Raw genomic sequence first — 57671 nt, forward strand, 5'->3', positions numbered from 1 at the left:
CACACGATAGACATCCAGCCAGCAACTAAAATCACCAATGACCGGCAAGTCCCCCTCCACCGGCAGCGTGAACGCGACATTGCCCACCGTCACGCTTGCATCCAACCCACTCGGCGGCCGCGGAGAGAGTGAAGCATGTTCAACGCTCAGATCCAGCTGACAGCCCACGCTCCCATCGTCGCACTGACTCTCTTCATGGCAGACCTGGAAGTCACCCGTATCACTCGGCGGCACGCAAAAACTTAATCCCCCCTCCTGCACCGCCCCGATCAGGTTCGGAACCTCACTGGCCATAAACGAGAGCCCGTGACTGCTCAGGCGCACCTCCGCGCTCACCGGCACCGTCTTATCGATATGCTCCTCGGGGTAGGGAACCTCCGCAAACCCCTCCATATCGCAACCACCGTCACAGCCCATCACCACAAGGGCCGTGCTCCATAGCGTGGCGCGGCGCACCCAGCGTGTCTTCAGGCTCATCGTCTTCTCTCCCATCGCGCTATCCTGATCCAGGGCGAGCGCGCCACACATAATTCCGGGCGCGCTCACTCCATGTATGAAGTTCTTAAGCCAGCTCCGGCACATCCGCGGGCGGATTCCGGCGCAAACTCTCCACGTAATAATCGGCCTCGCGGCCGCTCTCCAGAAGGCCCTCAACGATACGCTCTTCCAGAGCGCTCTTCAACAGCCCCACCACAGGCGATGGTTTCAGCCCGAACGCGTCCATCAAGATGCGCCCGATGCCTTTCGGTAGCTCCGGCCGCAACGACTGCGCCTGCTCCAACGCCTCAATCCTCCCCGCAAGCTCCTCCACCCGCTCCAGCGCCGCCTCCCGCTTCGCCATCGACGCCGTCGTCAGATCCGCCCGCGCAAAATCCAGCATGCTCTCCACATAAGGGTCGAGCTCCCGCACCAGCCGCCGCACCGCCGGGTCGGTCCACTCCCCGCTGTACTGCGGAATCCGCCCGTGCAACGCGATGATATGACGCACCTCTTTCGCGGTGGCCTTATCCATCTTGAAGCGCTCGGCCACCTCATCAAAAGCGTTCGCCCCCGCATCCTCATGGCCATAGAAGCTGACTCGCCCCTCCCCCTCATCAACCTCCCGCGTCCACTGCTTGCCCACATCATGCATCAGCCCCGCCCACTTCAACGCATCGGACTGCGGGCACTGCGTGATCACCTGCAGCGTATGCTCCCACAGATCCTTATGATGCACCGGGCTCGACGCATGAAAACCGCGCAGCCCCGCCACCTCCGGCAAAATGATCTGCAAGAGCCCCACCTCCTCCAGAAACGCCATCGCCTGATGGATGTACGGACCGTGCAGCATCTTCGTCATCTCCTGAAGCCAGCGCTCCCGGCTGATGTCCTCAATGCAATGCGCCCGGTCGGCCGACGCCTGCCTCAACTCCGCGTCAATCGTAAATCCCAGCCGGCTCTGAAACCTCGCTGCCCTCAAGATCCGCAGCGGGTCCTCGGCCAGCGTCTCCCACGGGTCCCCCACCACCCGCATCACCCCTTTCTGCAAATCATCAAGCCCCCCGTACGGGTCAATGAAATCTCCCTCGGCGTTCATCGCCATCGAGTTGATCGAAAAATCTCGCCGCCCCAGATCCTGGTCGATCGTATCCCCGTACGTCACCACCGGATGCCGACTTCCCCGCCGGTAATACTCCGCCGAGCGGTAGGTCGTGACCTGACAATCCTTCGGATACCCCTTCTCCTCCGGCCCCCTCAGCACCGCCCCGATCGTCCCGAACTCCTTGCCCACCTCATAATAAGGCAGGTTCGCCCCCTTGATGATCGCCAGAGACTCCTCCGGCAACGCGTTCGTACAAAAATCCAGGTCGTCCAACTCATCGATAGGTATCCCCAGCGCCACATCGCGCACCGCCCCACCCACCAGAAACAGTTCCTTCCCAGCCTTTTCAAAGGCCTCAAATAAGCGCTTCATCAAGCTCCTTTCTCGCCCATCATTCTTCTGCCGCTGGTGTACCCAATCACCTCCGCGTCGGCAAACCCCGATCATCGACGCGCCGCGTCACCCTTGACGTCCTTGAAATCACTGCTAAAACCCCTCCCCTCTTTTGGATTCACCCTGACATCACCACGAAAGGTACTGCAATGAACAAGCTCCTCACCCTCCTCCTCGCCATCTTCCTCGCCACCGGCACCTTCAGCGCCTGCGGCTCCGAGGCCGACGAAGACCCCAACACCGAAGCTGACGCGGGCGACGACACCGACGCTGGCGACGACACCGACGCCGGCGACGACTCCGACGCTGGTGGGGACGATGTGCCCGCCGACCAGGAAGACGTTGCCGCCGTCATCGCCACCGAAGTCGCCCTCTACGGCGCCATCGACAACACCTACAACGAGAGCGAGTGCAACTGCGCCTTCGCCGACTCCGGCTACGAAAGCGCCGAAGCCTGCCTGACCGACCTCGTCATCACCGAAGAGGCCCTCGACGCGTTTGAGACCTGCGCCACCGCCGCCACCGCCGACATCACCGCCCCGGCTGCCGGCCTGGAGAGCTACACCACCTGCGACACCGCCGCGACCGATGAGTTCGTGACCTGCCTCGACGCCATCGACACCACTGTCTGCTCCGAAGACAACGACGCCGCCCTCGAAGCTTGCGCCACCACCTTCCAGACCTCCTTCGAAGCCTGCACCGCCGAGCCTGGCTTCACCTGGTACAACGAAACCTTCACCGTCGCCGTCGGAGATGCCGGCTGCTACGACGATCTCTTCCCGGCTCCCGCCGAATAAGGCTCCCCGGCGCATCCCGCGCCCGACAGCCTGACTCACAAAAAGCCGCCCGGCACCCGGGCGGCTTTTTGCGTTCTTGTCCTCAACTCCCCTCCTCCCGCTCCCTTCTCCCTTGAACCTCATCGCACATCACGGCACCATTCCCTCCATCAGCACGCATCCCCATCCCTCGAACCCACTCCCGGAGCCAGAGCCATGTCGCATCGAACCCTCGCCACGCTTTGCCTCATCGTCACCTTCGCCCTCACCGCCGCCTGCGGCTCCTCCGAGCGCCGCGCCTCCGCCACCGGCTACGACGGCCCCACACAGATCGAAGGCGAAGACCCCGACCGCGGCGGCGCCTCGGGCTTTGCCTCCGCCCTCGCCCAACTCATGGGCACCGAAGCCCGCAACGACAACAGCGTCCACACCCTTGCCTGTGAATGCGCCTTTGAAGCCGAGGGCTACAACAGCGTTGAGCAATGCCTCGAAGACAACATCGACGAGCTTGTCTTTGAGGACGCCTTAACCGAGTGCTTCGCCCAGGCGATGACCGACCTCCCCACCCCGCCTGCCTCCCTCCAACGCGTCATCAACGATGCGCTCGTCGCCTCCAACACCTTCGACACCTGCATCGCCGCCATCGACACCTCTTCCTGCCCCGACGACCTCGAAACGATCGGAGCCGCCATCGAAACCTGCGAAGCCGACCGAGACACCGCACTCGAGGACTTCGAGCCCGCAGAAGGTGACCAGGACTGGATCGACCAGTTCGAACAGGCCGTCGAAGAGGCCGGCTGCTTCAGCTTCGGTCCCGGCGACGGCGGCAACCCGACCCCTCCCTCCACGGGCGGCGACGTGACTCCCGACGGCGACCTCTAATCACCAACGCACCCGATGAGCTCCATGACCCGCTTCCCCATCATCACCCTCGCTGCAGCCTGCCTCCTCGCAGGCTGCAGCGCCTACTCCCCCCTCTCCCGCGGCGGCGCCCCCGGCAACTCCCCCCAACTCGCCAGCGACTTCGCCACCGCCTTCACCCACCTCCTCCTCATCGAAGCCGACGCCGACGCCTTCGCCTGCGCCTGCTACTTCGAAGAAGACGGCTACGCCTCCCCGCAGCAATGCATGGATCGCACCTCCATCAGCGACGCCGACCGCCAGAACCTCTTTGAATGCACCTACGACGTCGTCCTCAACCTCCCCCCTGCCCCCCACGGCGTGCGCGACTTCGCCAGCCGCTACAAGCGCGCCTCCGCCTCCTACCAGCGCTGCCTGAACCTCGACGCCAACAACTGCTCCGACGCCGAGTTCAACCGCCAGTCCAACTGCCGCGCCCTCCTCGTCGCCGAGCTCGAAGCCGAACCCGCCGACGACGCCAGCGTCCGCTGGTTCCAGAGCTTCGATAAGGCCGCCTCCAACGCCGGCTGCTACTGACTCCCTCTGAAAGCATCTGAAACTCCCCCCCCGACCCGTGACTTCGGCGGCGACTTCTCTCACCATGGGCCTCGCTGCCATCGGGCGCATCTGCGCGCCTTTTGACATTGATAACCATCACACGGGACCGCTGAAATGCCCCAACGCTACATCCATCTCGTACTACTCGCCCTCGTCGCCACCACCCTCAGCCTCGGCTGCGGCTCCTCGGAACGTCGCGGAACCCCGACCGGCAATGATGACGTCAACCTCCCCGACGCCGGTGACGACACCACCTCCCCCTCCACCGACGAGCTCTTCGCCGAGTTCTTCGCTCGCCTTCAGTTCACAGTATCCGGCGAGCGTGATTACAACTGCCGCTGCTACCCGGAGGAGTTTGGTTATAGTTCTACGCAGGAGTGCCTGGACGAACACGAGCCCCTCCCCGACGACTTCGTCGAAACCATGGAGGCCTGCTTCAACGAAGAGCTGGAGGTCTACATCAACCCGGAAGACGACCTCGTCGCCCCCCTGCGCACCCTCCTCCTGACAGGCCTCGACGCCCTGGATGATGAGGCCGTCTGTATGGAGTCCGCACGCCAGGCCACCGAGTGCAACGCCGCCAACGACGAGGCCTTCTCACTATGCGAAGACCAGCGCGCCGCCACCATCGCCGCCGCTGAAGAGGATGCTCCTGCCGGGGTCTCAGACTGGCTCAACGACGCCGCGAATATGCTCTACGCCTCATCCTGCCTCGACCTCATCCCCTGAGCCCGCCACACAACCTCGCCACGCAAGCCCACCGCCCCCGGTGGGCTTTTTTATACCCAAACGCCAACGCCCTCCCCCCTCTTGCCTTTCCACCACCCGCCCCTTTACTTCTCGACGCCTTTATCCGAACCTTACGCCGCCTACTGAATGACCATTCATACCCCCTCCAAGGAGCGAACATGATCGGCTACGGCTTAAGCGACGACCAGAAGATGTACCAGAAGACCGCGCGCGACTTCGCCCGCGATGTCATCCGCCCCGCCTCCGAACACCACGACAAGACCGGCGAATACCCCTGGGAAATCCTCACCAAAGCCTGGGAACTCGGCCTGCTCAACACCATGGTCCCCGCCGAATACGGCGGCCTCGGCCTCGGCGCCCTCGAAGCCTGCATCCTCTCCGAAGAGATGGCCTGGGGCTGCACCGGCATCGGCACCGCCATGGAAGCCAACCAGCTCGCCACCGCCCCGCTGATCATGTTCGGCACCGAAGAACAAAAGAAGAAGTACCTCGGCATGCTCGTCGATAGCCTCAAAGACGACGGCACCCCCCACATGGCCGCCTACTGCGTCACCGAACCCGGCGCCGGCAGCGACGTCCAGGGCGTCAAAACCCGCGCCATCAAAGACGGCGACGTCTACCGCATCAGCGGCCAGAAGATGTGGATCACCAACGGCGCCAAAGCCTCCTGGTACTTCGTGCTCGCCTACACCGACCAGGACGCCGGCTACCGCGGCCTCACCGGCTTCATCGTCGACGCCGACAGCCCCGGCATTGAGGTCGGCCGCAAAGAGATCAACCTCGGCCAGAAAGCCAGCGACACCCGCTCCATCAGCTTCGACAACGTCGAAGTCCCCGCCGAAAACGTCCTCGGTGGCAAAGAAGGCGGCGGCTGGGCCCAGGCCATGGGCGCCTTCGACAAGTCCCGTCCCATCGTGGCGTCGGCTGCCGTCGGCCTTGCCCGCGCTGCCTTCGAGCACGCCCGCGCCTACTCCCTGGAGCGCACCACCTTCGGCAAGCCCATCGCTCACCACCAGGCCGTCAGCTTCATGCTCGCCGACATGGCCATGAACATCCAGGCCGCCCGCCACCTCGTCTGGGAATCCGCCTGGCTCCACGACCAGGGCGAACGCAACACCAAGCAGGCCGCCTTCGCCAAAGCCTTCGCCGCCGACATGGCCGTCAAGGTCGCCAGCGACGCCGTCCAGGTCTACGGCGGCTACGGCTACTCCACCGAGTACCCCGTCGAGAAGCTCTACCGCGACGCCAAAATCTTCCAGATCTACGAAGGAACCTCCCAGATCCAGCGCGTTATCATCAGCCGCGAAATCCTCCGCGAAGCCTGATCACCCGCTGAACTGAACCTCCTCGCCACGCCCACCGCTCCCTGAGCAACACGGCATCGCGAGACACACACAAAAGCCCCGACCCACCTCCCAGGTGCGTCGGGGCTTTTGCGTTTCAAGAGCACTCCCCCTCACGGATCGCGCAGGCCTTGCGCCCCACACTGGACCACGCCCCCCTCGTCCTTACCCTCGCCACAACCTCGTTTCCACCCACATCCCCGCTCGCACGTACAAGGAGCCCCCCCATGACCGACGCCCCACCGGCCTCCCCCCCTCAGACCGACGCCCTGGCCCGCATCGAAGCTCGCCTCGACCGCCTCGAAGCCTCCATCGGCCGTATCACCGACCTCCTCGACCAGGCCCCCCACCTCATCGCCGCCTCCGTCGACACCCTCGACGACCACCTCCCCCCGGAACACAGCGCCAGCGTTGACGAGCGCCTTCAACGCCTCACACGCCTCACCCTCCGCCTCACCGAGCCCGGACTCCTCGCCAGCCTCGAACAACTCGTCGACCTCGGCACCCAGGCCCCCGCCTCCCTCGCCATGCTCGTCGACGTCGCAGATGACCTCGTCAACCGCGCTCGCGAACAAGGCATCGACCCCGTCTCCCTCTCAGAGGCGCTGGCCCACTCAGGCCTTAAGCTCGCCACCCTCATCCAGAGCCCCGAGCTCCGCGCCCTCGTCGACTCCCCCGCCCTCTCCCCGCAGACCCTGGAGAACGCCCGCAACGCCCTCGATGCCCTGGCCTCCACCTCCCCCGACACCACCCGACCGGCCGGTCTCTTCGACCTCATGCGTGCCCTGCGCAACGATGACGTCCGCCTCGCGCTCGGCTTCGCCCTGCAGCTCGCCAGCGCCTTCGGCGCCGCCCTGCAGCGCCCCGCCCCCAACGCTCAGCTCCCCCGCTGAGCATCCCGCACCCGCGCTCTCCTGATCGCTTCGTTCACCTTCTCGCATCAACCGGAGTCCCCCATGACCACCCACTTCCCCATCCTCATCATCGGCGGCGGCGCCGCCGGCATCTCCGCCGCAGCTCGCCTCGCCTCCGGTGACACCCCCCTGCCCGTCGCCATCATCGAACCCGCCGACTGGCACTACTACCAACCCCTCTGGACCCTCGTCGGCGGCGGCGTCTTCACCCCCGAACACACCCGCAAACCCATGAGCGAGGTCATCCCCCCCGGCGTCACCTGGCTCAAGGAACGCGCCGCCTCCTTCGACCCCGACAACCACAGCGTCACCACCGAAGAAGGCAACACCTACGCCTACGAACAGCTCATCGTCGCCCCCGGCCTCCAGCTCGACTGGCACAAAATCAAAGGCCTCGACGGCCACATGGGCAAAGGCGGCATCTGCTCCAACTACGCCTACAACACCGTCCCCTCCACCTGGGAAGCCCTCCAGAACCTCCGCAGCGGAAACGCCCTCTTCACCTTCCCCGCTGGCCCCATCAAATGCGGCGGCGCCCCCCAGAAAATCATGTGGCTCTCCGAACACTACCTCCAGCGCCACGGCCTCCGCGACAACATCGACGTCCACTTCGTCTCCTCCGGTGGCGCCATCTTCGGCGTTGAGAAATACAAAAAGGCCCTCGAGAAACTCGTCGAACAACGCAACATCCACACCCACTTCGGCCGTAACCTCATCGAAGTCCGCCCCGACGACAAAGTCGCCGTCTTCGAAAGCCTCAAGGGTGAAGCCCCCCTGGAGCTCCCCTACGCCATGCTCCACATCACCCCGCCCCAGAGCGCACCCGACTTCATCAAACAAAGCCCCCTGGCCAACGCGGAGGGCTGGGTCGACGTCCACAAACACTCCCTCCAACACACCCGCTACCCCGACATCTTCTCCGCCGGCGACGCCAGCAGCCTCCCCACCGCCAAAACAGGCGCCGCCGTCCGCAAGCAGGTCCCAACCCTCGTCCAAAACCTCCTGGCGCACAGGCAGGGCAAACCCCTCACCGCCTCCTACCACGGCTACACCTCCTGCCCCCTCGTCACCGGCTACGGTCGTCTCATCCTCGCTGAGTTCGACTACGACGGTAACCCCGTCGAAAGCTTCCCCTTCGACCAGGCAAAAGAGCGCTACAGCATGTACGCCCTCAAAGCCTACGCCCTCCCCGAGATGTACTGGCACGGCATGCTCAAAGGCCGCGCCTGAACCCTCCACCGCGGCGCCGGGGGGCGCCGCATCCTATCCTCCCTACCCAACCTCACGTCCTCTCCCCCCTCCCCCCATGACCTTCAACCCCTCCCCCATCGCCCACCGCGTCTCCCAACACCTCCAGGCACTCGCCGACCCCAACAAAGCCGAAAAGATGGCCGCCTACATGAAGACCTCCATGCCCTTCTACGGCGTGCAGGCCGGCCCCCGCGACCAGATCGTCAAAGCCATCGCCCCCAACATCCACCTCGCCACCCACGACGACTACGTCGCCCTCATCGAAACCCTCTGGGCGCTGCCCCACCGCGAAGAAAAATACATCGCCATCCGCCTCGCCAGACGCTTCAAACCCTTCATCTCCCTCGCCAGCCTCCCCCTCTACGAACGCCTCATCCGAGACGGCGAGTGGTGGGACTTCACCGACGAAATCGCCACCCACCTCGTCGGCACCGTCCTCAAGAAATCCCCCGACCAGACCTGGCCCACCCTCGACCGCTGGCTCCTCAACCCCAACCTCTGGATCCGCCGCGCCGCCCTGCTCGCCCAAAACCGCCTCAAATCCCACACCGATCCCCAAAAACTCTTCGCCTATTGCCTCCACCTGGCCGACGAAGAGGACTTCTTTATCCGCAAAGCCATCGGCTGGGCCCTGCGCGAATACGCCCGCACCAACCCCGACGCTGTGCGCACGTTCCTGACGCAGCACCACGACACCCTCTCCCCCCTGAGCATCCGCGAAGCCTCCAAACATCTAGAGCGCTGAACCCCGCCCAACCGTCCCGATAACATCACTTTCCAAACTTAAATTCTTGCCAGCAAGAAATGATGTTTGGCCGCCCAAACTTAACTTCTCGCCAGCTAGAACTGCTACTCGGCACTCCGACCTCCCCTTCTCGCCAGCTAGAACCGCTACTCGGCACTCCGACCTCCCCTTCTCGCCAGCTAGAACCGCTACTCGGCACTCCGACCTCCCCTTCTCGCCAGCTAGAACCGCTACTCGGCACTCCGACCTCCCCTTCTCGCCAGCTAGAACCGCTACTCGGCACTCCGACCTCCCCTTCTCGCCAGCTAGAACCGCTACTCGGCACTCCGACCTCCCCTTCTCGCCAGCTAGAACCGCTACTCGGCACTCCGACCTCCCATTCTCGCCAGCTAGATCCGCTACTCGGCACTCCAACCTCCGCATCGCGCTCCCAGGATCCCCCCCTTCCCTTGCACCGCATGACCACGCAACAAAAAACCCCTTCGGCTCTCCGAAGGGGTCTTGGCAACTACGACGTAACGGGCCGCCTCACGCGTCGACCACATCACCCGGCGACGCGGGCTCGATCATCGGTTCGGCCACCACAACCTCAGCCTCATCCTGCGCCTCGACCTCATCGACTTCCGCCCGCGCAATCTGGCGCACCGCATACACATCACTGATGGGCGGCATCAACTGACTCAGACTTCCATCTCCATCCAGCGACAACGCCGCCTCGACAATCTGCCGTGCAGCCATGTAGGCGAGTCGGGCGCACTCCCTGGAACTGAATAGTCGCTGCGTTTGTTTGACCGCACGCGCTTTGTGATTGTCGGCGTTATCAAGCGCCTGGCTCAACGCCTCATGCGAGTCTCGCGACTCCGCCACCACCGGATGATCTGCTCCCAGAGTCTGCTCCGCATAACGCAATGCCCCGCTCATCACCGAACGCTTACGATCCACCCCCAGCACAGTGAACGCTGAGGGAGCCTGCGGCATCCCGCGACTCAAGCGCCGTTTGAGCATCTCCCTCTCAGCCCCTCCCTGGCTCAACGCCGTGTAATAATGGGCCTGCGACGCTGCATGAAGCCGAGCATACGCATCCTCCGCCGCCACTTGCGCCTTCGACACCTCCTCCGCCGCACGAGCCGATGTCTCATTCGCCTCCTGCGCCTGGTCCACGGCCAGCCGGTACGGCCCGAGCTTTGACAGCATCAACCTCTCAGCAAGCTCCAGCGCCTCCCGCGCGTACGAATCCTCCACCCTGGCAGCCACAGGCCCCAGACGCCGCGCGCTTCGCTCCAGCCAGGCCTGCAACTTCATGTCGAACTTGGTCTCCGACATAGCACCGCTCCTTTTCCATAAAGGACGCGTCCCGCCCATCCCCCGCAGCGCCCGCAACCCACCATCCCCATGACGGCAGCCCACGTCCGCGCTCCGGATTACCAGCAGCGGTGTCTCCCCCTCGGAGAGACTCAGTTTTTACTGATGTCTTCTCTTTTGCCACACGCGCCCCCCCCGCGCAACGCGAAGCCCCCCGCGACCACCAGTCGCGCCTCCATCCCTCCCCCCAAACCTCACTCGCCGCGACGAGCTCAATCCGCCGCCGCAAAATGCGCCAGCTGATCCTCCAACGCCTTCTTAAATGCCGGCCGCTCACAAGCCCGCTGCACATACGCTCGACACGCCGGATGCTCCTCCAGCCGATCGAAGCGCCCCACCAGGCGCAGCACATCCGCCATCAGGATATCCGCAATGGAAAAGGCTCCCGCCAGCCACGTGCGCTCGGCAAGCACCGCTTCAACATGGTCCAGACGGGCCTGCAGAAAGGCGTCCAACCGCTCCCACTCCGGCGTTGCATCCGAGAAGCCGGAGAAGACAAAGATCGACCAGGGCAGGCTCGCCATCTCCACCGAGTTCAGCGCGGCGAACACCCACTCCATCACCTCGACACGTCGTCGCGGCTCCGTCGGCAGCAGCGCTTCACTGTACGAACCCAGGTGCAGCAGAATCGCACCGCTCTCAAAAACCGAAACCTCCCCATCCCGCAACCAGGGCACCTGCCCGAAAGGTTGATGCGCAAAATGCTCTTCATCACGATCGCGAAACGGAACGCTCTCCACCCGATAAGGCAGCCCGGCCTCTTCCAGTGCCCATCGCACCCGTAGGTCTCGCACATAGCCCCGCGGCATCTCCGGGACCCAATCGAAAGTAGTGAGTATCAGCTCATTCATCTTGAATCTCCGTCCGAAGTGGGGGCAACCACGCGCTTTTATCTCCAACACGCGTGCTGCCCACCGAGTTTTGATGCGGTCCGAGGTGAGTACGTTATCGCATAGACGGAGCGTTGTCCGGTCGTGTGACAAAACCCACGAAGTCAGGACGGCACAGGAGCAAACACGATGAGCGAAGACACCTCCAACGCCCTGCAAACCCGCAGCCGCTCGGGCTTCTCCCCCTTTATCCGTCACGCCGCCAGCATCCTGGCCATGATCGTCTTCATCACCATCGGCCTGCTCTTCCTCTGGGAGATGAAGACGCTGATCCTGGTCATCTTCCTGGCCATCCTCCTCTCCATCTTCCTGCGCTGGCTCACCGACCACCTCCAGCAACGCACCCCGCTTAAGGGCATCTGGGCCCTCTTCACCGTCGTCATCGCGCTGCTCGCCATCACCACAGGAGCCGGCTGGCTGATGGCCCCGGCCATCGCCACCCAGGTCGAGGCCATTCGCGAGATGATCCCTCAAGCCCTCAACGAACTTCAGACCTGGGTGGCTCAGACCTCCGCCGGCCCCCGCATCTTCGCGGAACTCGGCGAAATCGACCCCGCCCGCTTCTTCACCAACGAGCTCATCGGACAGCTCGGCGGCGCCTTCGCCGGTGGCCTCAACTTCCTCACCAACGCCGCCCTCGTCTTCGTCGTCGGCGTCTACCTGGCCATCGACCCCGCCATCTACAAACGCGGCCTGGTGCGCCTGGTTCCCATGCACTACCGCGCCCGCGCCGAGACCATCCTCGACGTCTGCACCCATCAGATGATCTGGTGGCTCCTGGGCCGCCTGCTCGCCATGGCCGCCGTCGCCCTCTTCGTCGCCATCGGCCTGTGGATCCTCGGCATCCCGCTGCCCTTCACCCTCGGCCTCATCGCCGGGCTCTTCTCCTTTGTCCCCATCCTCGGCTCGATCGTCTCCTTCCTCCCCGCCGCCCTGGTCGCCCTCCTCCTCGGCCCCGAGTTCATCCTCTGGGCCGGCCTTGTCTTCCTCGGCGCCCAGGCCATCGAAGGAAACCTCCTCACCCCCCTGGTTCAGAAACGCTTCGTCTCCCTCCCCCACGCCCTCACCCTCATCTCCCAGGTCATCGGCGGCATCCTCTTCGGCCTCGTCGGCGTCACCGTCGCCACTCCCCTGGCCGTCCTCCTCATGGCCCTCATCAACATGATCTACGTCGAAGACATCCTCGGTGACACCACCCCCTACTCCGACCTCGTCGAAAAGCTCAGCTGACGTCCCCTCCCCTAATACCCTTTTGCCCGCACGCCCCCCAACCCGAGCGCATCCAGGGCAACGTCTGGCAAAGAGGCAGGGATGAAGCTGTAGCAGCGCTACTGCGATTCGCTGACGACACCGCCAGCGTTATCCTGGGGCGCTCGGCACCCCAACCCCGGGTTGTGACGCCCCCCTGCGATTCGCTACGCAACCTGTCTCGCCAGGCACCTACGCCACGCTCTTTAGCGTGTCGCGCTATCGTGGTCGCGTGCTCAATCCACCTCTCGAATGGCCGTTTCGACGGCCCCATGGTGACTGTATGTATAAGTTTGTCCTCATCTTTTGCGCCGTGTTGGCGCTAAGCGCGTGCACCGAAGACGCTCAGCCCAACACCTCCCCCGACCCCGACACCGGTGCGCCCGACACCGAAGCTCCGGACACCGAAGCTCCTGACACCGACACATCCGACGCCGACGCCGACGCGCCCGACGCCGACGCCGACGCGCCCGACGCCGACTGCATTCAGGTCGAGGCCAGCCCCAACTTCGCGGTCAACTTCGCCGACGGCGCCTCCATCGAGTACTGGACCGACGCCAGCCCGCAGGTCGAGGGTCAGGCGCGCAAGCTCTCCCTGCTCTTCGAGCGCTACATGGAGGCCTCGTACGAAGGCACCTTCGAGCTCGGCCCGGAGACCGCCAACGCCAACTTCGGCAACTGTCCGCACTGTGTCTTCATGCGCGGCGACACCGCCGCGACGGCCTACTTCGCCGACCGGGGCACGATCGTCAGCAACACCGACGTCTTCAGCCGCCGCCTCGACATCGCCGTCACCAACCTGCGCCTCATTGAGGTCAGCGTCGACCCGGAGACCCGCGAATCGACCCCCATCGAAGACGGCACCTGCATCGAGGTTGCCGACTTCACCCGGCAGGGCGTCTATCCCCCCGATGAGTGGACCTGCCTGGCCGAGGTCTATGACAGCGGCGAGTTCTGTGACTGTGAATGCGGCGCCTACGACCCGGACTGCGCGACCATCCCGGACTGCCTGCCGGGCATGCCCGGCTGCGAGCCGGTCGAAGAGCTCCCTGTCGCCGGCTGTGAGGAGGCCGAGGTCTGCGTCGTAGAGCCGATCAGCCAGAGCACGGCATGCGTCGAGACCTGCAACTGGAGCGCTGATGAGGGCTGCGCGGCAGGAACCTGCGTCTTCGACTTTGGCACAGGAAACGGCGACATCTGCATCGATGACCCGGAGCGCTTCGCCGCGGACACCGCCATCGGCGAGGACTGCCCGTCCGACAGTGGCCTGCAGCTGGTGTGTGCGGTGGAGGCCGGCTTTGCGCGTGGCTATTGTGACTATGACAACGTCTGCCGCCCGGTCTGCGCCGACGACTCGGAGTGCACGGTCGAGCGTGAGACCTGCATCAAGTTCGCCGACCCCGCAGGGTTGGGATTCTGCGGCGTCGATCCCTTCGCCGGTTGACCCCTGGCGAGAGGCCGGCGCTTCGCCGGCCTCTCGCGCGCGGGTTCATCTTTTTTACAGGCGCCGCAACTTCATCGCCGCGCCTCACCGGTCGTCTTATCCAGACCCAGATTGGTACGCAGCCCCAACGTCATTCACGCAGGGCTGGCCTGCGGGATTTTCTATCAAAGAGCCACGCGACCTTCTGGCAAACCGCGCGAGTTAGCGCTACACAACGCATCGCCCAACACCACTCCTCTCGACGCCAGAAAAGTGCCCGCAGTGAACATCCTCCCCTCCTCCCTTCTCCTCTCCCTGCTCGCGCCCCTCCTCTCGGCCTGCACCGCCGTCCCCACCACCCCGGACGCCCCCCCGGCGCCCACCATCGAGCGCACCGGCACTGTCATCCAGACCGAGCGCCGCACCACGGCGGCGCCCGTACTCCCGGCCGGCTGCACCTTCACGCAAGACGACCCCATCTCGTACATCCTCACCTGCGGCCCCACGTTGAGCTTTCTGGCCCGCGTGCAAGTCGCCGAGGTCACCCCGGTGATGGTCGAGAGCCAGGAAGGCAGCGTGGAACGCACCCTTCAGCAGGCAGGCTGGACCGTCCGCCGCGGCGAACGGGTAGAGGTGACCGCCGACGCCGGCACCCTCGGGCTTAGACACTTCCGCGCCGAGCGCGACGACGAAAGCATCAACGCCTTTGCCGGCTACGCCCCGAGCGGCCCGCAGAATCACCGTTTCTTCACCTGCTTTCTCCCCGACGAGCTCGTCCCCCGCTGGCCCGCCGAGTGCGCCACTCGCCTGCGCCTGCTCCGCGGCCTGGCCAACGCCAACCAGGTCACCGGCCTCTACCTCCAGGGAGAGCCGGTGGAGATCCCCGAGGGCTGCCTGCTGATGGAGAAGAACCTGCGCTGTGAGAACAACACCTTCACCTGGACCGAGCACCCCTCGACCATCTCGCGCCACGACCTGGAGTTTCATGAACGCGACTTCGTCGCCTCCTTCCCCGACGCCCTCCCCCTCCCCTTAAGCTGTGAGTTTCTTGGCGAACCCGTCGATTGCTCCAGCTGGCGCCTCGACAAGGAGGGCTACCTGCCCCAGCTCGTCCTCATCGCCTACCCCACCCTGGGCGACACCACTCTGCAGCTAACCTGCGAGGCGGCCATCACCGACGAGGCCAACCAGCCATTGCCCGCCTGCGAGCCCTTCCTGAAGTTGACGCGCGAGGAGTGAGTTCCGACGCCTTCAACAGCACCAACGATCGACCGTTCACCCGCATAAACACTGAACCTTGTCCCTCTCTCGGACGGACACAAAGGCCCGTCTTCGACGGTCGTTCGACGCCACCCCGCGCCGGGAGCGCAACGCTCCCGACGCGCGTCTAGCGATCAACGAGACGCCGACGGACGCCCCCCACCGCCCTGCTGCCCCACTTCGCCAGACTGGCGACTGGCCGCCTTCTCATTGACCTGACTGGTGGCCACCTCGTTGAGCAACGCGTCGGCGTTCTTCTCCTCCTCCAGCGTCTCCTCCAAGAGCTCTACGGCCCTCTCATTGCCGAGCAAGCGGGCAAAATGAATCGCCGTCCCGTACGACGCGATCTCGTAGTGCTCGACCTTCTGCGCCGCCGCAATCAGCCCCGCGTCCTTCACATCCGAGGGAATCTCACTGGCCTCGATGATCTCCTTCCCCTCCTTGATCAGCCCTTTCATCGCCTCGCAGGTCACGCCCCCCGGTGAGAACGCGAGGGACTCAAAAATCTCCTCGATGCGCTCGACCTGATGTTTGGTCTCGTTGAGGTGATCTTCAAAAGCCTTCTTCAACTTCTCGCTGGACGCGGCCTTCTGCATCTCCGGCAGCGCCTTCACCAGCTGCTTCTCCGCGTTGTAGATGTCTTTGAGCGTGTGCAGGTAAAGGCGGTCAAATGAGTTGATGTTCATGGTGTACTCCTCGCAGCGCATGCGTGTGGGAATCGAGTGTTTTTTTGGCGTCCGCACGGGTCAGACCCCGGGCCCGACCCACCACAGCACCGACCGCCCCGTACACATCGACCTCACCGGACCGACCGGCACCGCTGATGACAAAGCTCTGCGCAAAACCCCGAGCACCAAAAGGTTCACATCATAACCCGCCCCCCTCCCGCTCACGGCTTGCTCGCCGGCCCGCAACCCGCCCCGCACCTTGACCCACCGCAAGCAGCCCCCAGCTTTTCCACAGCTTCCCCACAGCCCTCCCCACCCGGAGCCCCGCGATGGAAGAGAGCCTGCAAACCACCGCGCACCTCCTCGCCATGACCATTGAGGCCGGCGCCCTCCTGGCCATCGCCGCGGGACTCGCCATCGCACTCATCCTCGCCATCCACCAACGCCGCCGCCAGGGTGACTGGAAGGGCACCTACGACCACCTGCGCCGCCGCGTCGGCCGCACCCTCCTCATCGCCCTGGAGCTCCTGCTCGCTGCCGAGATCGCCCGCTCCATCTTCGCCGGCGAAACCCTCAACGCCGCGCTCACCCTGGGCGTGGTCGTCCTCGTCCGCACATTCTTGAGCATCGCCATCGAGATGGAGATCAACGGGCGCTGGCCCTGGCACGAGGCGGCGAACGAAAACCAGCAAACGCTCGACAAGCATTGAAGTCTCTACGCGCATCTCCCATCGGTTTCCCCCCCCGCGAACCTCCCACGCCCCTCAACCACCTGACGCACTCCCCCCAACCCGACCGCACTCAGGGCGACCGATGGCAAGGAGCCAGGAGGAGCGAGTAGCAGCGCTACCGCGACGACGCAGCGACGCAGCCAGCGTCGTCCTGATGCGGACGGCAACCAACCCGACCGCACTCAGGGCGGCCGATGGCAAGGAGCAAGGACGAAGCTGTAGCAGCGCTACCGCGAGGACGCAGCGACGCAGCCAGCGTCGTCCTGAATGCGGGCGCCAACCATCGCCCACACGAATCGCCCCACCCCCGCGAACCTCCCACGCCCCTCAACCACACAACCACACAACCACACAACCACACGCACTACCGCGACTTCCCAACCCCCTCCCCCCTGTGCGACCCTCCCCCCTTCAATACGCCACCACGCCACCACGCCACCACGCCACCACGCCCCCCCCCACCTCCCGAGCTCCCCATGGCCCTTCGCCAGGTCGACATCTACCTGCCCCCCGAGCACGAGCCCCTCGGTGATCTCGAAGACGCTCCCAGCGCCCTCTCCCGCCACGATCTCACGCTGGACGACGACTCCACCCTGACCTCGATCGTGCTGGAGACCGGCGACTCCGACGCGCTTCTGGAGTGGCTTCATAAGAAGGTCGGCAGCATTGAGGGCCACCGCATTGTGGTGTTGGAGGTGCTCGCCACGCTTCCCCGCCAGGGCGAAGAGGAGGGCGAGACGGAGATCGAGGAACTTGGCGCCCTGCAGAATGGGGACGATGAGAGCGAGGAGGACGACAATGGGGCGGCCGCCCGCATCAGCCGCGAAGAGGTCTACCAGGATGTGACCGACTCCATCAGCGTGACCAGCGTGCACTACGCCCTGGTCGCCCTCTCCACCATCGTGGCCGCCGGCGGCATGTTGCGAGACAGCACCGCGGTGGTCATCGGCGCGATGGTCATCGCCCCCTTGATCGGCCCCAACATCGCACTGGCGCTGGGCGCGACGCTGGCTGACTGGAAGCTGATTCGACGCTCCCTCCTGGTCAACTTCCTGGGGCTCATGCTCGGGCTTGTGCTCGCGATGATCGGCGGCTTCTTGTTGCCGGTCGACATCACGGTCGGCGAGATCGCCTCGCGCACCCGCGCCGGCCTGGCCGATGTGGTGCTGGCGCTGGCCGCCGGGGCCGCCGGCGTGCTCTCGGTCACCCGCGGCGTCTCCACCGCCCTGATCGGCGTGATGGTGGCCGTCGCCCTTCTGCCCCCTCTGGTAGCCACCGGCCTTTTGCTGGGCACCGCCAACTGGGCCGGCGCCTACGGCGCAGGCATGCTCACGCTCATCAACCTCGTGGCGATCAACCTCGCCGGCATCATCACCTTCCAGATTCAGGGCATCCGCCCGATGACCTGGTACGATGCGGAAAAGGCCAAACGCCCCAGGATCTATGCGATCATCCTCTGGGTGGTGCTCCTGCTGGCGCTGGCCGCCGGCATCGTCTTCGCCCCCCCGGAAACCGTCACTGGCGAGGCCAGCCCTTCACCGGAGCTGGAGCTGGAGACGCCCTTGGATGACGAGGTCGACCTGCCGCTGACTGACTGAGCTGAACCTCCCCTTTTTTGAATCTCGCGCGCCACCTCGCTAGAGAACACGGCCGGATTCTCTCACGCTTTCAACCCGCCAACCCACCTTGAGTCGCTACGAGATGTCCTCTTCGCACAATGCCCCCCTGGCCCTCCTGCTCCTCACGCTCAGCGCGGTGCTCGCCGGCTGCCCCCCGAGCTCGCCTGGGGAGATGACCAACCTCATCGCCGACGACCTGAGCTTTGTGACGGACGACGACCTCATCTACGTCCACCACCGCACAGGCCTCGATCAGATTCGCGTCAACGGCACCGACGAGGTGTCCATCTATGGCGAGGGCTACAGCTTCCAGGACGTCACCGACGACGCCGGCCTCTGGGCGCTGGGCGACTCCCAGACCAACCTCTACCTCCTCGACGCGCCGGGCGCCGAGCCTGAGCGCATCCCCGAGCTCGACGGGCGCACCTCGGCGGTGGCCATCCACCCCGAGGGCACGCTTGTGGCCGCCACCCGCCACGCCGACTTCGACCTCCCTCAAGATCGGCAGGTCGACGACGACGCCATCTACCTCATCGATCCGACCACCCTTGATGTGAACGTGCTGCCGGCCACCTCCAACGCCTGGCTCTTTCAGCTTTACTGGAGCGAGGACGGCACCACCCTCTACGGCTCCGGCCACGAGGGGAACTTCCGCATCGATCCGGCCACCAACACCCGCGAGCCCATCGCCTCCATCCCCGCCCAGGGGGTGCGTCGCCCTCGCTTAAGCCGCGACATCTGCGAGGCCACCGGCGAGCGCCTGGAGACTGATGATGAGGGCATCTGGCGCCTGACCGCCGACGGCACCCGCGAGCCCCTGGTGACCATTGAGGGCCGCGAGCGCGGCTTCCATGACTACGCCTCCACCATCAACGGCGCCTCCTACACCCGCTCCTGCGACTACGTCGTCTTCGTCTTTCAGGACACCGTCTGGGTCGCAGAAGTCGCCACCGGGCTGGTCGGCAGGCTGCGCGAGGGCCAGAGCGTGCGCCTCATTGAACCTGCCGCCCCCGAAGGTTGACGCCCCCGCGCATCTATGGGCATTTCGACGGCTCTACTCACCACACGCTTCAGCACTTTTCTCCCCGGGTATAAGATGATGTTTCGCACTCGCCCCACCCTCATCGCACTCCTCACCGTCGCGCTCAGCGCGAGCCTTATCGCCTGCGGTGATGACACCCAGAACCGCCGCAGAGGCCCGGCCGATACGGGCGGTACCGTGGATGCGGGCGACGACGGCGGCCTCACTGACGCCGATGACGTCGACGCGGATCCCGCCGTCCGCTGCGGCGATGGCGAGGTCAGCGGCTCCGAGCAATGCGACGGCACCGAGCTCGGCGGCGCCTCCTGTGAGACGCTGGGCTTTGAGGGCGGCACCCTCGGCTGCACCGACTCCTGCCGCCTCGACGCCACCGCCTGCGAAGGCGTGGCCGTGGGCTGCGGCGACGGAGAGCTCGCCAGCAATGAACAATGCGAGGGCTTCGAGCTGCGCGGCGAAACCTGCCAGTCCCAGGGCTTCTACGAAGGCCAGCTCGCCTGCCTCCCAAGCTGCGTACTCGACACCTCCGACTGCTCCGGCCTCTGCGGCGATGGCGAGGTCAATGGCGACGAAGTCTGCGACGACGGCGTCAACGATGGCAGCTACGGAAGTTGCCTGAGCGACTGCTCCGGACCGGCCGCCTTCTGCGGCGACGGTGAAATCAACGGCAACGAGCTCTGCGACGACGGCGTCAATGACGAAAGCTACGGAGGTTGTCTGAGCGACTGCTCCGCCAACGCCGCGCGCTGCGGCGACCTGGTGCGCAACGGCCCCGAGCCCTGCGACGGCGACGACTTCGGCGACGACAGCTGCCAGGCCCGGGGCTATGACCGCGGCGAATTGAGCTGTTTCGCCGGGTGCCAGCCCGGGCCAACCACGTGTGCGCTTGAATTTGAATCACTGACCGCCGGATCCTCCCAGACCTGTGCGCTTCGCCCGGGCGGCGTCGCTCGCTGCTGGGGTCGTAACGACGACGGCCAGACCGACGTCCCCGCTGGCGAGACATTCATCGCGCTGGCGACCACCAGCTTCCGAAGCTGCGGCGTCACCTCCACCGGCGACGTGACCTGCTGGGGCCGCACCGCCCAGTTCGACGCAGCTCCGAGCCAGCCCGTGACCTCCATCTCCCTCTCCGGATGGACCGGCTGCGGCCTCAACGCCGCCAATGAGGTCGTGTGCTGGGGCAACGACTCCAACGGAGAGGTCAGCAATCGCCCGACCGGCACCTACAGCGCCATCGCCCAGGTCAGCAGCGCGGTCTGCGCCATCGCCACCGACGGCACCATCGACTGCTGGGGCAACACCATCAACGGCGCCACCACCCCGCCGGCCGGCACCTTTACGAAGATCGCCGGCGGCTTCCGCCACTTCTGCGCCATCGCCACCGACGGCACGCTCAGCTGCTGGGGCGGCAACGTCAACAACGCCGCCGTGCCCCCCTCAGGCACCTTCCTGGACGTCGCGCTTGGCGAGGACGTCTCCTGCGCGCTGCGCACCAACAACACCCTGACCTGCTGGGGCAACGACGACGAGAACCAGGCAAGCCCCCCCTCCGGTCTTTATACCTCGGTGGCGATGGGCACCAACCACGGCTGCGCCCTCACCACCGATGGCGACGTGGCCTGCTGGGGCCGCAACAACCACGGGCAGGCAACCCCGCCGACCACCCCCTGAAAGTTCTCACAATCGCCGCACCGCTCCTTGAAGGGGAGTGGTGCGGCACCCGCCTCACGCTTCCGTCAAACTCTTCAACAGGCTCTGCTGCGAGACCACGATCTTCTCCTCCTCACCAGCCTCCACCCGCCTGTAGCTTCCATCGGCCTGCAGCTCCCAGGCATTGAGGTTGTCGCGAAAATGCACGTCCAGGCCCTCCTCGATGACGCGCGCGCGCTGCGCCTCATCTTCGATGGGGAAGGCCACCTCAATGCGCCGGAACATGTTGCGCTGCATCCAGTCCGCGCTGGCCAGATACACCTTCGGCTCACCGGCATTGTGGAAGTAGTAGACCCGCGAGTGCTCCAGAAAGCGCCCCAGGATGGAGCGCACCCGGATGTTTTCGCTCACCCCGGGAACCCCCGGCCGCAGACAGCAGATGCCGCGCACCACAAGCTCCACCTTCACCCCGGCCTGTGAGGCTTTGTAGAGTTCGCGAATAAGCCGCGGCTCGGTGAGCTGGTTCATCTTCGCGCGAATCAATCCCTCGCCGCCCGCTTCCACCTGCTTGATCTCGTTGCGAATCAGGCGCAGCAGGCGTTTGTGCAGATGAAAAGGCGCCTGCACGAGCTTTTTGAGCTTCAGCGCCTTGCCCAGCCCGGTGAGCTGCTGAAAGACGCGATGCGCATCGGCGGTGATGGCCTCATCGGCCGTCATCAGGCCAAAATCCGTATAAAGTCGGGCGGTGCGCGGGTTATAATTGCCCGTCGACAGGTGCACATACCGCTTCAAGCCCCCCGCCTCTCGCCGCACCACCAGCGCCATCTTGGCGTGGGTCTTGTGGCCCATCACCCCGTAGAGCACGTGCGCGCCGGCGTCCTGCAGGCGGTTGGCGATCGCGATGTTGAACGCCTCGTCAAAACGTGCGCGCAGCTCCACCACCGCCGTGACCTCCTTGCCGGCGCGCGCCGCCTCGGCCAGCGCCTGAGGGATGGGCGACTCCGGGTCGGAGCGATACAGGGTCTGTTTGATCGCCAGCACGTTGGGGTCGGCCGCGGCCTGGCGGATGAACTCCAGCACCGGAAAAAAAGACTGGTAGGGGTGATGCAGCAGCACCGTCTTCTGGCCAATCGCCTCAAAAATATCGCCCTGACGCATCGCCACCGGCGGCGGCGCGGGCATAAAACCCGGATACTTCAGGTCGGCCCGCTCCAGGTCGGCGGGGATCATCATCAGGCGGTTGAGGTTCACCGGCCCGTTCACCTGATAAAGATCCGCCTCCGTGAGATCGGTTTGCTCCAGCAAAAATCGCGCGACCTCCATCGGGCAGTTATCCGCGACTTCCAGGCGCACCGCCTCCCCGTAATTACGCGCGTAGAGTTCGTCTTCGACCGCGATCATCAGGTCTTCGACCTCCTCCTCATCGACATAAAGCTCGCTGTTGCGGGTGATGCGAAACTGGTAGCAGCCGGTCACCGTCATGCCGGCAAAGAGCTCGTCGACGTGGGCGTGAATCACCGACGACAGAAACACATAATCATGCGCCCCGCCGCTGACCTCGCGCGGCACCTGAATCAAGCGCGGAAGACTGCGCGGCGCGGGCACCACCGCCATGCGACTCTGGCGCCCGAACGCATCTTTGCCCTCCAGCGACACCACAAAGTTGAGGCTCTTATTGACCACCCGCGGAAAGGGGTGGCTCGGATCGATGCCCATCGGGCTGAGCACCGGCAAGACCTCGTCCTGAAAGTAGCGCTCCACCCACGCCCGCTGCCGCGCGCTCCAGCTTGTGCGTTTTAGAAAACGCACGCCCTCCTGCTCCAACCCCGGAATGAGCACCTCGTTGAGCAGGCGGTACTGCGCCTCCACAAAGGCCGAACAGCGCTGACCGATCTGCGTCAACACCTGACGCGGTCGCATCCCATCGGGCCCCACGATCTCGGTATCGACCTGAATCTCATGCTTGAGCCGCGCCACCCGAATCTCGAAAAACTCATCGAGGTTGGTGCTGGAGATGCACAGAAACTTCAGGCGCTCCAAAAGCGGCACCCGCTCATCTTCGGCCAGCGCAAATACGCGCTCATTAAACGCCAGCCAGTTCAACTCGCGGTTTAGAAAAAGGCTCGGGTCACGCAGGGAGGTCTGTCTGGCCATAATCCACTCATCCGTACACGAAGGCATCCGCGGCCCGATGCTCTCGGGCCAGCCAAAACGAAGTCCCCACAAGCTGCGTGAATTTTCAGAAAAGGAAAGTTATTCGAGCGACCAGCGCGCCCCGACGCTGAGCATCAGCTGCCAGTTGAACGCCGCGGTGTAGCGCCCGGGCTGCTCAAAGCTCTGGTAGCCCTCAAAACGCTCAAAGGTCGACTCGGCCACAAAGGGGTTCCAGGTGGCGTTGAGCTCCACCGGAATCTTCAAAGTGCCGCGATCGACGGTGTACCCCAGCGCCATGGCCGCCCCCACATAGGATGGCGCACGGGTCTGCATCTCGCTCTGCCGGCCGTCCTGATCGATGGTCGCGCTGCTGGCCACACCGAGCACAAGCTCCGGGCCGGCTGCAAGGCTCAATCCCCCGGCATCCCAGGCGTTGGAGAGCTCCACCATCACGGGCACGCGCAGGCTGTGGGCCCGCAACACCGCGTCGATGCGACCGCCCTGCTCCACATCTTCGGCAAAGCCCTTACCACTCTGATACCCGTAAAGGAGGTCGAGGCGAGCAGCGAGCCGGGCGCCTGCTCCCCGCCAGAGGGTGGCGCGGGTGGTGGGGCCCACCACAAAACCTCCCCCCCGAAACGCCGTGCCATAAAGCAGCGTGGGCGCGCCCACCGGATCTTCGGGGCGATACAGCCACCCGAAACTCGCGCCGGCGCGCGCGCCCACCTCAAGCTCATCCAACCCACCGAGCTCCAGCGCCTCAGCCGCCTGCGGCACGCACAGGGCCGTCAGCACACAGAGCGCCGCAACGCCCGTAAGGCTCGCGCCCCCCAGGCGCCTTCTGGCTGAAGCTCGGTACGTTTTCATACGCGCTTGATCTCCACCTTCTGCATCACGGCCTCTTCGTGGGGACGGTCGCGACGGTCACGCGGAAGGTTACCGATCGTCTCCACCACATCCATCCCGGCGACAACTTCGCCAAAGACCGCGTGACGGTTGTCGAGGTGAGGCGTCGGCCCAAGCGTGATGAAGAACTGGCTGCCGTTGGTGTTCGGCCCGGCGTTGGCCATCGAGAGCATGCCCGCCCTGGTGTGCTTGAGCTCCGGGTGGAACTCATCGGCGAACTTGTAGCCCGGCCCGCCCGTGCCCTGTCCCAGCGGATCGCCGCCCTGGATCATGAAGCCCGGGATCACGCGGTGGAAGATCACGCCGTCGTAGTAGTTGCCTTTGGTCTCTTCAAAGGTGTTCAGATCGGTGTAGGCGCGCTGACCGGTGGCCAGGCCCACGAAGTTGGCGACCGTCTTCGGCGCGCGATCTTCAAAGAGTTTGATGTCGATCACACCGTGGTTGGTGTGAATGATCGCGTGCAGCTCACCTTCACCGCCGACGTAATCGGCGGGGACTTCCGAAAAGCTCTTCAACTGGCTCATGGATGCTCCTTTAAAAAGGGCGCGTTTTAAGGCGCGAATAAAACCCATCAATCTTCCTTCCAGGGCGTTGTGTCGCCGAAGAATTACAGCAGCAAATCAAACTCGTAAAGCACCCCGGTGAAGACGCCCACATGGCCCTGGTACTTGCCATCGTAGGTGATCTCACCGGTGGACTCATCGTAGGTCGCGCGCTCGCTCATCGCCTGATCAAAGCCCAGGTTATAGCCCATGCGCAGCTCCACCGGAATGCGCACCGGCCCCACGCTGATCTCCATGCCCGCGCTCAAGGTAAGCAGGGTGTAGTTCGATGGCGAGATCTGGTTGCGATCGTTGAGCTGGTTGGCGTAGCCGCCCATCGAGCCGGCGCGCTGCTCCTCGCGGTACTCCAGCGTGCTCTCGGTCTGGAAGATGAACTCTGCGCCCAGCCCGAAGACCGGGCTGACGGTGGCCGAGGGCACGCGGAACTTCAGCATGAGCGGCACGTGGTAGGCGTTGGAGACCTGGTCGCTGTGAATGCGCGCGATGGTGCGTCCGCTGAGCGCGTCATTCTTATCGACATAGCCGCTGGCCTGATCGACCGAATAATAAAAGCCCGTCTCCAGTCCCACCCAGCCCAGCGCGCGCACCTCCAGGCTCAAGCCCCCCTTGGGGCCGACGCCGAAGTGGCCAAAATACTCGGGTTTGGGAAAGTAGACCTGGTTGCCCTGCTCGCTTGTCATCCGCGAGTCGTCCGGCATGCCCTGGCCGGCCACCATGTTGACGCCGCCTTTAGCGCCGACGGCGATCTGCAGGTCAAAAGCCTCAGCCTGGGCGGGCACAGCCGCAATGGCCAGGCCCGAGAGCGCGGCCACAAGGGCCAGGGGAGCAAACTTCATATCTACCTCAACATGTCTGGCCACACCGCTCTATCGGGGGGCCACGATCCACAATGCATTCACCACACACAACTCGCCACGATCCGGCAAGCCGACGCCTTCATGCCAGCGTTTCGCCAGAACGGGCGATCGCGACAACGCCGCGCTCGGGTTGACTCCGGTCGGCGCGACCATACAACTTTGAACTCCTAACTCCAACATCGGTATGCGAGGTGAGCTTGGACCCCATCTTATGCGTGGGCATCGACCTGGGCGGCACCAACGCGCGCCTGCAGGTCTTCAACGACGCCCTTCACCCCATCAGCGAAGCCCGCGCCCGGGTGCGTGAGCGCTGCGACCCCGAGGAGATCTGCCAGACGCTCTGTGATCTTCTCAAGGGGGCCTGCCTCAACGCGCATCTCAAACCCGAGCATATTCAGGTCATCGGCATGGGCCTGGCCGGGCAGCTCTCGCGCGATGGGCGCACCGTGAAAAACGCGCCGAACCTGGGGTGGCTCGATGTCGCCTTTGCCCGGATCTTTGAGGAAGCGGTGGAGTGGGAGCTGGGGGTGACGCCACCGGTCTATGTCTTCAACGACCTCAACGCCCTGGTGTACGACGAGTGGCATCAGGGCGTGGCCCGCGACCTGGGCGATGTGCTGGGCGTCTACGTGGGCACGGGTGTGGGCGGGGCGATCATCGCCGGCGGTCAGCTCATTCGCGGCCAGGGTAATAACGCCGCCGAGATCGGCCACGTCAAGGTGGTGCCCGAGGGCCGGGTCTGTGGCTGCGGCCAGCGCGGCTGCCTGGAAGCCTACGCCGGCGGCCGCCACCTCGAAGCGAGGGTCTCTGAGGTGCTCAACGCCCATCCCACACTCCAGAAGGCCCACCCGGAGCTGGGAGGTGAGGTGTTGCGCCTCTCAGCGGTCGACCCCATCGCCGAAAAACACCCGGCCCTGAGCGAGCTCTGGGAGCAGACAAGCGACCTGCTGGCATTGAGCCTGGCCAACGCCTGCACCCTGCTCAACCCGGCAGCCCTCATCCTGGGCGGCGGCGTGCTCGACCACTGCCCCAACCTGCGCCGACTCGTCGTCGACAAAACCCTGCCTCTGGTGCTCGATGTCGCTCGCCGCGAACTTCAGATTTTGCAACCCCTCGGAGGCCCCGAATCCGGCCCTCGCGGAGCCGCCGCGCTCGCCATGCAGGAGCTCGCCACACCCCCCTCCACACCCATCCCCACCCTCCCCCCCGGCGCCCCCCGCTGATGCGGCGAGGATCGCGGCAATAAAAGGGCCGCGAAAACCTTGCGTAGCCTTGATTTTTTTGACGTTTTGCCTTAACTATCTGCCCCCTTGTCGGCGCCGGCAGCAGCGGGCCCTTCCCCCCCTAAAATTTGCCCGCGTCGCGCCGATGTCTCTCCCGGACTTTGAGCCGGGTTTCCGTCAACATTCGCTGGAGATCACATGCAGTGAAAAGATTTCCTCAGATCCGACCGGCTGCCCTCGACCCCGCCCACCAGAACTGGTGGGTCCGCGACGGCCTTCGCCCCGAAACCCATCGCCTCCAGATCGCCGGCCACGACGCCGAGCAGCTCTTAAGGCACGTCGACCGGCCGCTCTTCGCCTATGACCTTGATCGGGTCGAGGCGAATTATATGAGGCTGCACAACGCCTTTGCCCGCCATGGACATCCTTTTCAGGTGTTCTTCGCGGTCAAAGCCAACCGCTTTAGACCGATCGTCGAGACTCTGCGCGCCACCGGCGTCGCCGGGATCGACGCCGCCAGCCCGCGCGAGGTCTTGTATGCGTTGGAGATGGGTTTCCCCGCTGAGAAAATCACTTTCACCAATGTAAGCGTCAGCCACCGCGATCTTGAGCAGCTTAAAGGGCTGCCGATCATGCTCAACTGCGACTCGTTGAGCGTCATCAACAAGGTCGCCGACGTGGACCCCGGCCGCGCCATCGGCCTGCGCATCAACCCGCAGGTCGGCGTGGGCATCAACGATAACCTGACCTACGCCGGTCAGCGCGCCACCAAGTTCGGCATCTACCTGGACCGTCTGCCCGAGGCCCTGGAGCTGATTCGCAAGCGCGGCCTGCGCCTGCAGGGCCTGCATATGCACGTGGGCTGCGGCTGGACCGGCTCGGCCATCACCCAGTACTTCCAGGCCGTCGATCGCCTCACCGCCATCGCGCGTGATGTCATCGACACCCACGGCCCGCTCGAGTACCTGAACTTCGGTGGCGGTCTGGGTGTGCCCCTGACCGCCGGCGATGGCTCGGTCGACGTCAACCTCTACGCCGAGGGCATCGTCGAGCGCGTGCGCCAGCTGGGCCTGGGCATCAAGGTCTGCGTGGAGCCCGGCGACTACATCGTCAAAGACTCCGGCGTGCTTCTCTCCGAAGTTGTGATGGTCGAGGAGAAGGGCGGCACTGAGTTCGTAGGCGTGAACACCGGCTTTAACGTGCACACCGGCGCCAGCCACTACGGGCTCTACCAGGAGTTCGTGCACACCACCCGCGCCGACTTCGGCCCGGAGAAAAACGTGACCATCGTGGGCAATATCAACGAGGTCATCGACGTCTTCGCCGCCGACCGCCCCATGCCGCTGATCGAAGAAGGCGACATCCTGGCGATGCTCAACGCCGGCGGCTACGGCGCCTCCATGATGATGGAGCACTGCCTGCGCGAGCCCGCCATGCAGATGGGTCTCTCGCAAAAGGGTAACCCCTTTGCGCAGTCCTTCGACTCTTAAATGCTGATGCGCCTTGCCTGAGCGAGGCGGTCTGGAGCTATGACGCGACCTCCCCAACCCATCCAGACCGCCTCACTCACCCTGATCCGCTCCGATCGCGGCCGCCCGGAAATCTTCTGGGCGCGCCGCCGGGCGGATCGTTCGTTTCTTGGCGGATGTTTTGCGTTCTTCGCCGGCGGCCAGGAGCCGGGCGACCGCGACCTTCCCACCGCCCTGGCCTCCGCGCTCGAAACGCAGCGCCGAGAAGACGGCCCACCCACAGACCCGTCTCTGACTCAAATGTCGCGGGACGAAGACGTGCTGCGCGCCACCGCGCTCCGAGAGTGCTTTGAAGAATGCGGCGCACTCTTCTGTGAGAGCGGCCTGATCGCCCCCACCTCCGGCGCTCCGCCTGAAGCCCGCACCCTGCCTCAACCTCTGCCCTCACCACTGGCCACCCACCGGCTGCGCTACCACTTCAGCCGCCGCACTCCGAGCTGGATGCCCCCGGCCGACACCGCCTTCTTCACCCTGCACGTAAGCGACGAAGAAGCCCGCGCCCTCGATGATTTAAGCGCCCACCTCGACCCCGACGAGCATGACGAAGGCGCCTGGATGACCCCACAGGCAGCCCTCACGCTCTGGGAGGATGGCCAGGCGCTCGCCACCACCCCGATCGTCGATCTTCTGCGTTTGCTCGACGCTGCCGAAGTCGCGTTCGTCCCCGAAACTGGCCTCGAACCGAAACCCGTCGACGACGCCATTGAGTATCTCGGCGGCGTCACGATGCTGCCGCTGCGCACCGCAACTCTTCCCCCGGCCACCCACACCAACGCCTACCTCATCGGCCGCTCCTCCTTTGTGATCGTCGACCCCGGCCCCGACGACCCGGCCGACCTTTCCATCTTAAGCGCCGAGATCGAGCGTCGCATCAACGCCGGCGATACTCCCCGGTCCGTGATCCTCACCCACCACCACCCGGACCACATCGGCGGCGCCGGCCCTCTGGCCGCCCGCTTCAAGCTCCCCATCTTTGCCCACCCCTTGAGCGCCCCGCTCCTCCCCGATTTGCAAACCCGCGCGCTGACCCACGGTCAGACCATCGTGCTCGATGACTTCGGCCCGCTCGAAGTCCTGCACACTCCCGGCCATGCGCCGGGGCATCTCGCGCTTTACCACGCCCCTTCCCGCAGCGTCTTCGCCGGCGATCTTGTAGCCTCCCGCGGCACCATCATCATCGACCCGCCCGAAGGCCATATGGGCGACTACCTGCAGAGCCTGCACACCCTGCTCGCCATGCAACCCCGCGTGCTCTTTCCCGCCCACGGCGCCCCCATCGCCGCCCCGGCCCGGCTTCTGTCGCATTACATCGACCACCGACTGCTTCGCGAAGCCGCCGTCCTCGACGCCCTGCGCGCCCATCAAAACCCGGCTTCCCCCGAAGACCTCATCGCCACCGTCTACCCCGACATCCACCGCGCCATCTGGCCTCTGGCCGCCCGCAGCCTGCTCGCCCACCTGATCCACCTCAGCGAACAGCAGCTCGCCACCCGCACCGACGACGGCCAATACCTCGCCACCTGACCGCCCCTCATTGTTGTTTTGCCCTAAGGGCGGGTTTTGACAGCCCATCCCCCCGCGTGGCATATCGTCGGGGCAATTCTTCAAAAAACCTACCCAGCTCGCTATGGAGCGCATTATGACTCAGGCATCGCCTCAGATCGGCCCGCTCGGATCTTCGTTTGAAGTGCCCTCACACGCGCAGCACACCCTCGCCAGACTCATCGAAAAGGCCGACTTCGGCCGCGTGCACTTCTTCATCAGCGAGGCCGTCGACGCCGACGCCATCGACGCTCCCACCCCGGCCGGCGACACCCTCAAACTGGCCCTCCTCGACTACACCCACCCCCTCGACGCCATCGACGACGCGCTCTTCGAGCATATCGACGACGCCGACATCCAACCGGCCACCCTGCGCGATCTCCTCTGCTTCGCCATCGCCCACCCCGGCGCCCAGCTCGAACACGAGATCCTCGCCACCGGCACCATGCGCACCCGCCACGTCTATGGTGCCGAACGCAAAGGCGAAACAACCTGGGCCCACACCAACCGCGACCGCTCCATCTGCCAGTGGGTCACAGGCCTCACCCACACCGGCAAGCGCCGCGAGCTCATCCCGATGGAGATCTACCTCAAAGATCTGCTGCGCCAACCCGCAAAAGTCCTGGTGCGCATGAGTTGATCTTTGAAATCTGTCCGTCCGAGACACGGACATCCTCAAGTTTTTATGCGGCCGATCCGCACTTCGTCACATCCAGAAACGCCCCGAAACGCCCGACCTCACGTCGGGCGTTTTTTGCATCGACACCAACCCTCTCCCAAAGCTCGGATCGCTCTTCCAAAGGTCAGTCCGTTCTCCCAAACAGCCGCCACCCCGTTTAGCTTTGCCGATCACCGCCACTTAAACTAAAGTTACAGGCGCTTAATCACATCCAGTCCCCTGCCGGCACGCCGGCGAGTGCGTTTTGGTGGCAGTTCCTTCCGGAGTACCGATTGATGGCAGTGTTTGTATCCTTCCCGCGCCCCTTCCGGGCCCACTCGCCAGCTCGCTTACATCTACTGGCGCTCCTGCTCCTCTCCAGCCTGCTCGTCCACTGCATCGACGACGAAGCGCGCGACTTCGACGACTACCTTTTGGAGATGGAGTCGCGCGGTCTTTACGACCCCACCGAAGACCCTTACGCCGAGGACAGCGATCTTCCGCCGGCCATCGAAGCCAGCCTCTGTTCGCTACCTGGCAACGGCCCTGCACGCACCGTGAGTTTTGAAAACTCCACCTCCGTCGACCTCGACATCTTCTGGGTTGACGTCCAATGCACCCTGCGCCCTTACGGCATGGTCGCCCCCGGCCAGCGCCACGATCAACCCACCTTCGAGGGACACGCCTGGCGCTTCCACATCGCCGGCAGCACGCGCCCCGTCTTCGAGGTCCTCCTCGACGCCTCCACGCCCAACCCCGTCGTGATCGAGGGCCAGCAATGAACGCCTCCTCTCTGCGCGCCGCGCTCGCGCTGCTCCTCGCCACGTTCGCGCTCAACGCCTGCGCCACCAGCGACGCCTACCGCGCCGCCGAAGACGCCATGGATGAAGGTCGTTACGACGCAGCTCTGCAAAGCTACGACCGAGCACTCGAGACGACCTACTACCCGGCCGAGTTTGAGCGCGCCGCACAACGCCGCTGCGACGCCCTCGACAAACTCGTCACGCCGGCGATTACCGACGCCCGCGCCCTCCCCACCTGGGAAGAACGCCGCGATACGCTGGTCGCACTGCGCGAGCGTTTCGCCAACTGCCAGTCTCCCAAAGGCCGACAGCAGGTCGACACCGCCCTCAACGAAGAGGCCCTGACCTACTGGGACGCCGAGCTTGCCCCGATGATCGAGGCCGGCCAGCGCGACGACGCCCTGGTTCTGGCGCGCCCCACCGCCGAGCTCCTCCCGGGCATCTATGAGTTCTGGCGACGCTACACCCTGCTCCGCGCCGAGCTTCATCAGGAAGCCCTCCAGGCCCTCGAAGCCAGCACCACCGAGCTCAGCCGCGCCTTCTATCAGAACCTCGCCAGACTCTACGCCCCCGACGAAGGCACCATCGCCGACGACGCCGCGCTGCGCACCCGCTTCGGCACGGGCTTCTTCGCCCTTCCCCTGACCGCACTCAACGTCGAGCTTGCCGGTGAGCAGAGCCAACAAAACGCCTTCTGCACGGCCCTGCGCGACGAGCTGCAGGCCGGCCTCACCGAGCCCGCCGCCAGCTCCCCGCTACGCGTCGCCCTCGACATCGCCCAATGCAACACCTCCACCTCCCGCGTCGACGAGACCATTGTCAGCCGCGAGCCCTACTACGAGATGCGCACCGTCAACGAGCGGGTCTGCCGCTCCTACACCGTGCCGGTCACCGTGCAGCAGCCCTCGCGCCGCGTCTGCAGCGGAGCGCAGCGTTGCTACCAGACCGGCCGCACCCAGCAGACCTGCTTTCGGGACTGCAGCTACGTCGGCGGCGGCTCCACTACCCGCAACGAGACTCGCCAGCGCTGCCAGATGGAAGACGTCACGCGCCGCGTCGAGCTCTGGCGCGAAGTTCGCACCCCGGGCTACCGCGCGCTGCGCACGATGGCGCTCCAGGGCCAGGCCACCATCACCGACGAGCGCGGCCAGACCACCACTGTGCCGGTGGCCTTCACCACCACGCTGCCCTCCGCAGTGGTGCCCACAGGTGCCGTGATCGATGCCCCGACCATCGAGGTAACCCGCGCCGAGCTCACCACCCGCATCCTCGCCGAACTTCCCACGCAGCTGCGCACCCACTACGCCTCCAACGTGCTGATCCCCCGCCAGCAGGCCAACTTCGCCCGCCTCTCGGCAGAGGAAAAACTCGACCTCGCCATCGCCCTCTCGCTCCACAACGCCACCGAGCCGCTCACCGCCGCTGGCCGCGCCTGGCTCAGCGAGCTCTCCGGCGCCAACGAGCTCACCCTGGCCGCTCTGATCGGCGGCGCCGAAGACTTCCACCCCACCCCCTACGCCCCCACCATCACCGCGCCGATCTTCGACTACGGGCGCATCCCCCTTGACCACCCCGCCTCCATCGCCATTCACGGCGCGGCCCCTTTCCAGGTGCTCTTCACCGGCCGGGTCGTCAACCACGACGGCTTCCCCACCCAGGCCCCCCGCCAGGGCACCCTCGTGCATTTTGGCTACCGCGCGAACATGGCCAACGGCTTTCTGGACCGCTACCTGGGCTGGATCTACCAGGATCAACTCGACCTGCTCTTCTCCATCGGCGCCCGCACCTCCGAGAGCCAGACAGTGCTCGACGAAGTCGGCGAAAGCCGCCGCGAAGAGCGCGGCCTGGCCTACGGCTACCGCTTCTCCTACACCGGCATGTACGGCTACCGCGGCCCCTCCCTGGGCACCTTCGTAGGCCTGAAACTCCAGCGCTCCGGCGACCGCACCGGCCACATCTTCACCGCCGGCGCCGCCATGCCCGCCGTCCTCCAGCTGGAGCTTCGCCACAACCCCACCTACCCGGTCATCCTGCAGGCCTGGGGAGGAGATCTTAACCTCACCCGCTTCAACCGCACCTTCGGCGCCTCGCTGGCGATTCCGGCCGGCGTCAACCGCTGGTTCTACGCCAGCGCCGAGCGCCGCCGCCTGCGCACCCAGTTCTACGCCCTGACCCTCGATGAGCGCGTCGACGCCGGCATCCGCCCCTCCTGGGAGTTTCATCTGGGCATGAGCTTTGGCATCGCCCTGGGCCAGTAATTTTGACGACTTATGTCCGTCCGAGACACGGACATCACCTTTTATGTATGTGGCCGAACCGCATTTTTTCCCCAACCCTCCCAACTCACAAGCAGCCCTCCAGGGCGGCGTCCAGCAAGGAGCGAGGACGAAGCCGTAGCAGCGCTACTGCGAGGACGCTGCGACGCCGCTGGCGTCGTTCTGGGGGGCTGCTGCGGCGTCCAGCAAGGAGTGAGGACGATAAGCCGTAGCAGCGCTACTGCGAGGACGCTGCGACGCCGCTGGCGTCGTTCTGGGGGGCTGCACCCCACCGTCCGAGACACGGACATCACCCTTGATTTATGCGGTCTTCCGCCGATCTTAGCGAAAGAGTCGACCGCCCGTGCGTCGCGCCTCGATCTCCACCTCCCAGTCGGCCCGCCGCTTTGCGTCTTCGAGCGCAGCTTCGGCGCGGTCGGCCTGCAGCGCCGCATCCATATCCGCGCTGAAACTCTCCCAGCGCTCCACCGGGATGTCTTCGCCATCCTCACCCACCCGCACCAGCGTGCCGTCCTCAAGCCGGCGCATGCGGCCGGCGGCGATCTCCTCGCCAACATCGATCGTTTTGGCGTTCGCCAGCGCGTTGAGAAGACTCCCCGTCTCTTCGCCAATCCTCGGTGAGAGCTCTCCCACATAAGTCGCATCATCCGCCTCAAAGACCACGTCTTTGAGGCCGCCATGAGGCTCATCAAAGGTCCAGACCTGCACCGCGCTCAAGTGGTAGTTAAAATGCGCCAGGGGCAACGACACGCTCAAAAGCCCCACCGGAAGCCCCACCAGCGCCACGGCCGCGATCGTCAGCGGCCAGCGCAGCATATGCGCCCTTAAAAGGCGCGAGACACCTCCCACCACCAGCGCCGACGCCCCCGCCACCGTGATCACCGGAAACATCCGGATCGGGTCGACGAAGAGCTCAAACTGCACCCAGGCGACCAGCGTCGGGACAAGCCACGCCACCGCGGCCACCGCAAACCACCGCCTCCCCGGCACCTCCATCGCATCGAGCACCCCGGCGTCTCCTCGCCGGCGCAGCACCACGGCGTGCAGCACGGCCGCCAGCACGATCATCAGCGCCCCGAACCCGCCGAGTTGCAACGCGTCGACAAGCGACTCCCCGTCGAGCAGGTCTCGAAGCAGTCGATTGGAGCCCACCCAGACAACGACCGCCCCGAAGATATAGAGCAGCAGATAGATCACGCCCATTCACAACCCCTCATCACGTCTGCCTCACGTCTCTCACCATCATAATGTATCGTACTTAAGCCAGCTTAGCACAGCCATCACGGTCCGACCGAGACACGGACATCACCCTTGATTTATGCGGTCCTCCGCCCTCACTCCCAATCCTCAAGCAGCCCTCCAGGGCGGCGTCCGGCAAGGAGTGAGGACGAAGCCGTAGCAACGCTACTGCGAATCCGAAACGACGCCGCAGGCGTCGTCCTGGAGGGCTGCCCCCCTCCCCCGGGTGAGTTGCACACACCTCCCCACCACCGCTACTCTACCGCTCGACCCACCGGCTCGACCTTCGCCTCAAACCTCCGGGGACCTCTCGCATGACGCGTCTTGTTTTTATCGCCACCATCGCGCTTCTCGTCGCGCTGGCCAGCAGCTGCCAGAGCACCTCGGTGCAGCGCAGCAACGCGCAGGGCCCCCCCACCCAACTTCGAGCCGGACTGGTACTGGAAGATGCCCGCGCACCCCAGGGCGAAGCCGGCCACTACCAGGCCCCCACCCTGGCCGAGCGTCTGGCCCTTCAGGAGGCGATCCCGCAGCTGCTCCGCGCCCTCGACGATGACTCCCCCGACCTCGACGCGCTCAGTACTCGCCTGCTTGAGGCCGGGCTGCGCCTGCAACCCTACCCGCATGGCGATCACACCTTTTACTCCCTCTTTGAAGCCGGTCCGACCTGGCGTGGCAGCGGCGTCTACCTCTTTCGCGCCGGCGACGACGTGCAGGAGGTTGTGATCCAATCGCCTCACTCCTACCACGATCGCAGTACCGACCTCATCGGCCTGGCGCTCTTTGAGGCGCTCAACGTGCGGGCTTTTTATATGAACAGCCTGCATCGCTACCACGCCACCGCCGACTTCCGGGAGACCGACGACTCGCCATCCGACATCTGCCACAACAGCGCGAGCGTCTTTCATCATATGAGCACCGCCGCGCTCACCCACTCCCCGCAGCTTCGCATCGTGCAGCTCCACGGCTTTCGCGCCGCCGATCGCGGCCCGCGCGCCTACGACATCATCGTCAGTGACGGCAGCGACGAGCCCCACCCCTGGACCCGGGCGGTGGTCGACGAGATGAACCGCGACTGGAACCCGCCGGCCGGCGTCGCGCTCTTCCCCCGCGACACCACCGCACTGGGCGCCACCGGCAACGTGCTCGGCCGATTTGCCAACCTGCACGCCCCCGGGCGTTTTGTGCACCTGGAGTTCAGCGACGATCTTCGCGACGCCCTCCAAAACGACATCACCCCCCTGGCGAGCACGCTGAACACCCTCCTCAGCTCGCCCCCCTCCCCTGACGCCCCTTAAGGGTGAAGGTTGAGGCAAAGGTTGAACTTTGCGTTACAGCGTGTAACACTCAGGTTGAGATCATTCTCTTACCTACAACCTGCTGTATATCGCTGTGAGCTGTCTTATGCCGTACTCGCACACGACCCGAGCGCGCCACGTGCGCCCGCTGCTTTTTCTGGCGGCTGCGGCGCTGAGCCTTCCGGCATGCAACTTTTTTGAAGATCCCAACTTCGTCGAAGCCGAGCCCGGCGTGCTGCTGCAACGCGTGCGCGGGGGCAACAACGGCAATGGCCAGGGCAACGGCAATGGCCAGAACCAGGGTGGTGAGTCATCGGAAGATGGCGAGACCTACGTCGGTCTGGATTTTGTGACGACCGGGCCCGACGGCCAACCGGTGGGCTGCTCCGAGAGCGACCCCGAGGTCGCCATTGAGCTCTCCTTTGAGGGGCCGGATTCCGGCTTTGAAGCCGTCGACACCTCGACCATCGCCGCCTGCGGTCAGACCGGCGCGGCCGATGTTGTGCTGGTCGTCGACAACTCCGGCTCCCAGGAGTCGGTGCTCCAGCGCACTGAAGAATCCGCCCGGAGCTTTGCGGCGCAGGTGCTTGCCGCCGGCGGTCGGGTCGGCATCGTCCGCGTCTCCACCCACTCGCGCGTGCTCACCGAGCTGACCGACGACCAGGCCATCATCGACGCGGCCATCGACCAGCTCTTTGTCGAAAACGGCTGGACCTCGCTCTACGACGGCATCCGCATGGGCAATGAGGTATTGGGCCGCGCCCTGGGCACTGCCGCAGCCGAGGCCCACGAGGATCTCGACGATTTCTGCCAGGCCCGCCGCCCCTTCGCCGTGGTGGCCTTCACCGACGGTCGCGACAACAACTCCTCCGACGAAGAGCTCGCCACGCCCGAGAGCGACGGCATCGACACCACCCTCAATGAGCTCTTCGACCTGAACATCGACGGCATTAGAACCCCGGTCTACACCGTGGGCCTGGGCCTTGAGCCTGACCACGAGAAACTCACTCAACTTGCGCAGGCCACCGGCGGTACCCACCTGGAGAGCTTCGGCGAGGGCGCGCTGAACATCTCGTTGGGCGCGATCGCGGAGTACCCCTATGCGACCCACCGCGTCTGCGCGCAGACCTCCCGCAAGGGCTGCGGCGTGGCCTGGGCGCGCGTCTTCTACGGCGGCAACGGCGCAAGCGACAGCTTTTATGAAGATGGCGAAGTCCGCGAGGTGCACATCCCCTGCCCGCACGCCGCACCGGCGGGCCGCTCGGTGGGCATCCTGCTCAAGCTCTCCCACCCCTCGATCGAGCGCGCCACCGCCGCGCGCATCGCCCGCAACGCCGTCTCCTGGGCCACCCCCGTCTTCTCACCGCGTGTGCTCGTGGTACGCGACCGTGCCCACAACGAGCATTACGCCGACGATCCCCTCTTCATCACCGAGCTCCTCGAAGAAGGTGGCTTCGACGTGACCTTCATCAACGAGCCCAACGGCGGCCTGAGCAACGGCATCCTTAAAGATTACGACGTCGTCTGGTTCTCCAACCCCGACCAGCCCCTGAGCCGCAAGAACACGCTGCTCTCCCTGCTGAAGTTCGCCGGCGACGGCGGCGGCGTCATCCTCTCGGGCGACGACATGACCTACTCGCGCTTCCAGTCCTTCCCCATGACCAACCTCCTGCACCTGGAGCACGAGTCGAAGGGCGCCTACACCTGCGAGCAGTACACCGACCGCGATGAAGGCGGCCAGTGGCAGGTCTCCCTCAACGCCACCGACCACCCCGTGCTCGCCGGCGTCTCCCAGACCAGCTTCGCCTACGGCTACTCCCTCGACCACGCCACCGCCCTCGACCGTGGCGAAGAAGTCCTTGCCTCGGCGACCTTCACAGACGGCACGTGCGAGAAGACCGTACCGGTGATCGTGGCCTTCTCCGCGAACTGAACATCACTTCAACGCCCCCATCCACGCCACAAAAAACCGCCCCCGACCCTCGTGTCGGGGGCGGTTTTTTATGACCTCCGTGCGACGCGCTGTCCGTCCGAGACACGGACATCATCCAGCATTCATGCGGTCTTTTGCCACGTCCACTCTCCCGGCCCGCCCGTCTGGGCAACCTCCTACGCGGACGATCCCGCAGGCATTGACACGCGACGCCTCAACTGTCTAGGAGTGGGTCATCGCAACCCAAAACAATGAGTGGATGTATCCCAGATTCCTTTTTCCGGATGAGTTGAACATGAACATCAAAGTAAAAAGCCTGCTCTTCGTGCTTTTGGTCGGCCTCTTCTCCTGCGGCTCGGACGACGAGCCGAACACGTCAAATGACCAGGACAACCAGGACAACGAGCCCACCCCCTACCTTTGCGGCGGCGTTGACGGATGGTACGAGGGCGAATGCGCCGAAGGCGAAGTCTGCATTTTGCACAACGCGTCCAACAGCGAACTCTATAAGTGTGCGCCGGCTCCGTCCTCGTGTGGCGACACCCCCTCCTGCGACTGCGCGACAGTCGCGGAGTTCAGCGCGGAAGCCGACTTCGACCCCTGCAACGATCCCGACGCCCCCTCGCAGATCACCTCCTGCGAGAGCACCAACGGACGCGTGACGGTCTCCTGCCGCTACTATGAGGTGCTCGTCGATCCGCCCGAATAAGCGATCGCACATCAGGCCAGGTACAACCTCAACGACCACCGCTCCCCTCGGGACCGGTGGTCGTCGTGTTTTTGGCCTCAAAACCGCCCCTTCATGTCCCTCCGAGACACGGACATCGCCCTTTATCTATGCGACCTTTCGGCGCCTCCCCCTTCCGCATCGCCCCCGCAAAACGCACCGCTCAGGACGGCGACATTTTCCCGTGCACCGCCAACCACACACAGGGCGGATCGCTGCTCGTCGCCACCACCCGATGCCGCTGATGCGCGGCGATGAACACCGCGCTCCCCGCCACCAGACGGGTCTGCGTGCCGTCCTCCCACTCGAGCGTCGCCTCGCCACGCGTGAGCAACACCCACTCATCGAGCTCCTGGTCGTACCACTGCCCCTCCGGTGTGGTGTGCCCGTGCGAGATGATGCGCTCCACGCGCACCCCCTCGCCAGCGGCCAGAGTCTCGAAAAACTCCTCCTCTTGAGGCAACGCCTCGGGGATATCGAAAAAAGAAATACGCTCGCGCGTCATGCTCTACCTCGCGTTAAAGATGTTCAGAGTTTGGGGCCGATCGCCCGCATAATGAAGCGTTCCAAAGACGCGTTCAACGCTCTTTCCCCACCCCCATGTCCATGTTGCTGTCCGTCCGAGACACGGACCAACTCCAGCATTCATGCGCCTCATCGCCCCCTCACCCCCGAGCCCATTGAGGCTGACGACCTGTAGCCTCGCCCCCCGGACCTGCAACCCAAAACGCCTCACTCCTCCAACTGAAAAAAGCGCAACCACGCCCCCGAGCCATCCTCCAGGCGAAGACGCACCCGATGGGTGCCCGGCTCCCAGTCGCTGCCCAGAGGAATGGCGACGCGGACCGGCCCGTAGAGCCGCCGGCCATCGCCCCCCACCAGGGTGGCGCTGCGTTCAGACGCCACGAGCTCAAAGCGCTGCTCGGGCGCGGTGATTTGCCTCAAACTCTGCCCGGCTCGCCCACCCGGGTCACCGCCATCGACCACGCTGCGGAGCGTGGCGCCGGGGCGCTCCAGGTAGGCCACCACGTTGAGGTAGCGCTGCCCGTCGAGGCTGGAGAGCGCATCGACGAGCAGGTCGCGGCCGCGCGCCACGCGGTGCACGCGCCGCTGCCGCCACACCGGCTGCGCCGCAAGCGTGGTGGGCTCACAGTCGGTCCACCAGCGGCCGGTGAGCGATTCCGTCTCAGTGTCGGCATCGCTCTCGGGGATAAGGTGCAGGCTCAGCGCGCCGGCCCCCGCGCCCACCCGCGCGCTAATACGGCCCGTGGCGCTGAGCAGGCGCTGACGACGCACGGTGGCTCCCTGCCAGCGCACCTCCATCGTGCGGCCGACCAGCGCCTCATCGACCCGGTACTCCAGCGCCAGCGTGTCGGATCCGGAAGCCGGGCGACACGCGATGCGACCGCTCTTCCGAAGCTCGGCGCGCCAGGTCGCCTCCCAGCGCTGGCCGGCGAGCTCTGCGGGATCGACGCGCTCCAGCAGCACCGCGCCGAAGAGGTCGTTGGAGGGGCGCAACACCCGTGCCTCACTGCTCTCGCGCTGCTGCAGTCGCCGGGGCGGCTCCACCTCGTCGGCGCCCCAGCGCACCTCCCAGCCCTCCTGCACCGCCGCGCTTGCCGACGCCCACAGCTCGCGGCTGAATTCATGGCCCCAGCGCGGCTCCCAGCGGGCCTGCGACTCGCTCAACGCCCGACGGCCGCCCAGCGTGAGCGCCTCGGCGTTATCCGGCCAGATGCCCACCCAGGCCGAACGCGCACTCGGCGCGTTGCGCCAGCGCATCAGCTCCGGCACCCGATCGTAGGGCGGCTCCCAGGCCCGCTCCCCCGCCTCTGCCAGCGCCAACACCGACGCCCCCACCCACGCCCGCGCCTCATCATCGCCTTCGACCCACACCTCCAGTCGCTCCGCGCCCGCCGGAATCCAGAAGCGGTGGGTCGTCGGCTCGGCCAGCCGCTCGTAGGCCAGAAGCGCCTCGGGATCGGCCGCCATACGCTCCCGCTCGCGCAGTTGCTCCGCGTCCACAAGGCGCTCATAGGCCGAGTTTTCGCCCTCAAACGCCACTCGCCCCTCACCCAATGAGACATGTGATGTTCCCCCGGAACCCTCGCCATCCCGCGCGTCGGGGGCCCCCACAAAACGGTAGCGCAACGCCCCCGTCTGCCCCGGAAGATGCCGCAACGTCAGCATCAACGCGTCGCCCACGCCCTGCTCGCCAGCGCGCAGCCGATAGACCAGCGGTGCCTCATCGCCGCCGCGCGCCTCCCAGCTCACCGAGCGCCGGCGGTCGGGCAAGACCCGCGTGCGACCATCGGCGCTCCGAGCCAACTCCGGCGAGCCCGCCACCGCTTCGGGACGATCCACCCAGACGGCCAGGCGCCCGCCGCCGGGAGCAAAGAGCTGCACCGCCGCCGACTCTTTTGGTTTAATTTTTATTTTTAACGCCTGCCCGACCCGCTCCAGCGGGCGCAAACGCGCGAGATCATCGCCCACGCCTTTGACCTCGCGCTCCACGCTTTCAAACCCGAGCGTTGCCCCCGAAACGTCAACGACCTCCGCCGATTCTTCCATGGTGTTGGTCCGCGCGAGCTCCGCACGCAGCGCCCCGCCCTCCTCACCCACCCGCGCCGCAAAGAGCCTCACCGGCCCCTCCAGCGCAAAGGCCAGCGCCTCCCCCTCTTCCAGCGCCTCGCCAGCGTGAACCTCCTCAAACTCCTCAAAACGAAACTCCGAGGTGTAGAGCCCGCGCACCTCCGCCTCCCCCAGCGTGGTGTCGCGTCGCCAGCCGCCCACCAGCAGCCGATCGATCTCGGCGGCCGTCGGCGCGCTCCAGCCGGCCAGGCGCGCGCGCTCCGCAAGCTCCGCGCGCCGCCGCTCACTCAAGGTGCGCCCCTGCCACTCCCGCAGCCCGGCCTCGCGCTCAAAACGCCGAAAGACCACCACCTGCGCCTCATCCAGCCACACCTCCCCGGGCTCAAGCTCGGGGGCATCCTCGGGAAGTTCGCGTGTAAGCTCGACCTCCAGCCTGCGGCCCGGCGCGTCCCAGGCGCTCAGGTCCACGTCCACAAGGCGCATATCGGTCGGATCGCCCTCCCCCTGACCCACCGGGTAATACGCGGCGCGTTCGGCCCAGCCTTCACCCTCGGCCGGCCTGCGACTTACGCGCGAGCGCACCCAGATCGTGCGTGCATGCAGCGCTTGCCCCGCCTCATCGACCACCCGCAGCACCACACCGTACACGTAGCGCCGCTCCCGGTCGTAGCGCTCCGGCAAAAGGCTATTTTCGAGATGCCCCCAGCTTAACAGGCGCAGCTGTGGGCTGAGCTGCCCCATCGCAAAGGCCGGCCCCTGCCCCGGGCGCAGCACATAGGCAAGGTAGCGCTGGTCGCGCTCCTCCACATGCTCCGGGGCCTGCTCGGAGCGCTCGATCGCCAGCATCAACGAGCCCCCCAGCGCGCCGATGATCGCGACAAAGACCGCAAGGCGCAGCACCAGGCGCGCCCAGAGCTGCCAGGGTTTGTGTCGGGGCCGATCCCAGCTCGTCATGGCGCCTCCTGCGGCTCGGCCCCCGGAACAGGCGCGGGCGCGGGCAAACGCTCAACGAAGATCGCCGAGGCCAACGCCAGCGCCAGCGCGTCGGGGCGCTGACCGGGGCGCAGCCGGAGCTCGGTGCCCTCGTCGCCATCCACAACGGCGTCAAGGCGCAGCGCTCGCCAGAGCTCGCCAGAGGTGCCGGTCGTGACCACCAGCCAGCTCTGCTCCCGGGCCTCATCGACCACGACCTCGTAGCTGCGTTGCTCTGCCTCCAGGAGTTGCAGCGCGGCGAGGAGGTCGAGGGGGTTTCGTGTGTAGGCAAAGCGGCGGGTATGGGTCTGGAGGGCCTGCCACAGGGTCTCACTGAGCGCCTCGTTCGCCAGATCGGCACCCTCAAGAGGTTGGCTCCCCATGCGCTCGAGAAGCCCCTGACGCACCAGGCGTTCCTGGCGAGCAACCCTGGCGAGCGCCCGCTCCAACACCTCGGCGCTCAGGCCCAGCCGCAGCGCGCGGCGCTGATCTGCATCGAGCCACACCCGGGCAAAACGCCCCGGCGCCGCCGCCCGCGCCATCGCCGCGCCGACATCCTCCAGACCGCGCAGCTCGGCAAAACGCAGCTGCCCCTGGTCGAGCTCCAGCCTCAGTCCGGAGCGCGCCAGCGCGCTGTGCAGCGCGGCCGCATCCGCCTCCAGCTCACCCACGCTCAGGGCCTGATCAAAGCTCAAAAGCCCCGCCCCCTCCACCTGCCGCCCCTCGGCCAGCCCGCGCACCTGCAGCACCCAGGCCGCGTCATCGGGCTCCCCGAGCTGCAACACACGCTGGGTGGCCAGCAGCAGCGAGGGATCTTTAAGAGGATCGCCCAACACGCCCACCTCGCCTCGCCAGGCGCTCCCCAGCGCCAACGCGCGGGCCTGCAACGTGTCGGCCATCAGCGCGGCCGCCGCCCAGGTCCCGGCCTCGGGCCGCGCGTAAGGCGCGCTCACCATCAGCGGAGCGCCCGCTTCGCAGCGCAGCAGAACCACGCCAAAGCCGCGCAGCGCAACAACCTCGTCGGCCTCAGCGCCCTTCTCGCGCACCGCCCACCAGCACCCACCTCGGTCGTCGCGTAGCTGCTCCAGCGTAAGCCCCACCGCCCCGCCAACCCGCCGCGCGGCGGCAAGCTCCCGGCCCGCCACAAAGCGCGGAAACCCGCTTCGCCCCATCGCCACCAGCGGCTCAATCACCCCGCGCTGCACCGCCTCGATCTCTGCGGCGCTCGGCGCCTCCCCCAGCTCCCGAAGATGCGCCGCGACCGCCCGCTCGGGCCCCTCGATCAGCCCCGCCACATAGGCGCGCAGGCTCACCACCGCGCTCGCAGTCGGCTCATCGGTATCCGCCCCCCAGGCCGCAAGCCGCACCATCTGCGCGCGCCCCAGCATCAGCGTGACGTGCGCCCCGCGCGCGATCTCGCGGGTGCGGTCAGTGCCCGGCGCCACATCCCAGCGCACCTTCAGCCCGGGCAGACGCCCGCTGACCACACCCACCGGAAAGGCCGAATCCACCGCGCGCCCCATCCAGATCCCCCGCGACTCAAGCGCCGCGCGCCGAAGTTGCAACACATCATGCTCGCGCCAGGCCCGCATCATCCGCTGATGCGGCGAGCTCGCGTCGCTGAGCGGGTCGAGCTCTCGCCCGCTGCTCATTTTTGCCCGCGCGCCAAAGATCAACGCCCGCGCATCGACTTCCTCGCCAACCCGCAACGCCGCACTCACGACCAACGGATCCCCCCCGGCGTCGGGCACCTGCACCACCGGCCCTCGCCGCCCCGGACGCACCACCAACACCCCCAACCCGCGCACGTCCGGGTAACGCGCCAACTTCTCGGCCACGACAAAAGCCACGCCCTTGCCGTCGTCGACCACCGCGACCTCCAGCTCCAGCGTCGCGGCCAGCTGCGCGATCTCCGCCCGCGCGATGCCTTCGCGCGCCGACGACACCTCGGCCAGCTCCCCGAGCTCCGCGTAGCGCTCCACATCCATCGCGCTCAGCGCGCGCCCGCCGGCTGCCCCGCCCGCAAGCGCACTGCGCCTTAAGAGCTCCGCCTCCAGCGTGCCTCGTCCCTGCTCGCTGGCGTCGAGGCGCTCCACGCGCACCTCATCGTCGCGCACCGGCCCCGGCCCCACCAGTACGCTGGCCAGCACACCGCCGAGCACAAAGCCCACGATGCTCACCAACGCCGTGGGCACCACCACCATCACGATGTTCTTCTTCTGCACGATCTTCAGCGCCAGCAGACTCGCCAGCAAATACCCGAACCCGAAGAAGTCGATCGTGCGCACCTGCGGCGCCCCCAGAAACATCGCCCACGCCAGCGCAAACTTGATGAAGTAGCCCACGCTGAACACAAAAATGATCTTGCGCGGCCCCTCCATATTCAACTTACGCAGCGGCCCGCTGCGCAAAAGCGCGCCGGCCAGAAGCGCAAGCCCGATGGCCTCCCCAAAGGTCCACAGCGCCTTGAACACATCGAACCAGGCGATCGCGATGAGCGCCGGGATCAAGATCCCGCCAAAATCCCACCCCACCTTGATGTTGATGCGCCCGGCCAACGCCGCCGTCACCAGCAAGATGATGTAAGCCTTGGGTGAGGCGAAGAGATCGATGGCGATGTCTTCGTAATGCACCTGAAACTCGGCCACCCGCAGGTTCGTATACGCCAGCAACCCCCAGCGTGTGGCCGCGTATACCACCGCCGTGGGCATGAGCACCTGCCAGGCCCCGCGCCTCAACCCCACCTTCCAGAACATGTTGGCGGCGAGCGGCACAATCACAAGCCCCACCGAATTGAGCGGCCCGGGTGCATAGGGCGACACCCCGATCGCCGCGGCCAGCGGCACCCACAACGCCGGCCACACCCACAGCTCGCCGAGCACCCGCACGATGATGCTCATCACCAGAAAGGCGTAAAAGCGGTCGCGCCCGAACACCACCGACCACACCCCGAGCTTGCCCATCCCCTCCGAGAGCAACCACACAAGCCCGTAGGTGACCACCGCCTCCAACATCGCCACCGCCGCGCTGGTCGGCGAGATCAGCGCAACGCTGGCGAGGTACCCGGGGACGACCAGACCCACGAAGGTGTAGCCCAGCGTCTCGGTGAGCATCCACCGCAGCAGGAGCCCCAGAAAGACGATCGTGAGGATCGAGCTATCAAAGCCGCCCCCCGGAAAGATGTGCAGCGCCGCATCACCCACGTCTCAGCGCCCCTTCGGCAAGATGATGTCGTAGGTCAGCCCGTCGAGCTCGCTGTGGGCTTCCAGCCGACCGCCGCTACCCTGCACGTACTGCTTCGCCAGAAAGAGGCGATTTCCCCCACTCACATCGCCCTCGCCGCCTTCCAGGAGCCTCTGGAGCAGCGAGGTGGGGATCATGACGTTGGGAACATGCACGCGAATACGCGTCTGCTCGCCCTCCTGATGCACACTGACCTCGATCTGCACCTGGTCGGGCACGAGCTCGGCGCTGTCTTGAATCATCAGGCGAATCGCCTTCTGAATCGACTCGGGGTGCCCACGCGCGATCATCGGCTCGGTCGGCACATCGACGCGCACGCCGGTGAGCTCGGTCTGCGTCGACGCGCCGCGCAGCGCCTCGCGCACCACATACTGCACGCTCAGCGGCATCGTCGCCTGCACATCCTGCGGGGGTTTGAGCACCCCCTGAAAATCATCCACGACGCGCCCCAGATCGGCGATCGCCTCTTCCAGCCCCTCCACAAGGGTGCGCTCGGCGGTGCCCAGCCCGCTGCTCATGCTCAAGACGTTGGTGTAGCCGCTGACCACGCTCAATAGGTCGGCCGCGCGCGTGTTCACTACCCGAATCAGGTTGAGTTTTTCCCGCGCCCCCTCCACCGCGCTGGAGACGTCGAGGGCGGTGAGCACAAGCCCGCGCACCACGCGCCGCCCCATCTCTTCGCGCCACACCGCCGAGACGCAGATCTCCACCAGACGCCCCCCCTCCTCATCGGGCTCCCAGCGAAAACGCTGCGCCTCACCGCCACTCAACACCTCATCGATGCGGCGCGCCACCGAGGCCTCATCCTCCTCGGAGTGGCGCGCAATCAACCCGTAGATGCCTCCCTGCACCCGCTCCTGACCTTCGAGAAGTCGGCGCATCGCCTCGTTCTCAAAGGTGACCTCGCCAAAGAGGTTCGCGAGCATCAGCCCCACCTGGGCGTTCTCCGAGACATCTTCCAGCGCGCGCCGATCAAGCTCCAGATGCTCCATCGCCGCCAGCGCCGCGCCCACCATCGCGTCGGCCCGATCCATCTCCTGGGCCATCACCTCGGGCACGCCGTGCTCCATCCAGCGCCACACGATCTCGTCGGCGAGCTGGCGGGCGACGCGTTCAAGCGCGGGGCGACGCGCCTCGATCACGGTGGTGGCCGACGGCACGTGCAGCATCCAGAAGCCCACCACCCGCTCGCGCACTACCAGCGGGACCATCACCGTCTCCAGGCCGCCCTCGCGCACGTACCCCGTCACCACCTGCAGGGTGCGCCGCTCGTAGGCCTGCCGGTAGGGCGAACGCCGCACATCGCGCCGCAGCTCGGCGATCCCATCGTCCGAAAGCCCCAGATGCGCCCGAAACCCGATCCACCACGAGCCCTGCCCCAGCTCGGCAAGGCTCATCGCCTCCACGCCCAAAACCGCCCCTGCTCGCGCCAGAAGCTCCGACCAGAACGCCTCTCCGCTGGCCCCGCTGCTGCCCCGCCGGGAGGTGGCCTCTTTGACCGCGCCGGCCAGCAAAGCCTGCACCTCGCGCCCACGCGCGCGCCGGGTGGCCGGCACAAAATGCACCACCGAAAAGCCCACAAAAGCCCCGGCAACAACGCCCGCTCCCGAGAGCGCCAGCCCCACGTAAAACCCCGCGAAGACCGCGCCCCAGGCCAACATCATCGCCCCCACAAGCCAGAGCAATGAGGCGCGGCGAGTGGCCGCCCAGGCCCCCACGAGCAATCCCACGATGAGGCCCAGCGGCCCCTGCCCCGGCGGGCGCACAAGCCCCGCATCATCGGCGATGGTGGCCACCGCCTCCGCCCGCACCACCTCCCGGGCAACCTCGCCGTAAGGCGTTCCCGCCCGCTCCACACCGCCCCGAACATCGGGCACCACAAAGACCACTCGCCCCCGAAAGAGCCCCTCTACAAAGCCGGCCTCCTCAAGGTTTGCCGCCGACAGTCGCGGCATCCCCCCGCTGTAGTTGATGCCCACCTGCTGACGCGCGCCGATCGCATAGCCCGCCCGCTCCGCCAGATACCCCACCAGCGTGCGCGCGCCCCCCTCACGCACCACACGCGCCTGCGGACCCGGCTCAAACTCCCCGGGCGTCAAGCGCCAGAACTCGCACTCACTCCCCAGCCAGCGCGGGCGCGACTCGGCGTAATACACCACCTCAGCGGGGCATCCGTGCACGGCCTGCGCCGGCCCCCAGGCCAGCCCCGCCCCGGCATACACCGCCACCAGGCGTGCCCCGTCGCCCTGCACGCGCCCCACGAGCTCTTCCAGCAACGCCGCCTCATAAGGCGCCGGCCCGCGCTGCTCGGCAAAGACCTCATCGAGCGTCACCACCACCACCGACTGCGTCGTGGTTCGTTCCCCGCGCAAAAGATACGCCGCGCGGGTCAACGCCTCATCCAGCCAACGTCCACCGCCCACAGCGCCGATCAGCGCGCAGAGCACTCCCAGGGTCAGCATCACGACCACGCGTCGACGCTGCGCCTGCCACCACCCCCGCACCTGCCATCGCCAGCGACGCCAATGCACTTCGTAGAGCTCACAACTAAAAGAAATCCGCGCCGAATTCGCACATGCGCGCGGCGAGCACACCTGCCCGGGTGGGAGTGTAAAGGCTTGTTGTACGGGCAGCAAAAAATCGCACACCTGCCCTGTGCACCTGACAAAATCCTCTTTTCTATCAAAAACTTACAGGCGCCAACGCATCCTTCGCAGCGCTCGCCCCCTCATGTCCATGAGAAAGTTTGCGATCCCCCGACGCGTGTGCGAGACTCGGTACTGGTACAATCCTTTACAAGCGAGGCGACGCCATGAACACCAACCAGGTCAAATCCCTCTCGGCACTCGCCAGTCAGTTCGTGCAACGCGCCCACGCTTATATGGAGCAGGCCGACGCCTGCGGCTTTGACACCGAAGATCTGCAGGCTCACGCCGAGCGTTTCACCGCCTCCCTTCAAAATAACGCCGATGTCGACGAAGCCATGTACCGCGAGCTCGCCCTCAAAATGCTCGCCCACGTCGATCATATCCTCGAGGTGCTCGACCAGACCGAGCGCCCCGACGCGCAGCTCATTGAGATCGCGATGGCCGTCAAAAACACCTCCCGCTTGCTCAGCGCGGTGCATAACTTCGACGCCCGTTTCCAGCGCTAAGCCCTCCTCCGCAGCGACCTCGCCAGTGATACCCACCTCGCCAGGAACGCCCCGGGGCGCGCTGGCCCTCTTTGCCATCGTCGCCGCGCTGGCGTTCACGCTGAATCTGCCGCCGGCCGAGGCCTGGCGACCGCTGCCCGAGCCCGACACCGACGACCTGCTCGACTGGCAACCTCTGCTCGAGCCGGAACATCGCCGCGAGCTGGCCCCGGGTGACGCGACGCTCTTCAGCGCGCCCCGAAACGCGGTGGTGCGCCTGCAATTTGACCCGCCCCGACTGGCAAGCGCGCTGCGCGTTGAGGAGCGCGTGGCCAGCAACGATGGGCTGACCACCGCGTCGCTGCCGCTTGAGCCTTTTGTGCTCGACGGGGGCGACTGGTTCATCCTCAGCGGCGTCTCCCACAGCCCGACCCTTCGCGTGGCGCTGGATGAGCGCGCCGGCCAGAGCGTCACGATCTCGGCGCACACCCTGGATCACGCCCCGCCGCGCCTCTACTGGGACTGGTGGCAGCGCCGGCTGCACCGCTGGCTGCAGGTTGCGCCGCTGGCACCGCCGCCGGCCGATCTTCCGATCGCCGCCCGCGCCCGGGTCATCTCCCAGGCGCGCGAGGCCCAACTTCTGCACATCCTCACCGATGCGCTCACCGACGACGCCGTTCTTCGCCAGGCGGCCCATCACCTGGGCCGGGCGATGCTCACCCGGGCGATCCAGCGGGAGCGCCAGCCCGACGGGCGTTTTCATGCGCGCCGCCCCATCGCCCCGGCCTTTGAGCCCGCGCTGCCCGAGGCCACCGTCAGCCTCCCCACCGGCCCGAGCGCCGCACTTCGGCTTAAGCCCGGCGAAGACGCCCACCTCACCGTCGACGGCCCCGCCCGCCTGGAGCTGGGCGTGCGCGCCGTCAAAACACCCGAAAACGCCGAGCAGATTTCGCCATTCTCGCTGCAGATCTTCGAGCGCGGCCACCCGGTGCACCGGGCGGACTTCAGCAGCGGTCCGGCCCGTTTTCTGCCCGACGGCCGCCCGCTGAGCACCTCGTCTTCCGGACCGCTTCTGGTCGGTGAAGATGACGATGCCCCCCGCGAAGATCCTGCCGAAGACGCCACCACGGACCTCGACCGCGATCCGGAGCTCGATCCCGCCTCGCCGGCTCGCCACACCGGAGTACTTGAGGCCCGCGACGAGCAGGGCACACCCTTAAGCTGGCGTCGCACCACCTCGATGTGGGTGCCGCCGGGGCGCCACCACTACACCCTGCGCGCCACCGACGCCGAAATCCTCATCGACGGCCACATCGCGCGCCCCCGCTACCTGCTTCAGGATGTCGCCGGTCGACTGCATAACGCCGACTGGCATATCGAGCGCGCCGAGCAGCTTCTGAGCGGTAGCGACCACCCCGCCGCCACGCTGCTGCTCGCCGAGATCGCATCGTTTCTGGGACAGGTCGACAACGCCCGAAACCTGCTCTTTGCCGCCCGTAAGTCCCAGGCGCCGGCGGCGCACCAATCCGCCTGGATCACCTGGCTTGAACTTCGCCTCAACCCCGGTGAACTCGCAGCGCCTCAGGCCCTTCTCGACCTTGTGCAGAGCGAACTTCTCCCCCCTGCCTCCCGGCGCCTGATTGGCCTGCAGGCCGCTCGCCAGGAGCTCGCGCTGGGCTACCCCGAACTCGCTGCGGCCAAACTCGACGCCCTGCCCGAAGATCCGCAGGGCGACGCCATCGATCTTCCTCTGGAGCGGGCGCTGCGCGCCGAGACCATCCTCACCGGCGGCAGCCGCCGCGAGGCGCGCTGGGCGGGCTTCGACCTGCTTTACGCGGCCTGGTTGCGAGAGCCCATTCACCCCGACCGCACCGACGCCCTGCAAACCCTGTGGTGGTACGCCACCTACTGGCGCGATCTGGAGCCCCTTCCCCCCGTCCGCCTCGCCACGCCGGCGACCGACGCCACTGCCGAAGACGCCGCCGCAACTCCCGAGCAAGCCCTTCCCCCCGAGCCGACGCCCTTTCTGGAGCCTCTGGGGCCGGCCGACACCCGCACCTTTCTGGCAAGCGTCGCCGATCGCACCACATTGCTCTACCGCCTGCCCCACGAGCAGGCCGTCACCCTGGGCGCTCCGACCGATGCCCCCACCGCCGCCCAACGCCTCACCCTGACGGCGCGCGCCGCCCAACGTCCGGCCGTCGCCGCGCTCAAGCTCGACAGCGGCGGTGAGCCGCACACCTTTGCCTTTTTGCACGACGCGCCCCTTCAAGAATTTGAACTTCTCACGACGACCAACGCCCCGCTCCGCGTCCAGAACCTCTCCCCCGACCCGATCACCGAGCTCTACACCCCTCATCCTCCTCAAGACGTGGAGTGGTTGCCCTCCGATCACATCGTCATCCCCCGCGACTACTGGGAGGCCGACTCTGAGGGTGTGCGTTTTGCGCTGGAGTCCTCCGGCACCACCCGCTACGTGCGCCTGCATCTTCGCCCCACCGCTGCCGATAGGCGCATTCGCCTGCGCATCGACGATGGCGCCAACGCCCCGCGCGATCTTTTCCTCGACGCCAGCGCCCACGCACGCGCGACCTACCCCGCCCCCCTTCGCCTCATCCTTCAACTTCCCCCGGAGGCACAGCACCTGGAGGTGCGCGCCCTCTCCCAGAACGTCTTCGTCGCCCTGGACCAGCGCGCCGCCCGCGAAGATCAAAGCGTCGATCCCATCCCCGTCGCCGTCACGCTGCCACCCTCCCCGCAGACCTTGCAGCGCATCTCGCTGCTCTCCCGCAGCATCAACGACGAGGCCACCCTCTCTAAAAAACGCACCCTGCAGGTCGAGCGCGCCGAGCTCTTGATGAGTCTGGGGCAAAACGCCCTGGCCGAGGTCGACCTCTACGCTGCCGCCTACGACTTCCGCACCCCCGGCGACACCCTGGAGCGCGCCCGCGGCCTGCTCGCCACGCTGCGCCAACGCGCCGACCGTCGCTGGGTGCAGCTCCCCGACGCCTCACTTGTGCACCCGACCGCACTCAGCGAAGAGCTCAGCGACGCCCTCTTCGAAGAAAACCAGCGCGACCCGGCCACGCTCGCCAGCTGCGAGGCCGATCTTCGCTACGGCCCCCCGGCCCCCGATATGAAGCCGGCCTGCGCCGCGATCCGCGCGCTCGCAAACACCCCCGCAGAAGCACGCGGCGACCTCCTCCTCGACTTTGCACGCCAGCGCTCCGAGAGCACTCGGGCCGCCGACGCCCCGCTGCTTCGCGCCGCGGCCGACCTCCTCGTCACGCGTCTCACCGACCCGACGCTGGAACCCGATCCGGGCCAGGCCGCCCTGGCGCATCTTCTGGCCACTCGCGCCTTTACCCTCGCGCCGACACCCGCCCACCGCAGCACCTACTTCGCCACACTGCGCCTCTCCCGCTTTGCCCCTCAAGACACCCCGACCCTGCTCACGGCCATGGCCAGCGTCCCGGCCGACCTCGACCCCACCCCCGTCGACCCGCTGCCCACCCCGCCCACCGCCAACCCCCTCGATGAGCTTGTCGAAGACGCCCTGCTCGGCGTGCCCTGGCCCCCCGAGCTTTTACTTCCTCTCAACGCCGCCGCGCGCCGCACCTTCACCCTTCGCCCCGAGCTCGACCAACCTCTGGAGGTGGCTGCGACCTGCCTCGATCTTCGCCCCGACCTCCAACCCGAAGGTCCGGCCCCCTCCTGCCTGCTGCACCTCGACCTCGTCGACCAGGAGGGCAACCCTGTCTCCCCCGGCACCTCCCCGCCGGCCTGGCCCCCGGGGCAGCTCTTTCTGGCGCGCTTCGATCTGAAAGCCGGCCAGACCTACCGCCTCACGCTCCGCCGTCACGACGACCTTCTGGGCCGCCGCTTCATCGTCTTCCCCTACCTGCTCGACCCGGCGGCGCCCGGCGAGCCCCAGCCGGTGGTGGCGTCGCTCCGTCGCCGGCTTGATGTGTTGGCTCCCGGGCAACCCGTCGATCTGAGCATCGTCGGCCCCACCACCCTTCGCCTCGACCTGCGCGCCCTCTTCACACCGCGAGGCTCGGGCTACCGCCCGGCCTCCGAGGTGATCGTGGAGCTGCAGAGCGCCGACGGACACCTCCACACCCACCGCGTCACCCTGCCTTCGAGCGCCCAGCCCGACGCGAGCATCGCTCTCCCCGGTCTGTCCGAGACACGGCTCTCAGCCGCACAGCGCCTGCACCTCCCGGTCGTCACAGAAGGCCTCCACAGCCTCACTGTCCGTGTCTCGGAGGGCCTGGCCACCCTGCGCCTGGCCGCCCGCCAGGACGACGACCGCGCCATCGCCCGCGCGCGCAAGGGCGAGCCCGAAGGTGTCACCACCGCCGACACAACCACCCCCGACGCGCCCCCGAAGGCCCTCGCCACACGCGCCCTCAACCTCGACCAGACCCTCCTGGCCGACCTCCCCCGGGGCCTGGCCGAGCTCAGCGGCGACGACCTCTTAAGCAAGCCCCCCGTCGACTGGACGCTGCGCTTCTCCAGCGCCGTTGCCACCCGCGACATCGACCTCGAAGAGAGCCTCATCGACGACCCGCGCCAGTCCCCCTACGCCCGCCTCAACACCCGGGCCTACCTGGCCAACCCCGACGCCGACCTCTGGGTCTATTTTGATACCGGCCTGCGCACCAACCTGCGCACCTCCCCCGTCGCCGAAGGCACCGTCGCGGGCTACTGGCGCACACAGCGATTGAACCTGCGCATTGAGCCCCGCCTGACCACCTACTGGCAGCGCTTCACACAGAGCCACTGGTCCATCCGCTCCTCGATGCGCATCTCCAAACCCCTGCAACTCGCCCCGAACTGGTCGCTCTTCCCCTCGCTGGCCGGGCACGTGCGCCTGCAGGAACCCAGGGCCTTTTTTCGCACCCGCGGGCTCATCGATCCGGTGCTCTACAACAACTACGCTCTGCCCCGACGCTTAGGGTTTGACGCCCGCGTGACCCTGTGGTTTCGCCCCTTCGTCAACACCATCTTCGCCGCGTCGGCCCGCCAGCTCTTCAGCAACCGCGCCTACCCCGACCAGCTCTGGCTTTCCACCGAGGCCCGCGCCCTCTTCGAATCTACCGATCTTCGGGTGGGCTACCGCCTGCGCCACCTCTTCGACGATCCCTACCGAGACACGAGCACCACCGCGCACGACCTGAACTTCGACGCCTCCCTGGCCTACTGGACTGTTGGAAACCTGCTGCTCGACTTCAACGCCTCAGCCCAACTCTCACTCGTCCCCGGCGAACGCGACCCGCGCCGCGCCCGCATCGGCTTTGCCCTCTCCGTGTGGCATAACCTCGACAACTTCTCGCGCGTGCCCCCCTCCCACGCCTCGCTGGGACACCTGCTCACGCCCGAGTTCTTTTTGCACCGGTCTCGGCCATGATCTTTGACAACTGGCCCACCTCCGATCCCGACAGTCCCCCACGGCTGAGCCTCAATGGCTGCCTCCCGGCGCTGGTGCGCCGTCTCGACCACCGCGCCCTGGCTGACCTTCACACGCGCCTTGAGCGCCAGGGCCCACCCACCCTCAACCTCCCCCACACCGAGCTGCTCGCGCCCGACCCGCACCTCGAACCCCAGCTTGAGCTTTCCGCCTCGCTCCTCGACGCCCTGCGCCAGCTTCACCACGAACTTCACACTCTGCGCACCACCTTCCAGACCTTCACCGAGCGCTACTTCGCCCAGCTCCCCGGCCGCGCTCGTCAGGACGTGGTGGTCCAGTACCTGGAGTCACAGGGGCGCTCAGCACGTGAGCTGCGCAAAGACCTGCGCGCCCTCGACGAGTTCCTCGACTTTGAAACTTTGCGCGAGCGCCAGACCCTCCAGGAAAGTCGCCTCATCGCCAGGCTGCGCCTGATCTTCATCGCCCTCGAAGCCCTCACCCACGACATCCTGGCCCGGGCCCACCCCGACGACCGCTCCACCATCGCCCAGAACCTTCTAAAGCTCCCCGGCGCCGGGCTCCTGCGCACCTTTGCCCAGAACCGCGACCAGCCCGAGCTTCAGCCCCTGGCCATCCGCGCCGCCCACGCCCCGCTGGCAGCCCTGCTCGACCAGCGCCCCGACGCCCTGGCCAGCGAGTGGCTACGCCTGCTCATCAAGATCGCCATCCTGCCCACGGCCTCCTCCTGGCTGAAGATTGCCGCCATCACCACCCTGGCCCACTCCCGGGAGGCCGGCCTCGATGTGCTGGTCCAGCGCGCCACCCGCTCCTTCGAGCTGCCCGACGACTGGCACGTCCAGGCCCACGCCATCGCGCGCCTGGCCGAGCTCTACCCCGACATCGCCCGCGAGCAGCTCGCACAGCTCGATACCACCTCAGGCCCCGACGCCATCCCCATCGCCATCGCAAAAGCCTTAAGCGGCGATCCGCACCCCGACGCCCTGACCTTGCTTGAGCGCCTGGCCCTTCCCGCCACCGAACCTCGCCAGAAGGTCCGCGCCCACGCCGCCCGCTCCCTCACTACCACCGCTCGACAGGGGGGGCAGGCCGCCGCCCGCGCCGCCGCCATCCTGGCCCGCATCGTGCGCGCCGAGCCCTCATCCGACGTCTTGCAGACCACCCTCGGCGCCCTTCTCCCCCTCTTACGCGACCTGATCACCACCCACCCCGAACTCGCCCACAACGCCACCTCCAGCATGCGCGAGATCCTGGCCGACCGCCTGGAGCTTGAGCACGACGCGGCGGTCGCAAACCGCCTGGCGAGCTTTCGCCTCGACCTGGCCGCCCTGGACACGGGCACCGACGCCGCCGACGCCTCCGACGCCACCGCCACCAGCGATGCGCCTTCCCCCTCCACCCTGGATCTTGCCGGCCGCTTAAGCGCCCTGCACCCCGGCGAACATCTGCGCCTCGCCAAACCCCTCGCCACCGCGCGCCTGGCCCGCGCCATGGCCCTGGCCGCTCGCCAGGGCTTTGGCCTCTACGCCACCGAGCGCCGCACCCACTGGCGAGTCGCCCGCGGAGAGCGCTACGCCCCCCGCCTCTGGCGCTACCTCCATGAGCTTCGACACCCCTCGCCCAACAAACGCCAGGGCTTCGACCACACCCGCGCCCGCGTCTACCCGGGCCGCCTGCGCGCCCACCCCGCCGACCTCGGTGAAGTGACCCCCACGACCGTCCCCGGCGAACGCCGGCAGGTCGGCTCCGAGGGCGGCTGGGGAGGCTACATCCCCCTGGTCGACGATCTTCTCGACGCCCAGCGCTCCGCCCGACCCATCATTCTGGCCACAACCCAGGGCATCACCACCCTCACACCTCCGAAGTCGGCAGCAAAGCGTCTGAAAAACCTCCTGAAAATCTCCAACACCTACGCCCACTTAGACGAACTTCGCCTCGCATCCATCAAAGGTGACGACGCCGACCAACGCGGAAAGTTTCTCGGCGTCGTCGAAAAAGAGCTCGGCTGCACCATCACCTTTCGCCCCCACCTGGCCGACGACCCCACCCCCCGAAAGATCCGCGAGCTCATCGCCGCCACCGACTTCGGCCGCCAGCTCGAAGCCGCCGACCCCCTCCCCCTGCTCACCACCGATGCGCCCTCCCCCGAGGCAACAACCACCGACGCCCCCTCCACCGACCAGGCTCCCGCTCCGGTCACCACCTCCCTGCACCTCCTCGCCACCGCCGGCCCGCTGGAGCTTCTGACCGAACGTCTGCACACCAACCCCGCTCGCCATCTCACCGAGCTCTTCGACCGCACCGGCGCCCGCATCCAGGAGCTCGCCATCGTCCTCACGCTCATTGTGGCCTTCTTCCTGGGCCGCATGCTCATCGTCCGCCACCAGCTCGACCGCTGGCGTAACGACATCCCCCTCTCGATTGGCGGCTGGGGCACCCGCGGCAAGAGCGGCACCGAGCGCCTTAAAGCCGGCCTTCTGCACGGCATGGGCTACGACGTCTTTGTCAAAACCACCGGCTGCGAGGCCATGTTCATTCACGCCGCCCGCCGCCAGGAGGCCCGCGAGATCTTCATCTACCGCCCCTACGACAAAGCCAGCATCTGGGAGCAACGCGACATGCTGCGCCTGGGCCGCGACCTCGGCGCCGACGTCTTCATGTGGGAGTGCATGGCGCTCAACCCCCGCTACGTCGACATCCTGCAATCCCACTGGATGCGCGACGACCTCATCACCCTGACCAATGCTTACCCCGACCACGAAGACATCCAGGGCCCGGCCGGCATCGACGTAGCCCGCACCATCAGCCAGTTCATTCCCCCGGGGCGCACCACCATCACCGCCGAGCGCGAGATGTTGCCCATCTTCGAAGATACCGCCCGCAAAAAAGGCGCCCCCCTCATCGTCGTCGGACACGACGATGAGACGCTCATCCCCGACGCCCAGCTCGCCCGTTTCCCTTACGACGAGCACCCCCGCAACATCGCGCTCGTCGCCCGCATGGCCCGCGAACTGGGCATTGATCCCGAATACGCCATCTTCGCCATGGCCGACCACGTCGTCCCCGACCTCGGCGTGCTCAAAACCTACCCGCGGGTCACCCTGCTTGGCCGCCACCTGGCCTTCATCAACGGCTGCTCCGCCAACGAGCGCGCCGGCTTCATGAACAACTGGACCCGCACCGGCCTCGACAAAGTCGACCCCCGCTCCGAGCCCCACCGCAAGATCTTCACCGTCGTCAACAACCGCGACGACCGCATCGCCCGCTCCAAAGTCTTTGCCGACATCCTGGTCCGCGACGTCATCTGCGACGGCCACATCCTCATCGGCACCAACTTAAGCGGCCTGCGCACCTACATGGCCCAATCCCTCGAAGCCTACCTCGCCAACCAGCTCGTCTTCGAAGACAACCTCACCCCCGACCCCACCCGCGCCCACCGCCGCCTCGACCAGATCATCAGCCGCGTGCGCCTCACACGCCGCTCCCC

General features: G+C 66.3%; 41 protein-coding genes (2 of these 41 only partly in view). 27 read left to right on the top strand and 14 right to left on the bottom strand.

Features of this window, described 5'->3' with window-relative positions; translation table 11 throughout:
- Both FRC98_RS11095 and FRC98_RS11100 read right to left on the bottom strand, forming a co-directional pair.
- Positions 1-477, bottom strand: the 5' end (the start) of a protein-coding gene (locus FRC98_RS11095) for an MYXO-CTERM sorting domain-containing protein (protein WP_146981476.1). 3648 nt of this gene lie to the left of the window's left edge; the window shows 477 of its 4125 coding nt (coding positions 1-477); it begins with the start codon at positions 475-477; its stop codon lies beyond the left edge, outside the window.
- Positions 478-562: 85 nt separating this feature from the next.
- Positions 563-1954 carry a CCA tRNA nucleotidyltransferase gene (locus FRC98_RS11100; protein ID WP_230467508.1) on the bottom strand — a complete coding sequence of 464 codons (1392 nt, stop codon included), beginning with the start codon at positions 1952-1954 and terminating at the stop codon, positions 563-565.
- Between the two features lie 170 nt (positions 1955-2124).
- On the opposite strand from FRC98_RS11100, the gene FRC98_RS11105 reads away from it, so the two are divergent.
- The 8 genes from FRC98_RS11105 (at position 2125) to FRC98_RS11140 (ending at position 9212) form a co-directional block, all read left to right on the top strand.
- Entirely contained in the window at positions 2125-2772 is a 648-nt protein-coding gene (locus tag FRC98_RS11105; RefSeq protein ID WP_146981478.1) for a hypothetical protein, read from the top strand.
- Between the two features lie 195 nt (positions 2773-2967).
- Positions 2968-3633: a hypothetical protein gene (locus FRC98_RS11110; protein WP_146981479.1), complete on the top strand. Its 666-nt coding sequence runs from the start codon at positions 2968-2970 to the stop codon at positions 3631-3633.
- A gap of 24 nt (positions 3634-3657) precedes the next feature.
- Positions 3658-4188: a hypothetical protein gene (locus FRC98_RS11115; RefSeq protein WP_146981480.1), complete on the top strand. Its 531-nt coding sequence runs from the start codon at positions 3658-3660 to the stop codon at positions 4186-4188.
- A gap of 135 nt (positions 4189-4323) precedes the next feature.
- Positions 4324-4938, top strand: coding sequence for a hypothetical protein (locus FRC98_RS11120; RefSeq protein ID WP_146981481.1), 615 nt, complete (start codon positions 4324-4326; stop codon positions 4936-4938).
- A gap of 182 nt (positions 4939-5120) precedes the next feature.
- Positions 5121-6284: an acyl-CoA dehydrogenase family protein gene (locus tag FRC98_RS11125; RefSeq protein WP_347342164.1), complete on the top strand. Its 1164-nt coding sequence runs from the start codon at positions 5121-5123 to the stop codon at positions 6282-6284.
- A gap of 245 nt (positions 6285-6529) precedes the next feature.
- Positions 6530-7195: a helical membrane plugin domain-containing protein gene (locus FRC98_RS11130; protein ID WP_146981483.1), complete on the top strand. Its 666-nt coding sequence runs from the start codon at positions 6530-6532 to the stop codon at positions 7193-7195.
- A gap of 63 nt (positions 7196-7258) precedes the next feature.
- Positions 7259-8446 (top strand): NAD(P)/FAD-dependent oxidoreductase, encoded by a 1188-nt coding sequence (locus tag FRC98_RS11135; protein ID WP_146981484.1) that lies wholly within the window; start codon positions 7259-7261, stop codon positions 8444-8446.
- A gap of 76 nt (positions 8447-8522) precedes the next feature.
- Positions 8523-9212 carry a DNA alkylation repair protein gene (locus FRC98_RS11140; protein ID WP_146981485.1) on the top strand — a complete coding sequence of 230 codons (690 nt, stop codon included), beginning with the start codon at positions 8523-8525 and terminating at the stop codon, positions 9210-9212.
- A gap of 528 nt (positions 9213-9740) precedes the next feature.
- Here the strand turns inward: FRC98_RS11140 and FRC98_RS11145 are convergent.
- A complete protein-coding gene (locus FRC98_RS11145; protein ID WP_146981486.1) occupies positions 9741-10535 on the bottom strand; it encodes a hypothetical protein in 795 nt (264 codons plus the stop codon).
- 251 nt (positions 10536-10786) lie between these two features.
- Positions 10787-11425 (bottom strand): glutathione S-transferase family protein, encoded by a 639-nt coding sequence (locus tag FRC98_RS11150; RefSeq protein ID WP_146981487.1) that lies wholly within the window; start codon positions 11423-11425, stop codon positions 10787-10789.
- A 168-nt stretch (positions 11426-11593) separates the two neighbouring features.
- Here FRC98_RS11150 and FRC98_RS11155 point away from each other — a divergent pair, with 168 nt between their 5' ends.
- The 3 genes from FRC98_RS11155 (at position 11594) to FRC98_RS11165 (ending at position 15374) form a co-directional block, all read left to right on the top strand.
- A complete protein-coding gene (locus tag FRC98_RS11155; protein WP_146981488.1) occupies positions 11594-12694 on the top strand; it encodes an AI-2E family transporter in 1101 nt (366 codons plus the stop codon).
- A 301-nt stretch (positions 12695-12995) separates the two neighbouring features.
- Positions 12996-14156: a hypothetical protein gene (locus FRC98_RS21500; protein WP_230467509.1), complete on the top strand. Its 1161-nt coding sequence runs from the start codon at positions 12996-12998 to the stop codon at positions 14154-14156.
- Positions 14157-14417: 261 nt separating this feature from the next.
- Positions 14418-15374 (top strand): hypothetical protein, encoded by a 957-nt coding sequence (locus tag FRC98_RS11165; RefSeq protein WP_146981489.1) that lies wholly within the window; start codon positions 14418-14420, stop codon positions 15372-15374.
- Between the two features lie 155 nt (positions 15375-15529).
- Here the strand turns inward: FRC98_RS11165 and FRC98_RS11170 are convergent, their stop codons facing one another.
- Positions 15530-16081 (bottom strand): YciE/YciF ferroxidase family protein, encoded by a 552-nt coding sequence (locus FRC98_RS11170; protein ID WP_146981490.1) that lies wholly within the window; start codon positions 16079-16081, stop codon positions 15530-15532.
- Between the two features lie 311 nt (positions 16082-16392).
- Between FRC98_RS11170 and FRC98_RS11175 the strand changes: the two genes are divergently transcribed.
- The 4 genes from FRC98_RS11175 to FRC98_RS11190 all read left to right on the top strand — a co-directional run bounded on the left by FRC98_RS11175 (position 16393) and on the right by FRC98_RS11190 (position 21126).
- On the top strand, positions 16393-16773 hold the full coding sequence (locus tag FRC98_RS11175; protein WP_146981491.1) for a DUF1622 domain-containing protein: 381 nt from the start codon (positions 16393-16395) through the stop codon (positions 16771-16773).
- 497 nt (positions 16774-17270) lie between these two features.
- Positions 17271-18392, top strand: a complete 1122-nt coding sequence (locus tag FRC98_RS11180; RefSeq protein ID WP_230467510.1) for a TIGR00341 family protein — start codon at positions 17271-17273, stop codon at positions 18390-18392.
- Between the two features lie 103 nt (positions 18393-18495).
- Complete coding sequence (locus FRC98_RS11185; protein WP_146981493.1) at positions 18496-19434, top strand: TolB family protein; 939 nt, start codon at positions 18496-18498, stop codon at positions 19432-19434.
- Between the two features lie 75 nt (positions 19435-19509).
- Positions 19510-21126, top strand: coding sequence for an RCC1 domain-containing protein (locus tag FRC98_RS11190; protein ID WP_146981494.1), 1617 nt, complete (start codon positions 19510-19512; stop codon positions 21124-21126).
- Between the two features lie 54 nt (positions 21127-21180).
- Here the strand turns inward: FRC98_RS11190 and ppk1 are convergent, their stop codons facing one another.
- The 4 genes from ppk1 to FRC98_RS11210 all read right to left on the bottom strand — a co-directional run bounded on the left by ppk1 (position 21181) and on the right by FRC98_RS11210 (position 25564).
- Positions 21181-23259 (bottom strand): polyphosphate kinase 1, encoded by a 2079-nt coding sequence (ppk1, locus tag FRC98_RS11195; RefSeq protein WP_146981495.1) that lies wholly within the window; start codon positions 23257-23259, stop codon positions 21181-21183.
- A gap of 99 nt (positions 23260-23358) precedes the next feature.
- Positions 23359-24054, bottom strand: coding sequence for a hypothetical protein (locus FRC98_RS11200; protein ID WP_146981496.1), 696 nt, complete (start codon positions 24052-24054; stop codon positions 23359-23361).
- Positions 24055-24122: 68 nt separating this feature from the next.
- Positions 24123-24689, bottom strand: coding sequence for a peptidylprolyl isomerase (locus FRC98_RS11205; protein ID WP_146981497.1), 567 nt, complete (start codon positions 24687-24689; stop codon positions 24123-24125).
- Positions 24690-24772: 83 nt separating this feature from the next.
- Complete coding sequence (locus FRC98_RS11210) at positions 24773-25564, bottom strand: hypothetical protein (RefSeq protein ID WP_146981498.1); 792 nt, start codon at positions 25562-25564, stop codon at positions 24773-24775.
- A 212-nt stretch (positions 25565-25776) separates the two neighbouring features.
- Here FRC98_RS11210 and FRC98_RS11215 point away from each other — a divergent pair, with 212 nt between their 5' ends.
- The 6 genes from FRC98_RS11215 (at position 25777) to FRC98_RS11240 (ending at position 33598) form a co-directional block, all read left to right on the top strand.
- Positions 25777-26808 (top strand): ROK family protein, encoded by a 1032-nt coding sequence (locus tag FRC98_RS11215; RefSeq protein ID WP_146981499.1) that lies wholly within the window; start codon positions 25777-25779, stop codon positions 26806-26808.
- Between the two features lie 203 nt (positions 26809-27011).
- Positions 27012-28298 (top strand): diaminopimelate decarboxylase, encoded by a 1287-nt coding sequence (locus tag FRC98_RS11220; protein WP_146981500.1) that lies wholly within the window; start codon positions 27012-27014, stop codon positions 28296-28298.
- 39 nt (positions 28299-28337) lie between these two features.
- Entirely contained in the window at positions 28338-29861 is a 1524-nt protein-coding gene (locus FRC98_RS11225; RefSeq protein WP_146981501.1) for an MBL fold metallo-hydrolase, read from the top strand.
- Positions 29862-29976: 115 nt separating this feature from the next.
- Positions 29977-30519 carry a hypothetical protein gene (locus FRC98_RS11230; protein WP_146981502.1) on the top strand — a complete coding sequence of 181 codons (543 nt, stop codon included), beginning with the start codon at positions 29977-29979 and terminating at the stop codon, positions 30517-30519.
- 314 nt (positions 30520-30833) lie between these two features.
- On the top strand, positions 30834-31319 hold the full coding sequence (locus FRC98_RS11235; RefSeq protein WP_146981503.1) for a VHL beta domain-containing protein: 486 nt from the start codon (positions 30834-30836) through the stop codon (positions 31317-31319).
- Positions 31316-33598 (top strand): tetratricopeptide repeat protein, encoded by a 2283-nt coding sequence (locus FRC98_RS11240; RefSeq protein WP_146981504.1) that lies wholly within the window; start codon positions 31316-31318, stop codon positions 33596-33598. Before FRC98_RS11235 ends, FRC98_RS11240 begins: the two co-directional genes overlap by 4 nt.
- A 339-nt stretch (positions 33599-33937) precedes the next feature.
- Here the strand turns inward: FRC98_RS11240 and FRC98_RS11245 are convergent, their stop codons facing one another.
- Positions 33938-34819, bottom strand: a complete 882-nt coding sequence (locus FRC98_RS11245) for a hypothetical protein (RefSeq protein ID WP_146981505.1) — start codon at positions 34817-34819, stop codon at positions 33938-33940.
- Between the two features lie 350 nt (positions 34820-35169).
- Here FRC98_RS11245 and FRC98_RS11250 point away from each other — a divergent pair, with 350 nt between their 5' ends.
- The 3 genes from FRC98_RS11250 (at position 35170) to FRC98_RS11260 (ending at position 38795) form a co-directional block, all read left to right on the top strand.
- Entirely contained in the window at positions 35170-36153 is a 984-nt protein-coding gene (locus tag FRC98_RS11250) for a hypothetical protein (protein ID WP_146981506.1), read from the top strand.
- Between the two features lie 106 nt (positions 36154-36259).
- A complete protein-coding gene (locus FRC98_RS11255; protein ID WP_146981507.1) occupies positions 36260-38086 on the top strand; it encodes a vWA domain-containing protein in 1827 nt (608 codons plus the stop codon).
- A gap of 295 nt (positions 38087-38381) precedes the next feature.
- Complete coding sequence (locus tag FRC98_RS11260; RefSeq protein ID WP_146981508.1) at positions 38382-38795, top strand: hypothetical protein; 414 nt, start codon at positions 38382-38384, stop codon at positions 38793-38795.
- A 181-nt stretch (positions 38796-38976) separates the two neighbouring features.
- On the opposite strand, the gene FRC98_RS11265 is transcribed toward FRC98_RS11260, so the two are convergent.
- From FRC98_RS11265 to FRC98_RS11280, 4 genes are all read right to left on the bottom strand, one after another.
- Positions 38977-39318: a cupin domain-containing protein gene (locus tag FRC98_RS11265; protein ID WP_146981509.1), complete on the bottom strand. Its 342-nt coding sequence runs from the start codon at positions 39316-39318 to the stop codon at positions 38977-38979.
- Positions 39319-39545: 227 nt separating this feature from the next.
- Positions 39546-42359 carry a hypothetical protein gene (locus tag FRC98_RS11270; RefSeq protein ID WP_146981510.1) on the bottom strand — a complete coding sequence of 938 codons (2814 nt, stop codon included), beginning with the start codon at positions 42357-42359 and terminating at the stop codon, positions 39546-39548.
- Positions 42356-45580, bottom strand: a complete 3225-nt coding sequence (locus FRC98_RS11275) for a poly-gamma-glutamate biosynthesis protein PgsC/CapC (RefSeq protein WP_146981511.1) — start codon at positions 45578-45580, stop codon at positions 42356-42358. The genes FRC98_RS11270 and FRC98_RS11275 overlap by 4 nt, the downstream gene beginning before the upstream one ends.
- Positions 45581-45583: 3 nt before the next feature.
- Positions 45584-48082 (bottom strand): hypothetical protein, encoded by a 2499-nt coding sequence (locus FRC98_RS11280; protein ID WP_146981512.1) that lies wholly within the window; start codon positions 48080-48082, stop codon positions 45584-45586.
- Positions 48083-48432: 350 nt separating this feature from the next.
- On the opposite strand from FRC98_RS11280, the gene FRC98_RS11285 reads away from it, so the two are divergent.
- The 3 genes in view from FRC98_RS11285 to FRC98_RS11295 are tightly spaced (at most 25 nt apart) and all read left to right on the top strand, a layout consistent with a single transcriptional unit that may run on beyond the window.
- Complete coding sequence (locus FRC98_RS11285; RefSeq protein WP_146981513.1) at positions 48433-48774, top strand: hypothetical protein; 342 nt, start codon at positions 48433-48435, stop codon at positions 48772-48774.
- A 25-nt stretch (positions 48775-48799) separates the two neighbouring features.
- A complete protein-coding gene (locus tag FRC98_RS11290) occupies positions 48800-54166 on the top strand; it encodes a hypothetical protein (RefSeq protein ID WP_146981514.1) in 5367 nt (1788 codons plus the stop codon).
- On the top strand, positions 54163-57671 hold the 5' portion of the coding sequence (locus FRC98_RS11295; protein ID WP_146981515.1) for a hypothetical protein. Its footprint extends 1027 nt past the window's final position; 3509 of the gene's 4536 nt are visible here — the first part of the coding sequence; it begins with the start codon at positions 54163-54165; its stop codon lies off the right edge, out of view. The genes FRC98_RS11290 and FRC98_RS11295 overlap by 4 nt, the downstream gene beginning before the upstream one ends.

Source organism: Lujinxingia vulgaris, from assembly GCF_007997015.1.
Taxonomy (GTDB): Bacteria; Myxococcota_A; Bradymonadia; order Bradymonadales; family Bradymonadaceae; genus Lujinxingia; species Lujinxingia vulgaris.

Coding starts and splice junctions, on each gene's coding strand:
- FRC98_RS11100 (WP_230467508.1), bottom strand. CDS start 1,954: ATGAAGCGCTTATTTGAGGCCTTTGAAAAGGCTGGGAAGGAACTGTTT.
- FRC98_RS11105 (WP_146981478.1), top strand. CDS start 2,125: ATGAACAAGCTCCTCACCCTCCTCCTCGCCATCTTCCTCGCCACCGGC.
- FRC98_RS11110 (WP_146981479.1), top strand. CDS start 2,968: ATGTCGCATCGAACCCTCGCCACGCTTTGCCTCATCGTCACCTTCGCC.
- FRC98_RS11115 (WP_146981480.1), top strand. CDS start 3,658: ATGACCCGCTTCCCCATCATCACCCTCGCTGCAGCCTGCCTCCTCGCA.
- FRC98_RS11120 (WP_146981481.1), top strand. CDS start 4,324: ATGCCCCAACGCTACATCCATCTCGTACTACTCGCCCTCGTCGCCACC.
- FRC98_RS11130 (WP_146981483.1), top strand. CDS start 6,530: ATGACCGACGCCCCACCGGCCTCCCCCCCTCAGACCGACGCCCTGGCC.
- FRC98_RS11135 (WP_146981484.1), top strand. CDS start 7,259: ATGACCACCCACTTCCCCATCCTCATCATCGGCGGCGGCGCCGCCGGC.
- FRC98_RS11140 (WP_146981485.1), top strand. CDS start 8,523: ATGACCTTCAACCCCTCCCCCATCGCCCACCGCGTCTCCCAACACCTC.
- FRC98_RS11145 (WP_146981486.1), bottom strand. CDS start 10,535: ATGTCGGAGACCAAGTTCGACATGAAGTTGCAGGCCTGGCTGGAGCGA.
- FRC98_RS11150 (WP_146981487.1), bottom strand. CDS start 11,425: ATGAATGAGCTGATACTCACTACTTTCGATTGGGTCCCGGAGATGCCG.
- FRC98_RS11155 (WP_146981488.1), top strand. CDS start 11,594: ATGAGCGAAGACACCTCCAACGCCCTGCAAACCCGCAGCCGCTCGGGC.
- FRC98_RS21500 (WP_230467509.1), top strand. CDS start 12,996: ATGTATAAGTTTGTCCTCATCTTTTGCGCCGTGTTGGCGCTAAGCGCG.
- FRC98_RS11170 (WP_146981490.1), bottom strand. CDS start 16,081: ATGAACATCAACTCATTTGACCGCCTTTACCTGCACACGCTCAAAGAC.
- FRC98_RS11175 (WP_146981491.1), top strand. CDS start 16,393: ATGGAAGAGAGCCTGCAAACCACCGCGCACCTCCTCGCCATGACCATT.
- FRC98_RS11180 (WP_230467510.1), top strand. CDS start 17,271: ATGGCCCTTCGCCAGGTCGACATCTACCTGCCCCCCGAGCACGAGCCC.
- FRC98_RS11185 (WP_146981493.1), top strand. CDS start 18,496: ATGTCCTCTTCGCACAATGCCCCCCTGGCCCTCCTGCTCCTCACGCTC.
- FRC98_RS11190 (WP_146981494.1), top strand. CDS start 19,510: ATGATGTTTCGCACTCGCCCCACCCTCATCGCACTCCTCACCGTCGCG.
- ppk1 (WP_146981495.1), bottom strand. CDS start 23,259: ATGGCCAGACAGACCTCCCTGCGTGACCCGAGCCTTTTTCTAAACCGC.
- FRC98_RS11205 (WP_146981497.1), bottom strand. CDS start 24,689: ATGAGCCAGTTGAAGAGCTTTTCGGAAGTCCCCGCCGATTACGTCGGC.
- FRC98_RS11210 (WP_146981498.1), bottom strand. CDS start 25,564: ATGAAGTTTGCTCCCCTGGCCCTTGTGGCCGCGCTCTCGGGCCTGGCC.
- FRC98_RS11225 (WP_146981501.1), top strand. CDS start 28,338: ATGACGCGACCTCCCCAACCCATCCAGACCGCCTCACTCACCCTGATC.
- FRC98_RS11230 (WP_146981502.1), top strand. CDS start 29,977: ATGACTCAGGCATCGCCTCAGATCGGCCCGCTCGGATCTTCGTTTGAA.
- FRC98_RS11235 (WP_146981503.1), top strand. CDS start 30,834: ATGGCAGTGTTTGTATCCTTCCCGCGCCCCTTCCGGGCCCACTCGCCA.
- FRC98_RS11240 (WP_146981504.1), top strand. CDS start 31,316: ATGAACGCCTCCTCTCTGCGCGCCGCGCTCGCGCTGCTCCTCGCCACG.
- FRC98_RS11245 (WP_146981505.1), bottom strand. CDS start 34,819: ATGGGCGTGATCTATCTGCTGCTCTATATCTTCGGGGCGGTCGTTGTC.
- FRC98_RS11250 (WP_146981506.1), top strand. CDS start 35,170: ATGACGCGTCTTGTTTTTATCGCCACCATCGCGCTTCTCGTCGCGCTG.
- FRC98_RS11255 (WP_146981507.1), top strand. CDS start 36,260: ATGCCGTACTCGCACACGACCCGAGCGCGCCACGTGCGCCCGCTGCTT.
- FRC98_RS11260 (WP_146981508.1), top strand. CDS start 38,382: ATGAACATCAAAGTAAAAAGCCTGCTCTTCGTGCTTTTGGTCGGCCTC.
- FRC98_RS11265 (WP_146981509.1), bottom strand. CDS start 39,318: ATGACGCGCGAGCGTATTTCTTTTTTCGATATCCCCGAGGCGTTGCCT.
- FRC98_RS11270 (WP_146981510.1), bottom strand. CDS start 42,359: ATGACGAGCTGGGATCGGCCCCGACACAAACCCTGGCAGCTCTGGGCG.
- FRC98_RS11280 (WP_146981512.1), bottom strand. CDS start 48,082: ATGCTGACCCTGGGAGTGCTCTGCGCGCTGATCGGCGCTGTGGGCGGT.
- FRC98_RS11285 (WP_146981513.1), top strand. CDS start 48,433: ATGAACACCAACCAGGTCAAATCCCTCTCGGCACTCGCCAGTCAGTTC.